At 72.4% G+C, this 55,752-nt stretch carries 49 protein-coding genes (2 of these 49 cut by a window edge); 28 read left to right on the top strand and 21 right to left on the bottom strand.

The annotated features are described in order from the left end of the window. Positions 1-1,364 carry the 3' portion of a PAS domain-containing protein gene (locus ACGFW6_RS26580; protein ID WP_393514726.1) on the top strand. Its footprint begins 73 nt before the window's first position, so only the last 1,364 of its 1,437 coding nucleotides appear in the window; its start codon lies beyond the left edge, outside the window; the stop codon is at positions 1,362-1,364. A 79-nt stretch (positions 1,365-1,443) separates the two neighbouring features. Here the strand turns inward: ACGFW6_RS26580 and ACGFW6_RS26575 are convergent, their stop codons facing one another. Beyond that, a complete protein-coding gene (locus ACGFW6_RS26575) occupies positions 1,444-2,199 on the bottom strand; it encodes an SIS domain-containing protein (RefSeq protein ID WP_393514723.1) in 756 nt (251 codons plus the stop codon). 329 nt (positions 2,200-2,528) lie between these two features. Here ACGFW6_RS26575 and ACGFW6_RS26570 point away from each other — a divergent pair, with 329 nt between their 5' ends. Then, positions 2,529-3,221 (top strand): metal-dependent transcriptional regulator, encoded by a 693-nt coding sequence (locus tag ACGFW6_RS26570; protein WP_004000347.1) that lies wholly within the window; start codon positions 2,529-2,531, stop codon positions 3,219-3,221. A gap of 691 nt (positions 3,222-3,912) precedes the next feature. After that, positions 3,913-4,782, top strand: coding sequence for an alpha/beta fold hydrolase (locus tag ACGFW6_RS26565; RefSeq protein ID WP_393514720.1), 870 nt, complete (start codon positions 3,913-3,915; stop codon positions 4,780-4,782). A 207-nt stretch (positions 4,783-4,989) separates the two neighbouring features. On the opposite strand, the gene ACGFW6_RS26560 is transcribed toward ACGFW6_RS26565, so the two are convergent. From ACGFW6_RS26560 to ACGFW6_RS26550, 3 genes are all read right to left on the bottom strand, one after another. Next, positions 4,990-6,582 carry a transporter gene (locus ACGFW6_RS26560; protein ID WP_393514717.1) on the bottom strand — a complete coding sequence of 531 codons (1,593 nt, stop codon included), beginning with the start codon at positions 6,580-6,582 and terminating at the stop codon, positions 4,990-4,992. Next, positions 6,579-7,352: an ABC transporter ATP-binding protein gene (locus ACGFW6_RS26555; protein WP_393514714.1), complete on the bottom strand. Its 774-nt coding sequence runs from the start codon at positions 7,350-7,352 to the stop codon at positions 6,579-6,581. The genes ACGFW6_RS26560 and ACGFW6_RS26555 overlap by 4 nt, the downstream gene beginning before the upstream one ends. 92 nt (positions 7,353-7,444) lie before the next feature. Continuing rightward, positions 7,445-8,107, bottom strand: coding sequence for a bifunctional DNA primase/polymerase (locus ACGFW6_RS26550; RefSeq protein WP_393514711.1), 663 nt, complete (start codon positions 8,105-8,107; stop codon positions 7,445-7,447). Between the two features lie 318 nt (positions 8,108-8,425). Here ACGFW6_RS26550 and ACGFW6_RS26545 point away from each other — a divergent pair, with 318 nt between their 5' ends. Next, the gene (locus ACGFW6_RS26545; RefSeq protein ID WP_393514708.1) at positions 8,426-9,811 is read left to right on the top strand and encodes a transcriptional regulator; all 1,386 of its coding nucleotides are present in this window, start codon (positions 8,426-8,428) and stop codon (positions 9,809-9,811) included. A 200-nt stretch (positions 9,812-10,011) separates the two neighbouring features. Further along, positions 10,012-11,817 carry a hypothetical protein gene (locus ACGFW6_RS26540; RefSeq protein WP_393514705.1) on the top strand — a complete coding sequence of 602 codons (1,806 nt, stop codon included), beginning with the start codon at positions 10,012-10,014 and terminating at the stop codon, positions 11,815-11,817. 54 nt (positions 11,818-11,871) lie between these two features. Here the strand turns inward: ACGFW6_RS26540 and ACGFW6_RS26535 are convergent, their stop codons facing one another. After that, the gene (locus ACGFW6_RS26535) at positions 11,872-13,182 is read right to left on the bottom strand and encodes an ABC transporter substrate-binding protein (protein ID WP_393514702.1); all 1,311 of its coding nucleotides are present in this window, start codon (positions 13,180-13,182) and stop codon (positions 11,872-11,874) included. A 117-nt stretch (positions 13,183-13,299) separates the two neighbouring features. On the opposite strand from ACGFW6_RS26535, the gene ACGFW6_RS26530 reads away from it, so the two are divergent. Next, on the top strand, positions 13,300-13,800 hold the full coding sequence (locus ACGFW6_RS26530) for a hypothetical protein (RefSeq protein ID WP_393514699.1): 501 nt from the start codon (positions 13,300-13,302) through the stop codon (positions 13,798-13,800). Between the two features lie 82 nt (positions 13,801-13,882). Next, on the top strand, positions 13,883-14,764 hold the full coding sequence (gene purU / locus ACGFW6_RS26525; protein ID WP_393514697.1) for a formyltetrahydrofolate deformylase: 882 nt from the start codon (positions 13,883-13,885) through the stop codon (positions 14,762-14,764). Positions 14,765-14,932: 168 nt separating this feature from the next. Here the strand turns inward: purU and ACGFW6_RS26520 are convergent, their stop codons facing one another. Beyond that, on the bottom strand, positions 14,933-16,192 hold the full coding sequence (locus ACGFW6_RS26520) for a maleylpyruvate isomerase N-terminal domain-containing protein (protein ID WP_393514765.1): 1,260 nt from the start codon (positions 16,190-16,192) through the stop codon (positions 14,933-14,935). Positions 16,193-16,335: 143 nt separating this feature from the next. Then, the gene (locus ACGFW6_RS26515) at positions 16,336-16,920 is read right to left on the bottom strand and encodes a sigma-70 family RNA polymerase sigma factor (protein ID WP_393514694.1); all 585 of its coding nucleotides are present in this window, start codon (positions 16,918-16,920) and stop codon (positions 16,336-16,338) included. Between the two features lie 356 nt (positions 16,921-17,276). Between ACGFW6_RS26515 and ACGFW6_RS26510 the strand changes: the two genes are divergently transcribed. Both ACGFW6_RS26510 and ACGFW6_RS26505 read left to right on the top strand, forming a co-directional pair. Next, positions 17,277-17,657 carry an STAS domain-containing protein gene (locus tag ACGFW6_RS26510; RefSeq protein WP_393514762.1) on the top strand — a complete coding sequence of 127 codons (381 nt, stop codon included), beginning with the start codon at positions 17,277-17,279 and terminating at the stop codon, positions 17,655-17,657. A 161-nt stretch (positions 17,658-17,818) separates the two neighbouring features. After that, the gene (locus ACGFW6_RS26505) at positions 17,819-18,331 is read left to right on the top strand and encodes an EF-hand domain-containing protein (protein ID WP_393514691.1); all 513 of its coding nucleotides are present in this window, start codon (positions 17,819-17,821) and stop codon (positions 18,329-18,331) included. Here ACGFW6_RS26505 and ACGFW6_RS26500 read toward each other — a convergent pair. Then, the gene (locus ACGFW6_RS26500; RefSeq protein ID WP_393514688.1) at positions 18,310-19,842 is read right to left on the bottom strand and encodes a class I adenylate-forming enzyme family protein; all 1,533 of its coding nucleotides are present in this window, start codon (positions 19,840-19,842) and stop codon (positions 18,310-18,312) included. The genes ACGFW6_RS26505 and ACGFW6_RS26500 overlap by 22 nt on opposite strands. Before the next feature lie 162 nt (positions 19,843-20,004). Here ACGFW6_RS26500 and ACGFW6_RS26495 point away from each other — a divergent pair, with 162 nt between their 5' ends. From ACGFW6_RS26495 to ACGFW6_RS26485, 3 genes are all read left to right on the top strand, one after another. Then, complete coding sequence (locus ACGFW6_RS26495; RefSeq protein WP_393514685.1) at positions 20,005-21,138, top strand: acyl-CoA dehydrogenase family protein; 1,134 nt, start codon at positions 20,005-20,007, stop codon at positions 21,136-21,138. Between the two features lie 3 nt (positions 21,139-21,141). Next, the gene (locus ACGFW6_RS26490) at positions 21,142-22,044 is read left to right on the top strand and encodes an acyl-CoA dehydrogenase family protein (RefSeq protein WP_393514682.1); all 903 of its coding nucleotides are present in this window, start codon (positions 21,142-21,144) and stop codon (positions 22,042-22,044) included. 508 nt (positions 22,045-22,552) lie between these two features. Beyond that, the gene (locus ACGFW6_RS26485) at positions 22,553-23,014 is read left to right on the top strand and encodes an ATP-binding protein (protein WP_393514759.1); all 462 of its coding nucleotides are present in this window, start codon (positions 22,553-22,555) and stop codon (positions 23,012-23,014) included. 413 nt (positions 23,015-23,427) lie between these two features. On the opposite strand, the gene ACGFW6_RS26480 is transcribed toward ACGFW6_RS26485, so the two are convergent. After that, positions 23,428-24,354 carry a cyclase family protein gene (locus tag ACGFW6_RS26480; protein WP_393514679.1) on the bottom strand — a complete coding sequence of 309 codons (927 nt, stop codon included), beginning with the start codon at positions 24,352-24,354 and terminating at the stop codon, positions 23,428-23,430. Positions 24,355-24,450: 96 nt separating this feature from the next. On the opposite strand from ACGFW6_RS26480, the gene ACGFW6_RS26475 reads away from it, so the two are divergent. The 4 genes from ACGFW6_RS26475 to ACGFW6_RS26460 all read left to right on the top strand — a co-directional run bounded on the left by ACGFW6_RS26475 (position 24,451) and on the right by ACGFW6_RS26460 (position 29,095). Continuing rightward, positions 24,451-25,362, top strand: coding sequence for an SDR family oxidoreductase (locus ACGFW6_RS26475; protein ID WP_393514676.1), 912 nt, complete (start codon positions 24,451-24,453; stop codon positions 25,360-25,362). Positions 25,363-25,493: 131 nt separating this feature from the next. Beyond that, the gene (locus ACGFW6_RS26470; RefSeq protein WP_393514673.1) at positions 25,494-26,639 is read left to right on the top strand and encodes an acyl-CoA dehydrogenase family protein; all 1,146 of its coding nucleotides are present in this window, start codon (positions 25,494-25,496) and stop codon (positions 26,637-26,639) included. Next, a complete protein-coding gene (locus ACGFW6_RS26465) occupies positions 26,639-27,688 on the top strand; it encodes a Zn-dependent alcohol dehydrogenase (protein WP_393514670.1) in 1,050 nt (349 codons plus the stop codon). The genes ACGFW6_RS26470 and ACGFW6_RS26465 overlap by 1 nt, the downstream gene beginning before the upstream one ends. A gap of 153 nt (positions 27,689-27,841) precedes the next feature. Then, entirely contained in the window at positions 27,842-29,095 is a 1,254-nt protein-coding gene (locus tag ACGFW6_RS26460) for an MFS transporter (protein WP_393514667.1), read from the top strand. On the opposite strand, the gene ACGFW6_RS26455 is transcribed toward ACGFW6_RS26460, so the two are convergent. Next, positions 29,003-30,040 (bottom strand): GlxA family transcriptional regulator, encoded by a 1,038-nt coding sequence (locus ACGFW6_RS26455; protein WP_393514664.1) that lies wholly within the window; start codon positions 30,038-30,040, stop codon positions 29,003-29,005. The two genes, ACGFW6_RS26460 and ACGFW6_RS26455, sit on opposite strands and share 93 nt — an antisense overlap. A gap of 71 nt (positions 30,041-30,111) precedes the next feature. On the opposite strand from ACGFW6_RS26455, the gene ACGFW6_RS26450 reads away from it, so the two are divergent. Continuing rightward, complete coding sequence (locus ACGFW6_RS26450) at positions 30,112-31,422, top strand: MFS transporter (protein WP_393514661.1); 1,311 nt, start codon at positions 30,112-30,114, stop codon at positions 31,420-31,422. A gap of 314 nt (positions 31,423-31,736) precedes the next feature. Here ACGFW6_RS26450 and ACGFW6_RS26445 read toward each other — a convergent pair whose 3' ends face one another. Beyond that, entirely contained in the window at positions 31,737-32,333 is a 597-nt protein-coding gene (locus tag ACGFW6_RS26445) for a flavin reductase family protein (protein ID WP_393514756.1), read from the bottom strand. 81 nt (positions 32,334-32,414) lie between these two features. Between ACGFW6_RS26445 and ACGFW6_RS26440 the strand changes: the two genes are divergently transcribed. Then, a complete protein-coding gene (locus ACGFW6_RS26440) occupies positions 32,415-33,437 on the top strand; it encodes a hypothetical protein (protein ID WP_393514658.1) in 1,023 nt (340 codons plus the stop codon). Positions 33,438-33,682: 245 nt separating this feature from the next. Here ACGFW6_RS26440 and ACGFW6_RS26435 read toward each other — a convergent pair whose 3' ends face one another. From ACGFW6_RS26435 to ACGFW6_RS26420, 4 genes are all read right to left on the bottom strand, one after another. After that, positions 33,683-34,504, bottom strand: a complete 822-nt coding sequence (locus tag ACGFW6_RS26435) for an enoyl-CoA hydratase/isomerase family protein (protein ID WP_393514753.1) — start codon at positions 34,502-34,504, stop codon at positions 33,683-33,685. A 115-nt stretch (positions 34,505-34,619) separates the two neighbouring features. Then, on the bottom strand, positions 34,620-36,845 hold the full coding sequence (locus tag ACGFW6_RS26430; RefSeq protein WP_393514655.1) for an acetate--CoA ligase family protein: 2,226 nt from the start codon (positions 36,843-36,845) through the stop codon (positions 34,620-34,622). Between the two features lie 154 nt (positions 36,846-36,999). Then, entirely contained in the window at positions 37,000-38,484 is a 1,485-nt protein-coding gene (locus tag ACGFW6_RS26425; RefSeq protein ID WP_393514652.1) for a flavin monoamine oxidase family protein, read from the bottom strand. Positions 38,485-38,645: 161 nt separating this feature from the next. Next, positions 38,646-39,878: a flavin-containing monooxygenase gene (locus tag ACGFW6_RS26420; RefSeq protein ID WP_393514649.1), complete on the bottom strand. Its 1,233-nt coding sequence runs from the start codon at positions 39,876-39,878 to the stop codon at positions 38,646-38,648. A 198-nt stretch (positions 39,879-40,076) separates the two neighbouring features. On the opposite strand from ACGFW6_RS26420, the gene sigJ reads away from it, so the two are divergent. After that, positions 40,077-41,024, top strand: coding sequence for an RNA polymerase sigma factor SigJ (sigJ, locus tag ACGFW6_RS26415; protein WP_393514646.1), 948 nt, complete (start codon positions 40,077-40,079; stop codon positions 41,022-41,024). Positions 41,025-41,165: 141 nt separating this feature from the next. After that, positions 41,166-42,362: an NAD(P)/FAD-dependent oxidoreductase gene (locus ACGFW6_RS26410; RefSeq protein WP_393514644.1), complete on the top strand. Its 1,197-nt coding sequence runs from the start codon at positions 41,166-41,168 to the stop codon at positions 42,360-42,362. Between the two features lie 431 nt (positions 42,363-42,793). Here the strand turns inward: ACGFW6_RS26410 and ACGFW6_RS26405 are convergent, their stop codons facing one another. Continuing rightward, complete coding sequence (locus tag ACGFW6_RS26405) at positions 42,794-43,852, bottom strand: PucR family transcriptional regulator (protein WP_393514641.1); 1,059 nt, start codon at positions 43,850-43,852, stop codon at positions 42,794-42,796. Between the two features lie 316 nt (positions 43,853-44,168). Between ACGFW6_RS26405 and ACGFW6_RS26400 the strand changes: the two genes are divergently transcribed. Next, positions 44,169-44,906, top strand: a complete 738-nt coding sequence (locus ACGFW6_RS26400; RefSeq protein WP_393514638.1) for a flavodoxin family protein — start codon at positions 44,169-44,171, stop codon at positions 44,904-44,906. Between the two features lie 174 nt (positions 44,907-45,080). Here the strand turns inward: ACGFW6_RS26400 and ACGFW6_RS26395 are convergent, their stop codons facing one another. Beyond that, positions 45,081-46,673, bottom strand: coding sequence for a subtype B tannase (locus ACGFW6_RS26395; RefSeq protein ID WP_393514750.1), 1,593 nt, complete (start codon positions 46,671-46,673; stop codon positions 45,081-45,083). A 195-nt stretch (positions 46,674-46,868) separates the two neighbouring features. On the opposite strand from ACGFW6_RS26395, the gene ACGFW6_RS26390 reads away from it, so the two are divergent. The 5 genes from ACGFW6_RS26390 (at position 46,869) to ACGFW6_RS26370 (ending at position 51,196) form a co-directional block, all read left to right on the top strand. Then, positions 46,869-47,315, top strand: coding sequence for a DoxX family protein (locus ACGFW6_RS26390; protein WP_393514635.1), 447 nt, complete (start codon positions 46,869-46,871; stop codon positions 47,313-47,315). 34 nt (positions 47,316-47,349) lie between these two features. Next, complete coding sequence (locus ACGFW6_RS26385; protein ID WP_393514632.1) at positions 47,350-47,757, top strand: Zn-ribbon domain-containing OB-fold protein; 408 nt, start codon at positions 47,350-47,352, stop codon at positions 47,755-47,757. A gap of 35 nt (positions 47,758-47,792) precedes the next feature. Next, entirely contained in the window at positions 47,793-48,398 is a 606-nt protein-coding gene (locus ACGFW6_RS26380) for a GNAT family N-acetyltransferase (RefSeq protein WP_393514629.1), read from the top strand. A 177-nt stretch (positions 48,399-48,575) separates the two neighbouring features. Then, positions 48,576-49,487, top strand: a complete 912-nt coding sequence (locus tag ACGFW6_RS26375; protein WP_393514626.1) for a GNAT family N-acetyltransferase — start codon at positions 48,576-48,578, stop codon at positions 49,485-49,487. Positions 49,488-49,648: 161 nt separating this feature from the next. After that, entirely contained in the window at positions 49,649-51,196 is a 1,548-nt protein-coding gene (locus tag ACGFW6_RS26370; protein WP_393514623.1) for an alpha/beta hydrolase, read from the top strand. A gap of 93 nt (positions 51,197-51,289) precedes the next feature. Here ACGFW6_RS26370 and ACGFW6_RS26365 read toward each other — a convergent pair whose 3' ends face one another. The 3 genes from ACGFW6_RS26365 to ACGFW6_RS26355 are packed head-to-tail and all read right to left on the bottom strand — an operon-like array spanning position 51,290 to position 53,610. After that, the gene (locus tag ACGFW6_RS26365) at positions 51,290-51,946 is read right to left on the bottom strand and encodes a pyridoxal 5'-phosphate synthase (RefSeq protein WP_393514621.1); all 657 of its coding nucleotides are present in this window, start codon (positions 51,944-51,946) and stop codon (positions 51,290-51,292) included. Positions 51,947-51,973: 27 nt separating this feature from the next. Then, a complete protein-coding gene (locus tag ACGFW6_RS26360; RefSeq protein WP_393514618.1) occupies positions 51,974-52,399 on the bottom strand; it encodes a pyridoxamine 5'-phosphate oxidase family protein in 426 nt (141 codons plus the stop codon). Positions 52,400-52,431: 32 nt separating this feature from the next. Next, the gene (locus ACGFW6_RS26355) at positions 52,432-53,610 is read right to left on the bottom strand and encodes an acetyl-CoA acetyltransferase (protein WP_393514615.1); all 1,179 of its coding nucleotides are present in this window, start codon (positions 53,608-53,610) and stop codon (positions 52,432-52,434) included. Between the two features lie 91 nt (positions 53,611-53,701). Between ACGFW6_RS26355 and ACGFW6_RS26350 the strand changes: the two genes are divergently transcribed. Then, positions 53,702-54,997 (top strand): acyl-CoA dehydrogenase family protein, encoded by a 1,296-nt coding sequence (locus tag ACGFW6_RS26350; RefSeq protein WP_393514612.1) that lies wholly within the window; start codon positions 53,702-53,704, stop codon positions 54,995-54,997. Next, the gene (locus ACGFW6_RS26345; protein ID WP_393514609.1) at positions 54,994-55,491 is read left to right on the top strand and encodes a nitroreductase/quinone reductase family protein; all 498 of its coding nucleotides are present in this window, start codon (positions 54,994-54,996) and stop codon (positions 55,489-55,491) included. The genes ACGFW6_RS26350 and ACGFW6_RS26345 overlap by 4 nt, the downstream gene beginning before the upstream one ends. Before the next feature lie 3 nt (positions 55,492-55,494). On the opposite strand, the gene ACGFW6_RS26340 is transcribed toward ACGFW6_RS26345, so the two are convergent. Then, positions 55,495-55,752, bottom strand: partial view of a LysE family translocator gene (locus ACGFW6_RS26340; protein ID WP_393514606.1) — the 3' end only. Its footprint extends 366 nt past the window's final position; 258 of the gene's 624 nt are visible here — the last part of the coding sequence; its start codon lies beyond the right edge, outside the window; it ends in the stop codon at positions 55,495-55,497.

The raw sequence follows: 55,752 nt of genomic DNA, 5'->3' as shown, positions 1-55,752 counted from the left end.
GTTCGGCGGCTTCGGAGGGTTCGGCAGGCGGCTCCGATCTGTTGGCAGCGCTGCTGGACGGGATGGACGCGGCCCTGTGCGCCTTCGACGGGGACGGGGTCGTCACGCACTGGAACCGTGAGGCGGAGCGGATCCTGGGCTGGACCGCGGCCGAGGCGGTGGGCCGGCACGGGTTCGCCGGGTGGGCGGTGCGTGAGGCCGACGCCGAGGAGGTGGAGGGGCGGCTGATGTCCGCCATGGAGGCTCCGGGGCGGCAGGTGCACGAGTTCGCGCTGCTGACGAAGGACGGCGGGCGGGTGCTCGTCCGTACGCAGTCGGCGGCCGTTCGAGGGCCCGACGGGAAGCCGGCGGGGGTGTACTGCGCGTTCAGCGAGGTGCACGCGCAGATCGATCTGGAGCGGTCGATCGCGTTGAGCGAGGCTCTGTTCGAGGACGCGTCGTGGGGTGTGGTGCTGGTCGACGCGGATCTGCGGCCGGCGGTTGTGAACGCTCACGCGGCTCGTGCGCTGGGCATCGGGCGTACGTCGGTGCTGGGGCGGCCGCTGGGTGAGCTGCTCGCGCAGGGTGTCGAGGAGTTGGAGAGCGCGCTCACGCATGTCCTGGCGGAGGGTGCGCCGCCGGCGCCGGCGGAGATCTGGGTGAGTGTGCGCACGCCGGACGGTGAGCGGCGTCGCTGCTGGCGGTGCGGTTTCGTACGGCTGGCTTCGCCGCTGGCGGAGGAGCCTGTTCCGCTGGGGGTGGGCTGGCTCTTCCAGGACATGACGGAGGCGAAGCAGGCGGAGCAGGAGGCCGCGATGCTGCGGTTCCGCGCGAATCAGCTGCACCGTGCCGCACGGGCCGCCGCCGAGTGCGAGGACCCGGCGGAGGCGGCGACGGTGCATCTGGACTTCGCGCTGGCCGGGTTCGCCGATCATGCGCTGATCGACCGGGTCGCGGGCGGTGCGGTGGCCGATACGGCGGGCGGGGAGGCCGAGGATCCCGTACGGCTCGTCCGGGTCGCCGTGACACCGTCCGGTGCGCCGGGTCCGAGCCGGCTCGGCGGGGAGGCCGGGTTGCCCGTGCGGTACGCGGAGGGGCATCCGGCGTTGCAGTGCGTGGCGCGGGCGGGTTCGGTGCGGGCGGAAGCGGGCGATCTGCCGCCGCAGCGGGCGCGCGAGTGGGCCGTGGCCCGCCAGTGGCCGGCCGACGCGGTGCACGTGCTGTGCGCGGTGCTGCGCAGCCGTGGCCGGACGCTGGGCGTCGTGACGTTCCTGCGCGGCTCGGGCCGGACCGCTTTCGGCCGCGGCGACGCCGTGTACGCGGAGGACGTGGCCGTACGGATCGCTTCGGCGCTGGATCTGGCGGGGGCTGTGGAGCGGGAGTAGGCACGGCCGACGCGGCCTTCGGCGCCGGTGTGGTGCTGCGCCCGTCCCGGCTCAGTGCCGGTGGAAGATCCGTCCCGGCTCAGTGCCGGTAGAAGATCCGGTCCCCGTACTTCTCGAACACGCGGGCGTTCCAGTCGTGGCCGCCGTCCACGTTGCCCGAGCGCAGGAGCGGGGGCTCGATGCCGCGGCCGGCCAGGGAGGCGGCCGCGGTGGCCATGACGGCCTGGAGGAGGGCCGAGGTGACGACGGTGGACGCGGGGGCGAAGGGGGCGGGGATGGTGTCGAGGGTGAGTTCCGCGTCGCCGATCGCGATCCTCGAGTCGAGGACGATGTCGCAGTGGTCCTTGAGGTAGGTGCCGGAGGCGTGCCGGGACGTCGTCTGCGAGGCGTACGCCACCGAGGTCACGCCGATGACCTTGATGCCGCGGGCGCGCGCGGCCGTCGCCATCTCCACGGGGAGGGCGTTGCGGCCGGACAGGGAGATGATCACCAGGGCGTCGCCGTCGCGGAGGGGGGAGCTGTCCAGGACCACGCTCGCGAGGCCGTCGACGCGTTCGAGGGCGGAGCCGAGGGTGGCGGGCATGACGTCGACGCCGACGACGCCGGGCACGGCCAGCAGGTTCATCAGGGCGAGGCCGCCCGCGCGGTAGACGATGTCCTGGGCGGCGAGGGAGGAGTGGCCCGCGCCGAAGGCGAAGAGCCGGCCGCCGGCGGTGACCGTGTCGGCGAGCAGGGTGCCGGCCGCCTCGATGTTCTCGGCCTCCTCGTCACGGACCCGCTGGAGCAGGCCGATCGCGGCGTCGAAGAACTGGTCGGCCGGCGTGCTGTCGCTCATGCGGTGCCCTCCCGGGTCGCGGATGCGAATGTGTCGCGGATCACCGTGCGGTCTGGACCAGTGCGGTGTCAATACGGTGCGTGTGCCCGTGACGCCTGTGCGGGTTCGGCGGGGTGGGCGCAGCGCCCGCGGCGGGTCGCTGCCGGTGGCGAAGGGCCGTCGCCGGCGGTCGTGGGGCCGGCGAGGTGCGGCCATATAACCCCCTGGTTCCAACGGCTCGGCACGGTTGTCAGTTGTATCCGGCAGAATTGACTGCAGGGCCAGCGCACGCGCCGCGGAGCTGTCTCGCTTCCGGCTGAGCTAATCGCAGAGCTAATCGAGGGGCACGTATGTCCGGACTGATCGACACCACGGAGATGTATCTCCGCACCATCCTCGAGCTGGAGGAGGAAGGTGTGGTCCCCATGCGCGCCCGGATCGCCGAGCGGCTGGACCAGAGCGGACCGACCGTCAGCCAGACGGTGGCGCGGATGGAGCGTGACGGGCTGGTGTCCGTGGCGTCCGACCGGCACCTGGAGCTCACGGACGAGGGGCGTCGGCTGGCCACCCGTGTCATGCGCAAGCACCGTCTCGCCGAGTGTCTGCTCGTCGATGTGATCGGGCTGGAGTGGGAGCAGGTGCACGCCGAGGCGTGTCGCTGGGAGCACGTGATGAGTGAGGCGGTGGAGCGGCGGGTGCTGGAGCTGCTGCGCCACCCGACCGAGTCGCCGTACGGCAACCCGATCCCCGGTCTGGAGGAGCTCGGCGAGAAGGACGGCGCCGATCCGTTCCTGGACGAGGGCATGGTCTCGCTGGCCGACCTGGACCCGGGTGTCGAGGGCAAGACGGTCGTCGTGCGCCGCATCGGTGAGCCGATCCAGACCGACGCGCAGCTGATGTACACGCTGCGTCGGGCGGGCGTGCAGCCCGGCTCGGTGGTGAGCGTGACCGAGTCCGCGGGCGGAGTGCTGGTGGGCAGCGGTGGTGAGGCGGCCGAGCTGGAGGCGGACGTCGCCTCGCATGTGTTCGTCGCCAAGCGCTGACCGGCGGCAGTTGTCCATCTCGAGTTCTCTCCCGTGTAATTCCCGGTAAGGGAGCGGGAGTTGTGGTGATCCGCCGATCTCCTCCATTCCAAGATTCAGTGCGCGGAATCGCAGCGCCCGGCGGATTCGCGTGCGAGGCTGTCGCGTGAGGCATATGACCTGAGGGCTCTTGGCCGTGACGGACAGTGATGCGTCCGGCCTGGGAGGGGGCGCGAGGATGTGCCGTGAACGTGGAGAGGGCCCCGGCGCCGTGCGGCGCCGGGGCCTGTCCTCCCCTGTGCTGACCCGGAGCCCCGAGCTCCCAGGGTCATCCCCTTCGGACCGGTTTCCCCGAGCGGTCCGCCTCCCGGTGAAGATCTCCCCTCGACGATGGCGATCAATCCTTGGAGGGGGTCACTCGAATGAGGGGTGTTGCCTGCGGGACCCGTTTTTTCGAATAGGAGTTCGATAGTCTGCGGGTGACAGGTCAGGCGGAACGTGCGCTTCAGGATTGTGCGCATAAGATCACGTCAGACACACAGGACATGCACATCGCGTGCGGGGGCATCCACGACACGTGCGGCGCAGGTGACGCAGGTGTCGCACGGAGCTCACGGAAGCGGCGGCAGATACGGCAGGCACGGCAAGCAGGACGCGGATGACAGGACCGTCCGACTCGCGCGGTCCGAGCGGAGCTAGGGGGGCCAGACCGATGGCGCGGCGCATCGACGTGACCGGGACCGGCGGCGTACGTCTCGCGGCCTGGGAGTTCGGCGACCCTCCCAAGACCGACCCCGCAACCGAGCACGACGGCCGGCCAGGTGTCCTGTTACTGCACGGCCTGATGGGCCGCGCCTCGCACTGGGCCTCCACCGCCCGCTGGCTCTCCGAGCGGCACCGCGCCGTTGCCCTGGACCAGCGTGGACACGGCCGCAGCGAGAAGCCCGCACAGGCCGCCTTCACCCGTGAGGCCTACGTCGACGACGCCGAGGCCGCCCTCGAACAGCTCGGCCTCGCCCCGGCCGTCCTCATCGGCCACGCCATGGGGGCGCTGACGGCCTGGCAGCTCGCCGCGAAGCGGCCCGATCTGGTGCGCGGCCTGATCATCTGCGACATGCGGGCCTCCGCGCTCGGCGCGGCCTCGCAGCGGGAGTGGTCGGACTGGTTCAAGGCCTGGCCCGTCCCCTTCGCCACGCTCGCCGACGTACGCCGGTGGTTCGGGGAGGACGATCCGTGGGTCGAGCGCCCGAATCCGGCTCGGGGCGAGTTCTACGCCGAGGTCATGCACGAGTGCGAGGACGGGTGGCGGCCGGTCTTCGTGCCGGACCAGATGCTGCGTTCCCGGGAGACCTGGGTGTACGACGCGCACTGGGAGGAGCTCACGCAGGTGCAGTGCCCCACGCTCGTCGTGCGCGGGCTGGACGGTGAGCTCGGGCGGGCCGAGGCGCAGGAGATGGTGCGGGTGCTGCCGCGGGGGGAGTACGCGGAGGTGTCCGACGCGGGGCATCTCGTGCACTACGACCAGCCGGAGGGGTGGCGGGGGGCCATCGAGCCGTTTCTGGACGCGGTGCGGGCTGGGTGACGGCGGGCGCCCATGAGCTCGGTGGGTGCTGGGTGTCGGCGGGGCGCCCATGAGCTCGGTGGCTGCTGGGTGACGGCGGCCGCGGGTTCGTCGTGGCTTGTCGCGCAGTTCCCCGCGCCCCCAGGCGAAGGGCGTTGCAGGGCCGCACCTCGAAGCGGTCCCGTCAGACGGAGGGGCGCTGTGGGGCTCCTGTGACAGTAAGTTCTGTCAGCCCTTGCTGACTGCTGTCAGGATCTCCGGGAGGCGGGATGCCGTGCGTGGGGCCGCCAGGTGCAGGCCCACCAGGGTGATGGCCGCACCGTAGAGGGCCCCGCCGGGCAGCAGCAGCCAGGTCCAGTCGTCGCCGCCCTCGCTGACGTTCAGCCAGATCGTCAGCGCGAGCACCGGGGCGCACAGCAGGGCGGCCGCGATCATGCCGCCGAAGATCGAGATCCAGGCCAGCCCCGCCTGCCCCGGGGCGACGTTCTTGTAGCCCTCCTGCGGGATGGAGTACGGGAAGCGGGCCGATGTCCACGCGCCGGTCGCCAGCATCGCGCCGAGCAGGGCCAGCGACAGACCCAGCACCTCCGGCAGCTTGGGCCAGTCGCCGAGGAGCGCCGTCGTCAGGACGGTGACCAGAGCGGCGTACGGCAAGGTGATCACCAGCAGGGCAAGGGCCCGGCCGCGCAGCTCGACGTAGGCGTCCCGGGGCGAGGAGATCGTCATCGCGACCATCCAGAACGCCGAGGTGTCCTGCCCGAACTGGTTGTACATCTGGATGCCGAGCATCCCGGCGGCGAAACAGGCGAAGTAGATCGAGCCGGTGCCCTGCAACGCGTTGAACAGCGGCACGATCAATCCGATGGCCAGCGAGGTCACCCAGGCCGCCTTGGTCTTCGGGTCGCGCCACACATAGCGCAGACTGCGCTCCATGACGGTGCCGGTGCGCCCCGCCGGAAGCAGCCGGGAGAGCCCGGTCCGGGTCCGCTCGCGGACGGAGGAGTCACCGGCCGCCTGGAGGGTGGAGCCGTCCGGGGACGTCATCAGCCGGGTCAGGTGACGCGACCACATGGCGATCAGGCCGAGCAGCGCGCCCGCGCTCAGCGCGAGTTGCAGCGCGCCGGCCCCGTACGACCCCTCGCTCACCGACCGCACCGCTGCGATCGCGGACGCCGGCGGCACCCAGCGCAGGACGTCCGCCGCCGGGTCGAGCGGTTCGAGACCGGAGGCGCCGAGCCGCTGCGCCCCGAAGTTGACGAGCTGCGCGCCGATCGCGATGACCAGCCCGCTCAGTACGGCCAGATCGCGGCCCTTGCGGCTGGTCAGCAGCCGGATGTTGGCGACGGCGACGGCCCGCGCGAGCGCCACGCACACCAGCAGGGCCAGGACGACGGCCACGACGGCGACGACGCAGGCCGCCCCGCCGTGCGCGAGGGCGATCACCGAACCCGTGAACAGGCACAGGGTGAACAGCGGGCCGATGCCGACCAGGGAGGCCACGAGCAGGGCCCGGACCAGCGGACGCGGACGCAGCGGCAGCATCACCAGCCGTGTCGGGTCGAGCGTCTCGTCCCCGCCGGGGAAGAACAGCGGCATCACGGCCCAGCCGAGCGCGAGGACCGCGACCAGGATGACGACCACCGTGTCGGCGTGCGCGTTGCCCCGCAGCATGATCAGGCCCAGGAGCTGCAGCGCGGCGAACAGCAGGGCCGCCACCGCCGAGGCGATGTACGCGGCCCGCCGCCCGCCGGACTGGCGCAGTCCGTTCCTGAGCAGCGACAGCTTCAGCCGTACGAAGACGCCCGTCACGTCGGTGCTCATCGCGCCCCGCCGCCCAGCCAGTCGAGGTCGGAGGCGGCGGCGTCGCGGCCGTTCGCGCCGACGAGTTCGAGGAACGCCTGCTGCAACGAGGTGGCCTCGCCGCGCACTTCGGTGAGCGGTCCGTGGGCCCGGATCCGTCCGGCGGCCATGACGGCGACCCAGTCGCACAGCGACTCGACGAGCTCCATGACGTGGGAGGAGAAGACGACGGTCGCGCCGGAGGCGGTGTAGCACTCCAGGACGCCGCGGATGGTCTGCGCGGAGACGGGATCGACACCCTCGAACGGCTCGTCCAGGAACAGCACTTCGGGATTGTGCAGGAGCGCCGCCGCGAGCCCGATCTTCTTGCGCATGCCGGTCGAGTAGTCGACGACCAGCTTGTGCTGGGCGCCCGCCAGATCGAGTACGTCGAGCAGCTGCGTGGCCCGCTTGTCGACCTCGGCCCCCGGCAGCCCGCGCAACCGCCCGGTGTACGCGAGCAGTTCCCGCCCGGAGAGCCGCTCGAACAGCCGCAGCCCCTCGGGCAGCACCCCGATCCGTGCCTTCACCTCGACCGGGTCCCGCCAGACGTCGTGCCCGACCAACTCGACGGACCCCTGATCGGGCCGCAGCAGCCCGGTCACCATGGAGAGCGTGGTGGTCTTCCCGGCACCGTTCGGACCGACGAGCCCGATGAACTTGCCCGCGGGCAACTCCAGATCGATGCCCGCGACAGCGACCTGCTGCCCGAACCGCTTCCAGAGCCCACGCACACTTACGGCCGACGTCATGAACGCCAACCCTAAGGGGCGCGGGGAACTGCGCGACGAGCCACGGCGAACCCGCGGTCGCCGACGGTGAACGCGTGGCAGATCGACTGGCCCTACCGGTCCCGCCCACACGCATAGGCGAGCGGCGAGATCAACTCCTCCGCGTCCGGCAGCCACCGGTTCGCCGGCGTCGGCCGGCAGGCCCACTGCACGGCGCCGCGGGACCCGAACCGCGTGGGCGGCCCGGCGACGTACGCGCCCTCGCCGAGCGCCACCAGATCCAGCGAGCCGACCGACCAGCCCAGCTTGCGCACCAGTTCGGGCACCTTCACCGCCGCACCCGGCAGCACCAGGAAGTTCATCCGGCGATCCGGGGTCAGCGTCACCGGCCCCAGCGACAGCTCCATCCGCTCCATCCGCGCCAGCGCCAGGAACCCGGCCGTCTCCGGGACGGAGATCGCGTCGAAGGTGCGGCCCGTCGGCAGCAGGATCGACGCGGTGGGCTGCTTCTGCCACATCCGCCGCGCCACGGTCGCGCTCCCGGTCGCCTGCGTCGCCCAGTCGGGGCGCGCGGGGTGCGCACCGGGCGCGGGGCAGGCGGCGTCGCCACACGAGCAGTACTGCACGCCGTCGACGGCTTCCAGCCACGTCCCGGGAAACACGTCCCAGTGACGCTCCTCGGCGTAGCGAACGGCGGTCTCCAGCAGCGTTTCGCCGCGCTGCTTCGGAATCTGTGCGGCTTCGGTGGCCGGGATCGTCTCTTCCACGCCCAACACAACTCCCGCACCCACCTCCGGTTACGGGCGTCGCGCGCGCGGGGGAGGAGCATTGATTTCTCATCTGGGGCGCATGGGTGCATGTGTGGGGGCGCGCGGGAGGATCCGCGGCCGGGGGTGGGTAGCCCACTGTGGGGTCGGCTTCCGCCTTTACCCCGGCAATCCTCACAAGCCTCGCATTTTCGGTATGCCGACGGGGCATTGATCTTCACGGCCGGATCCTTGCGGTGCACAGCCAGTGCCCCCGGCCCGGATTCGGCGGTGGAAGACACGTCAACTCGGTGCGTGGGCAGGCACCGCAGCCACAGGGGGTACGCCATGGCCGCAAGGCCTCTCGTCGCGCGACAGCCGAACGAACGGCTGCAGGCGCTCATCCAGGAAGCGGGCTGCTCGAACGCCGGGCTGGCCCGCCGGGTCAACATGTGCGGCGCCGAGCACGGCCTCGATCTGCGCTACGACAAGACGTCGGTGGCGCGTTGGCTGCGTGGACAGCAGCCGCGGGGAAGGGCACCGGCGATCATCGCCGAGGCGCTGGGCCGCAAACTCGGCCGTACGGTCACGATCGACGAGATCGGCATGGCCAACGGCAAGAACCTCGCGTCCGGCGTCGGCCTCCAGTTCTCGCCGACGGTACTGGGGGCCATCGAGCAGGTGTGTGAGCTGTGGCGCAGTGACGTGGGCCGCAGGGACTTCCTGTCCGGCTCGTCCGTCGCCGCGTCCGCGCTGGTCGAGCCGAGCCGTGACTGGCTCATCTCGTCCCCGGACTCGCAGGTGGCCCGCTCGGCGGGGCCGCGCGTGGGGCAGTCCGACGTGGCGGCCGTGCGCGCGATGACGCAGGCGCTCGTGGACCTGGACCACCAGTACGGCAGCGGGCATGTGCGCCCGGTCGTCGTGCACTACCTGAACAGCGTCGTCTCCGGGCTGCTGGCCGGCTCCTACCGGGAGGCGATCGGGCGGGAACTCTTCGCGGCCGTCGCGCGGTTGACCGAGCTCGCCGGATACATGGCCATCGACACCGGCCAGCCGGGGCTCGCCCAGCGCTACTACATCCAGGCGCTGCGCCTGGCACAGGCGGCGGGCGACCGCGGGTACGGCGGCTATGTGCTGGCCGCCTCCATGAGCCACCTCGCCGCGCAGCTGGGCAACCCGCGGGAGATCGCGCAGCTGGCACGGGCGGCGCAGGAGGGAGCACGGGGGCGCGTGACCCCCCGTGCGGAGGCCATGTTCCACGCGGCCGAGGCGCGCGGGCACGCGCTGATGGGCGATGCGCGGGCCGCCCAGCTGGCGTCCGGGCGCGCGGTGGGCGCGCTGGAGTCGGCGGACGCGGAGTCCGGCGACGACCCGGCGTGGATCAAGCACTTCGACGAGGCCTATCTCGCCGACGAGTTGGCGCACTGCCATCGCGATCTCGGCCAGGCCGAGGCGGCGGCACGGCGTGCGGAGGAGTCGCTGGCGGGGCTTCCGGAGACGAAGGCACGGCGCCGGGCCATCGGCTATGTGTTGCTCGCCACAGCTCAGGTGCAGCAGCGCGAGGTCGAACAGGCCTGCCACACCGGGCTGAAGGCCGTCGAGCTCCTGGAGACCCTGCGGTCCAACCGGGGAGCCGAGTATCTGGAGGACTTCCAGCAGCGGCTGGAGCCGTTCCGGGACGAGCCGGTGGTCAGGGAGTTCGGGGCGCGTCTGGATCTTCAGGCGGCTGCGTGAAATCACCGGGCACCTGCGGGTGAACGGCGGGGAAAGGAAGGTGCCGGTGAAGGAAGGGGACGCATAGAGCCGTTGGGGGACCGGAGTGTTAGCGCCGTCACAGGGAACCCGGTCACGTCCTGGGCTGCGTAGCACCGGCTTCGGCGGAGCCGGTAGCGTGAGCCGACGATTCACAAGGTCCCCCATTAGTAGGAGTCCCGGTGACGCAGAGTGGACGGAGCGAGGAGCCCTCGGCGCGGCCCGCGCGGGAAGGCATCGTGCTGCCCTCAGACGGTGGTGAGCCGCTGCTGCCGGGTATGACGGGTGGCCAGGGCGGCCGGCCGACCTCGGTGCCGGCCACGCCGCCGGCCGCACCCCCGCCCTCGGCGCCGCCGGGCGGCCAGGCCTGGGGCACGCCCTGGGGACCCGAGCAGAACCAGCCCGCGCAGGCCGCCGCACCGGGCCAGGCCTGGGGCGCGCAGCCCGGGCAATCGTGGGGCCGGCAGGATCAGCAGCCCTCGCAGGGCCATCAGGCGTATCAGTCGCCTCAGCAGGACCACCAGGCGTACCAGTCGCCTCAGCAGGACCACCAGGCCTACCAGTTGCCGCAGCACGAGCAGTCGTACCAGCAGCCGTCGCCGGCCCCGTGGGGTGCGGCGCCGGAGGCCGGCGGGGGCCTGCCGTCCCAGCCGATGCCGCAGGACGGCGCGTTGTACGGCGGCGGGGCGCACGGTCCGGCGTCCGGTGCGCCGTCGTACGGCCAGGGCGCCGTGGCCGGTGGCTCCCCGATGCCGGCGCCGCAGTCGGCGTACGGGCACGGCGGGTCGCCGTCCGCGCCGCTGCCGCCCGAGGGGCAGCACGGGCAGGGCGGTGCGCTGCCGCCCGCCGCGCCCGCCGGTGCCGGTGGCTTCGACGAAGGTGCCACGCAGTACATACCCCCGGTCGCCGGTGCCCCCATGGGCGCCGACGACCAGGCCACCCGTTTCATCCCGCCCGTCGCCGCGGACGAGGGGGCGACGCAGTTCATCCCGCCGGTGGGACCGGGGGCGCTGCCGCCCGAGGTGTCCAGCGAGCACACCCAGGTGCTGGGCCGGGCCCGGCAGACCGGCGGCGCCGGTCCGATGCCGCCGGTCTCCGGGGGCGACGCCGACGCCACGCAGTACATCCCGCCCGTGACCGGCGGGCCGGGCGGCGGGGAGCGCCAGCCGCTGTCCGACTTCGACAACCTTTTCCGCAGCGAGCCGGCCGGCCAGGCACCGGCCGGTGCCACCCAGCAGCTCCCGCGGTTCCAGCAGCCCCAGCCGCAGCAGCACCCGCACGAGCCGGCGTTCTTCCCGCCCGGCGGCCACGGTGGGGACGACGACGGCGGTGGCCGGGGCGGCCGCGGGGGCCGTTCCGGATCGAGGCTGCCGCTGATCGCCGCCGTCGGTATCGGCATCGCCGTCCTCGGCATCGGCGCGGGCGCGCTGCTCGCCGGTGGTGGCGGGGACGACGACAAGAGCGCCGACAACCAGCCGGTCTCGGCCACGGCCCCGGCGACCGAGGGTTCCGCCTCGCCGTCCGCCGACCCGGCCGAGCAGCAGGCGGTCGCCCTGGACAAGCTGCTCGCCGACAGTGGCGACAGCCGTACCGCCGTGATCAACGCGGTGGACGACGTGAAGTCCTGCGACAACCTCGGCAACGCCGCCCAGGATCTGCGGGACGCGGCCGGGCAGCGCAGCAAGCTGGTGACCGACCTCTCCAAGCTCTCCGTCGACCAGCTCCCGGACCACGCCGCGCTGACCACCGCGCTGACCAAGGCGTGGCAGGCGTCGGCCTCCGCCGACAACCACTACGCGGCCTGGGCCGACCAGGTGTCCGGCAACAAGAAGCTGTGCAGGAAGGGCCAGGCCCGCTCCACCGGCCAGACCCAGGCCGGCAACCGCGCGAGCGGCACGGCCAGCGAGCAGAAGAAGACCGCCGCGGGGCTGTGGAACGCGATCGCCAAGAAGTACAACCTGACCGAGCGCCAGCCGACCCAGCTCTAGTACGGGCCGTGGACGCCGGCCGCCCGCGGGAAGCGCGGCGGCCGGGCCCGGCGGTCAGTTCACGTCGGCGCTCTGCAGCGTCTTCGTCACGTCGATGAAGCCCTTGCGGGCGGCCACCAGCCGGCCCTCCCGGACGACCTGGAGGGTCACCGCACGGTTGACCAGCCGGGGGAAGCCGACTCCGGCCAGGACGTCCTGGAACTTCCAGCGCAGGGTCGGCGTCAGGCCGCCCGTGGGGACCTTCAGGCCCCCGTTCAGGGCGCCCCGCACGGAGTCGGCGGTCACCGCGCCGTCGCCGAGCGACTCGACGACCTTCTTGAGCACGGTGTACGCGATCCACGTCGTCTGCACCCCGGCGTCCGCGGGGTCGATGCGATTGTCGCCGAACGCCTGCTCGCTGATGACCTTCTTCATCGGGTCCCAGCGCGGGTCGCTCGCGACCGGGTACCAGCCGGTGATGTACGAGCCGTCGTACGTCGAGGCCCCGCCGGTCGCGTTGATCACGGTCTGGTCGACGCTGCCGAGGACGGTGGCGGTGCGCACGGTGGGGTAGTCCTCGCGGGCGCGCCGGAAGGAGTCCATGAAGGTGCTGGTGCGGTCGCCGAGGGCGGGCACCACGCAGCCCTTCTTGGCCGTCTGGCCGGTGGCGGAGTAGTTCAGGGCCCGCGTCGACTGCGCGTCGTACGCGGTCGCGTCCTCGTCGGCCAGCTGGTCGTCGGGGGCGGAGTGCCCGCCCGAGCGGAGGCCGGAGTCGAGCAGCGGCGGCAGTTCGTCGCCCGCGATGGTGTCGGGCCGCACCAGCGCGACGGGGCCGCAGCTGCGGGCCAGCTCGCGGCCGAGGCCGGCCAGGAGGGTGGGCTGGCCGCCGTTGACGGGGTAGGAGAGCGGGCTGGTGAACTCGGCGTTGGTGACGCCGTAGCCGCCTATGTACGGGATGCCGGCGCCCTCCAGGGAGGGCAGGAAGGTGTCGCCGTACTGGCTGTAGGAGCCGACGACGGCGGCGACGTTCTCCTCGACCGCGCGGTCGGCGCACTTGGCCGCGGCGACGCTGTCGTTGTGGTCGTTGCAGGTGATGACCTTCAGCGTGCGGCCGCCGAGGCCGCCGTGGGCGTTGACCCAGCGGGCGTACGCCTGCGCGAAGGCCGGCATGCCGGGCTTGTTGGTCGCCTTGGTGTCCTGGGGAGCCCAGGTCATCACCGTGATCGTGTCATCCCCGGAACCCCCCGTGGTACCAGGGATGACACCGCATCCGACGGCGAGTGACGCACACGCCACCACTGCTGCCGTCGAGCGGAAGCCCGCTCTGACGGCCCGGTTGGTGATCATGGGGAGGAGAGTGCTGCGCATGCGTGGCCTGCCGGTCATGGACACGCACGATTCCGCCACACAACAAACCTGCGCGTGACCCTTGGTTATCCATAGGTGACCAGAAGGTGAATTGCGGGGGCGGATGAGGCGCGAATGAACAGGAACGTACGATCGGTGACCGTGCAAGGTTCGGATAGCTCTTCCCGTCGCGGCCGTCGCTCATCCACCATGGGCGGCATGCCACTCAACGACATGCCGTGGTGGCGCTGGCGCAGCAATGTGCGCTCCGCGCTGCACATGCTCTCCGACCCGGTGTTCCAGCGCGACGTCTGGCTCGCCGGGGTCGACGGCTACGGCGACGTGACCGACGCCGTCTACCGCCTGGTCGAGGACACCTGGCTGGACAACTGGTCCGCCGAGAAGTACGTCGGCACGATATTCAGGGACTCGCAGGAGGCGGCGCTCGTCGACACCGCTGTGCTGCGGGTGCTGCGGATCATGCACCAGGTCGGCCCGGACGCGCCGGTCTCCGCCTACATGGAGAACCAGCAGTGGCCGGAGGCGGTGCGGGCGGCGCGGGACGCGCACGTGCGGATGGCCACGGCCGACGGCGAGGACCCGGAGGCTCCGCCGCGCACGCTCGAGGTGCTGCGGATCATGACGCGTTCCGCGTGACGGTCCCGCCCGTGCCGGGCGGACGGTCCGGGGAGCGGGACGGCCGCCCGCCGGGGGCGTGGGATATGGGACCCTGTGCTGCATGAACGAGCAGTCCACCCGAGCCGCGGTTCCCGCCGAACAGTACGTCCTGACGCTGTCCTGCCCGGACAAGCAGGGCATCGTGCACGCCGTGTCGAGCTACCTCTTCATGACCGGCTGCAACATCGAGGACAGCCAGCAGTTCGGCGACCACGACACGGGACTGTTCTTCATGCGCGTCCACTTCTCGGCGGAGGCGCCGGTGACGGTGGACAAGCTGCGGGCGAGCTTCGCGGCGATCGGTGACTCCTTCCAGATGGAGTGGCAGATCCACCGGGCCGAGGAGAAGATGCGGGTCCTGCTGATGGTCAGCAAGTTCGGGCACTGCCTGAACGACCTGTTGTTCCGCGCCAGCATCGGGGCGCTGCCGGTGGAGATCGCCGCCGTGGTGTCCAACCACACCGACTTCGCCGAACTCGTGGGGTCGTACGACATCCCCTTCCACCACATCCCGGTGACCAGGGACAACAAGCCCGAGGCCGAGGCGCAGGTCCTGGAGATCGTGCGCGGCGAGAACGTGGAGCTGGTCGTGCTGGCCCGCTACATGCAGGTCCTCTCGGACGACCTGTGCAAGCAGTTGAGCGGGCGGATCATCAACATCCACCACTCGTTCCTGCCGAGCTTCAAGGGCGCGAAGCCGTACCACCAGGCGCACACCAGGGGCGTCAAGCTCATCGGCGCGACCGCGCACTACGTCACCGCCGACCTCGACGAGGGGCCGATCATCGAGCAGGAGGTCGAGCGGGTCGGGCACGGCGTCACCCCGGACCAACTGGTGGCGGTCGGGCGGGACGTGGAGTGCCAGGCGCTGGCGCGAGCCGTGAAGTGGCATGCGGAGCGTCGGATTCTGCTGAACGGGCGGCGGACGGTCGTGTTCGCCTAGCAGCTCGGGGCCGACTGGTCCGGGGCGGCTGCGGGTGTTTCGTGGTCGCTCGCGCAGTTCCCCGCGCCCCTGAAGGGCGCGTTCAGTGCACGTACCGCAAGGGGCGCGGGGAACTGCGCGACCGGCCCCCACTCGCCCGCAGCCGCCGACGAATCCGTGCCCGACCCCTCACATCCGGCTCAGGCTCGCCGCCGCGAACAAGACATCCCTGATCGCCGTACGGTCCCCGACCTGGCCCGCCGCGGCCTCCTCCGGCGGCACATGGCCCGCCGCCAGCCGGCAGAACTCCGCGCCGTCCAGCGCCACATGGGCCACCTCGTGCTCCGCGGAGCCCACCGCCGCCGGTGAGTCCAGCGGGATCAGCCACTCGCCGCCGCCCGAACCCTCGATCTCCAGCCGCAGGCTCCGGCCGGGCTCGCCGGCGGGCACGAGATGGCGGTGCGGACCCGGCGTCGGGGCCGCGAGTCCGGCCTGGCGGCGGGCCGACAGCACCGTCGGGAGCATGCGGGCCGCCAGGTCGACCATGTGGTGCAGAGCGCTGCCGGACGGCGGATCGTACGGGTAGTCCACCGCGTCGGCGATGTCCTCGGCGTGCACCCAGCACTCGAAGGCGCGGTCCAGCATCGCGTCGTGCAGGGGCAGCTCGAAGTCGCCGTAGGGCACGGACAGTCCGCCCGCGCCGCCACCCGTGAAGGACACCGTGCGGACCAGGTCGTGGGTCTGCTCGCGCCAGGGGGCGCGTACCGCGCGGGTCGGCGGGTAGTGCGAGGCCCGCCAGTACGCCTCCGTGCGCCCGGACGGGGTCGCCCGGTCCGCGGCCACCTCGCCCATCGGGTCCGCGAGTCCGAGGGCGACGGCCACCAGTCCGTCCACCGTCAGCAGATGCGCGATGACCCCGGCGACGGTCGTACGGCGGCTGGTCGGCTCGTCCCCGCGGAACCACCGCAGCCGCACGGGCGCGTGCCACTCGGCGTCCCCGAAGTCCTGGAGCAGCGCGTCGAGGCGGGCCGTCTCGGCGTCGTACGGCGCGGCCCAGTCGGGTACCGGGATGCGCGGCGGGCGCCGCTCCAGGCAACCCTGGAGGACGCGGGCGCGCAGGGACGGGTCGAGGTCGAGGCTCTCGGCGGGGTGCAGCAGGCCGACGGCCTCGCGCAGCCGCAGTGCCTCGTCCGCGCAGGAGCCGCAGTCGCCGAGGTGCTCCTCGACGGCCGCCGTCTCCTGGGGCGAGCAGGCGGCCAGCGCCCACGCGCCGAGCAGTGACTTCAGCACACGGTGGTCCAGGGCGAGGGGGGCGGGGCGCGGCACCGCGTCGGGCAGCGGTTGTCCGGTGTCCTCGACGGAGGCGCGGGGCAGGGGTATGCGGGGCGGGCGGTCCGGGGCGGGCTTCGTCGCGGGGTGCTGGTCGTCGCCGTCGCCGCTGCTGTTCATGCCGTCGGCCGCGCGGCTCGCGTCCGCGGGACCGTTGTCCTCCTGGTCCTGGTGAGGTCCGTCGCCGTGGGGCGAGCCGTCGTACGGCTTGTTGTCGTCGTCGTTGTCATCGTTGTCGTACGCCTCGAAGCGTCCGGCGTCGTTCATGCCGCACCCCCGTATCCCGGCGGAGCGCCCGGGGCGGTTCCGGCGTCATGGGCGGTGGACAGCAGTTGCAGGCCCAGACGCAGCCGGCGGCGGGCCTCGTCCTCGGTGACGCCGAGGTCGACGGCGGTCTGGCGGTAGTCGCGGCGCTGGAAGTAGGCCAGCTCCAGGGCGGCGCGCAGCGGTACGGGCATGGACTGGACGATGTAGTCGGCGCGGGCGGCGACCGAGGCGTGCCGCACCTTGCGCTCCAGCTCCTCGGTGGAGCCGTGGCCGGCCTCGGCGAGGGCGGCGGTCTCGGTGGCGCGCAGCCGCTGCACGGCGAGCCGGTGGGTCAGGGTGGCGACCCAGGAGCGCAGCGGGCCCTGCTTGGGGTCGTAGCCGTCCGGGTGCTCCCAGACATGGGCGAAGACCTCGCGGGTGATGTGGTCGGCGGCGCGCTCGTCGCCCAGCACGGTGTGGGCGAGGCCGTGCACCAGGGAGGCGAACCGGTCGTAGAGCTCGCCGAGGGCGGCCGCCTCGCCGCGCGCCAGCCGCTGCTGCATCTTGCGGTCCCAGCGGGGCGGTGCGTCCTTCTTCGCCATAAGGCCCCCCTCACGGGTCCGTCCCGGTCCAGCGTGCGTCTGCCGTCTCCCCGAATGTAGTCGGCACGGTCCGACGCGCACGCCCCTTTGTCGCAATGTGCGCCCCTTGTAGAGCCATGGCTGGTGACACACCTCGCACTCGTGATAGGGGCCCCTCGCGTGCGGGAGGAGACGCGCGCATCGCTCGGCTACCCGGTCACCACATGATCAGACACGATCGAACAGGATCGAATGCGATGGAAACAAGCCTTTTCTGATCGGTGACCGTTTTCTGGAGGGTGTTTCAGGGAACAGCCGCTGGGCAGCCGCGCTGCAAGGAAGCGTAGGTGGCGCTTCCGTTTCAGCGAGCGAGGGGCATGGTGGTGACGTTCAAAGTGACCGGCGGCGAACGCGGCGACTGGGCCGTGCTCCAGGTGTCGGGCGAGCTGGATCTGGTGACCTCGCCCGGATTGCGCCAGCACATCCACGACGTGGTGGCCGAGGGACGTCACAGTCTGGTCCTCGACCTCTCCGAGGTCCTGTTCTGCGATTCCAGCGGGGTCGGCGTGCTCATCGCCGCCCGCCGGCTGATCCGCTCCTGCCAGGGCAGCCTGCGGCTGATACTCCCGGCGCAGGGCGCGGCGGAGGGGTCGCACGTGAACCGGGTGCTCGGCGCGCTCGGGGTGCGCCGGCTCTTCGACGTGCATCCCGACCTGGCGACGGCCGTCAAGGACGAGGCCGGCCCGCTGTCCGCCTGAGCGCCCGCCCCGCGTACGCCCTTCCGCACGTCTGTGCCACATCGTTGTCCCAAAATTCCCCCGGTCTTGGCACAACGGCCCCTTTCCCGCGCCCGGACGGCTCTCGGCGTCGTACGCTCCGTGACAGATGAACCCGACGACGTGAGGCGGCCCGAAAAGACATGGTCAGCAGCGAGTACGAGCGCAGGATCGCGGCCCGGTTCGCCACCTTCGACCAGGACGGCAACGGCTACATCGACCGGGAGGACTTCGTGGGGGCGGCCAAGGCGCTGCTCGCGGAGTTCGACACCACGGCCCGCTCCGACAAGGGCCAGGCCCTGTACATCGGCGCCGAGGCGTTCTGGCAGGGCATGGCCGGGATAGCGGACCGCGACGGCGACCAGCGGATCACCCGCGAGGAGTTCGTGAACGGCGCGGTCAAGCGCCTGCGCGACAACCCCGACCGGTTCGCCGAGATCGCCCGCCCCTTCCTGCACGCCGCCCTCGCCGTGGCCGACACCGACGGCGACGGCTCCGCCACCCTCGCCGACACCGCGCGCGTGCTCGTCTGCCTCGGTGTGCCGCGGGACGTGGCGCAGGCCGCCGCGGGCACGCTCGACGCGGACGGCGACGGCAAGGTGGCCGAGGGCGAGGTCGTCACCGCCTTCGCCCGCTACTTCACCGTCCCCGAGTAGCCCGGCGCCTTTCCCGAGTACCGCTCCCTGAGCTTGTACTTGAGGACCTTCCGCAGGGTCTCGTTGCGCGGAAGGGCGTCCACCACCTCCAGCTGCTCCGGCAGCTTGTGCGTCGACAGCCCTTCCCCGCGCAGATACGACGTCAGAGCCTCCAGGGTCAGCCCCGGGGCGCCGGCCGGCTGCTCGACGACCGCGCAGACCCGTTCGCCGCGCTCCGCGTCCGGCAGCCCGATGACCGCGACGTCCCCGACGGCCGGATGCCGGTGCAGCAGATCCTCGATCTCCTTCGCCGAGATGTTCTCGCCCTTGCGGATGATCACGTCCTTCAGCCGGCCGGTGAGCACCAGATGCCCGCTGCCGGTCAGGTGCCCGAGGTCACCGGTGCGCAGGAAACCGTCCTCGTCGAAGGCCGCCGCCGTCTGCGCCGGATCCAGATAGCCCCGGCACACCGCCTCGCCGCGCAGCCGCACCTCCCCCTCGACGATCCGGATCTCCATCTCCCGCGGCGGCCGTCCCTCCGTCGTCGCCAGGTTCTCCGCCGTGTCGTCCGGCGCCCCCATCGTGATCATCGGCACCTCGGTCATGCCGTATCCGTGCGTCAGCTGCACGCCCATCTCGCGGACCACGCAGTGATAGAGCTCCGGCGGCTTCGGGGCGCCGCCGCCCGCGAGCAGCCGCAGCGTGGGGACGGCCTTCGCGCCGTCGGGCTGCCTGCGCTGTTCGGCGAGGAACATCGAGTAGAACGCCGTCGAGCCACCCGCGATGGTGACGCCGTGCCTGCGGTACCCCGCCAGCGCGTCGGGCATCGCGAACTGCTCGAACAGCACCGCCGGGAAGCCGTACAGCAGGACCATCACCATGTAGTCGGGGCCGCCTATGTGGGCGTAGGGGAAGGCGATGGAGCCGACGTCCGCGGACGTGGGGCGCAGGGCGTGGCCGAGGCAGGAGCCGCCCGCGATCAGCGAACGGTCGGTGTGCAGGACGCCCTTGGGATCCGAGGTCGTCCCCGAGGTCCAGTAGATCCAGCGCACCGAGGTGCCCTCGGCGGGCGGCGGGGGCAGCACGGCGGGATCGCCGTCGGGCAGGGTGCCGTACGCCTCGAAGATCCCCTTCGCGCCGAGGCGCCGGGCCATCTCGGTGTGGTCGAAGCCCCGCCACACGCCCGGCACCGCGAAGAACTCCGCCTTCGACTCCCGCAGCGCGAAGCCGACTTCGCGGTCCCGGTAGAAGGGGATGACCGGCGACTGCACGGCTCCGAGGCGTGCCAGCGCGAAGGACAGCAGGGCCGTCTCGACGCGGGTCGGCAACTGCCAGGCGACGACCGTGCCGGGGCGTACGCCCATGTCGTACAGGCCGGCCGCGACGCGTTCGGCGCGCGCGTGCAGCGCGCCGAAGGTGAGGGTGCGGTCGTCCTGGAGGAGGACCGGACGGTCGGGGGTGAGGCCGGCGCGGCGGGCGAGCAGGTCCCAGAGGGTACGGGAGGAACTCAGGGCGTGCGCGGTGTCGTTCATGACGGCCCCCTGCCACCAAGCGGTCGTGGTCTCGACGACATAGCTGACGATGTGTCAGATCGTGGGCAGAGCGTAGGGCGGGATGCCTTGTCGGTCCAGGGGTGCGGGACTTAGCCTTCCCGCAGGGCTATAGCTGACGCGTCGTCAGATATGGAGGACGGCATGGACCTCGCGTACACGCCGGACGAGGAGGAGTTCCGGGCGCGGCTGCGGGAGTGGCTGGCCAAGGCGCTGCCCGCACTGCCCCCGAAGCCGTCCCCCGAGGACTGGCCGGGACGCCGCGCCTACGACCTCGGCTGGCAGCGCACGCTGTACGACGCCGGGTACGGCGACGTCCACTGGGACGCGTCCCCGACCCTGCGGCTGATCTTCCTGGAGGAGACCGAGAAGGCGGGCGCCCCCTATGTGGGCGCGGGCTTCGTCGGGCTGCTGCACGCCGGGCCCACCATCGCCGCCGAGGGCACCGGCCGGCAGCGGGAACGCTGGCTGCCGCCGATCCTGCGCGGCCAGGAGGTGTGGTGCCAGGGCTTCAGCGAACCGGACGCCGGGTCCGACCTCGCGGCACTGCGCACGCGCGCGTACCGGGACGGCGACGACTACGTGGTCAGCGGATCCAAGATCTGGACCTCGCACGCCGAAGTCGCCGACTGGTGCGAGCTGTTGGTGCGCACCGACCCCGCCGCCCCCAAACACCGCGGCATCAGCTGGCTGGCCATGCCCATGGACGCGCCGGGCATCACCGTACGCCCGCTCAAGACCCTCGCCGGCACCACCGAGTTCGCCGAGATGTTCCTCGACGAGGTGCGGGTGCCCGTCGCCAACCGGGTCGGCGCGGAGAACGACGGCTGGCGCGTGACGATGGTGACCCTGTCCTTCGAGCGCGGCACGGCCTTCGTGGGCGAGGTGGTCGCCTGCCGCCGGGTGCTGCGCGACCTCGCCGCCGAGGCCCGCGACAACGGCCGCTGGGCCGACGCGGTGCTGCGGCGCAGGCTGGGGCGGCTGAACGCGGAGTTCCGGGCGCTGTGGCGGCTGACGCAGTGGAACGTGAGCGAGGCGGAGGCCGCCGACGGGATACCCGGCGTCGGGGGTTCGGTTTTCAAACTGAGGTACTCGCACGCCCGCCAGGAGCTCTTCGACGCCGCCGCCGACGTGCTGGGGCCCGCCTCGCTGGACCTCGACCGTCCGTGGATGCCCGACCGGCTGTCCTCGCTGTCGTACACCATCGCGGCGGGCACCTCGCAGATCCAGCGGAACATCGTGGGTGAGCGGATTCTCGGGCTGCCGAAGGAGCGGTGACGCATGCGTTTCCAACTGACCGAGGACCAGCGGGCGTTGCGTGCGGGGGTGCGGGAGCTGCTGACGCGGCGCTTCGGCCCGCAGCAACTGCGCGCCGCCGTGGAGCAGCCCGGGCGACTGGAGAGGGGGCTGTGGCGCGAGCTCGGCGCGGCCGGGTTCTTCGCGCTGCGGCTGCCCGAGCCGGCGGGCGGCGTCGGACTCGGGCTGCCGGAGGCGGTGTTGGCCTTCGAGGAGGCCGGGAGGGCGCTGCTGCCGGGGCCGCTCGTGGCCACCCACCTCGCGGCGGGCGAGGTGCCGGGCGCGGCCACGGGGGAGACGGTCGTGACGGACGTCGGCGGGCGCGGGCTCGTGGAATGGCTGACCGGGGCGGACGTCGTCCGGGGCGACGCGACGGGTGCGCTGCCGCTGCGGTCGGTCGATCCGCTGACCCCGCTGCACCGGGTCCCCGGCTCCCCTTCGGACCGGATTCCCGCAGCGCCCGGAGCCGGCCCCGTCGCCGTGCTCCTGACCGCCGCCGAACAACTGGGCAGCGCCACACGCGCGTGCGAACTCGCGGCGCAACACGCCCGGACGCGTGAGCAGTTCGGGCGGCCGATCGGAGCCTTCCAGGCGGTGAAGCACCTGTGCGCGGAGATGCTGGTGCGCACCGAGACCGCCCGCGCCGCCGTCTACGCGGCCGCCGTCACCGCCGACCCGGCCGACATCGACACCGCGCGGCTGCTCGCCGACGAGGCCGCCGTGCGCGGCGCCCGCGACTGTCTGCAGGTGCACGGCGGCATGGGATTCACCTGGGAGTTCGAGGTCCACCTGCATCTGAAACGCGCATGGGTGCGAACGCATCGTACGAGTGACGCTACGGAGAGTGAGGAGCGATTGGCCGCCGAGCTTCTCGTCGAGACGGCGTGAAGGCCTCTGGTCTGCGGTATCGCCGACGGCGCCCGCGCGGATGTCGCGGATCGTGGCATACCGGAATCACGGAGCGTTGATATCGGGTTGTGTCCTATGCGTGACTCGTCACGGCCTGGAGTCGGCCGCCTGCTCCGGTACCTTGTGTGAGATGCGAGTGGTTCCGAGCACGAGCCATGCCGGAGTTGCCTTCGAGGCGGCTCCGGATCCGGCGGTGCGCGCCGCTGCTCGCAAGGCGCGAGGGCGGTCGGCCCCCGCCTGTTCGACTCCCCGCGACAAGCGTCGCACAGTATGCCGCACGGGTACTCCTTCACGCTGGAATATGCCCGAAGCGCTTGTTGGGGTGACTGTACGTCAACCATGCTGTCAGCTAAGGGATTCACGTTCCGTGACCCTGGCTCCGGCCATTGATCTGGTCATGAAGAGAATGGCTAGGATCGTGGCCCTCGTGAGGCGCGGGGCTTTGTGTCCGCCGGTTCGGATGGTGTGAGCGGTGCAGGTGCTTCAAGTGCAGCTGGAGATCCGGCCCGACCCCGCTGAGGTGGGGCGAGCCCGGCGGTGGGCCCGCTCCCGGCTCGCCGGTTCCGGGATAGGCGCCGACGAACCGCTCGCCGAGACCCTGATCCTGCTCGTCTCCGAACTCGTCACCAACGCCGTCGTGCACACCGGCTGCCCGGCCGTGCTGCGCCTGTCCCTCCCCGGAGCGGCCCAGGACGCCGCCACCGTCCGCCTGGAGGTGGCCGACCGCAGCGGTCGCGCACCCGTGCCCCGCTGCGCCGACGGCGACGCCACGGGCGGCCGGGGCCTCGCCCTCGTCGACGGCCTCGCGGACCGGTGGGGCTGGTGCTCCGAGGGGGGCGGCAAGCGGATCTGGTGCGAACTGGACCGCACCGCCGACTCGCAGGGCGCCGCGGCGGCCTACGGCAGTGGATCCTCGGCGTACGAAGGGCTCGCGTACGAGGCGGTGTGACGGGCGCACGGCCGTTCAACTCCGGCGGATCCGGAGCACGGTTGCAGAAAGCGCTGTCCCCTCGGCTCGGGTATGTAGGGATGCGCCCGGGCATGCTTCTGTGCGCGCCTTCGAAAAATGGGGCGTAACTAACAAATCTCCGAGTGGGTGTTGACGCCGCGTGTCCGGCTGATCACGCTTGTGGTCAGCGATTCGCCGTGAGGGGACGACGAGGACTTCGGTGACGGAAGCCCTTGCCGAGCGTGGGTCGTGAATCGGCGTCGGTCTCCTTCGGGGCCGGGGGAGACCGATGGGTGGGTACGCCGGAGTCGGATGGCGGCGCGCGGTGCCGTGCCCGGGGTGGATGGGGTGCCTCCCGTCCGGGCGCGACCGAAGGCTGGGGGAGCCGCGCCGCCAGCCGGCCTCACCCGACGTCAGAGCACTGCCACGGGTGCGACGGGCGTCCCCGTGCCGCCGACGAAGGGCTCGGGCATCGCCGACAGCAGAAACGCGTAGCGGCCCTCTTGTCCACAGGCTGTGGACAACTCTTCGAGATTCCAGTTCTGCCCCTGGAGCATCCCCATCTCCACCAGGTCGAGGGCGTGCACCGGCAGCCACAGATCCTCCGTCTCGGGCGGAAAGATCTCGAACGTGAGGGTGTCGTTGGCGACCGCCGCCACGTCGCGGGCGTGGAACCACTCCGGCGTACGGATCGAGAGGCCGGGCGAGGGATAGCCGTACGCGTGCTTGTCGCCGGCGAGATACACCTGGATCTGCCCCGTCCGCACGAGCACGACGTCGCCCGCACGCACGCGCGTGCCCGCGAGTTCCTCGGCCGCCTCCAGGTCCTCCGGGGTGACCGCGTGTCCGCCGTCGAGCCGGGCGACGCCACGCGCGCGTGCCACGTCGAGCAGCACCCCGCGCGAGACGATGTGCCGCGCCTTGTCGATGCCGCTGAACTCGGCGCCGCCGTGCGCGGTGATGGTGCCGGCGGGACGGCCGTTGTAGAGCCGGCCCGAGTGCGAGACATGGGTGAGCGCGTCCCAGTGGGTGGCCGCCTGCAGGCCCATGGTCACGGCGTCGTCGCTGCACGCCACGGTTCCGGGCCCGAACAGCTCCTGGTTGATCTGCACCATCGTGTGCAGGGGGTTGACGCGTCCCGGGATCATCCCGCTCTGCACGCCGTCCTCCTTCAGTGGCAGGGCGAGCGGGACGCGACGGCCGGTGCGGACGCAGGCCGCCGCCTCGCGGACGACCTCGTCGGTGATGAGGTTCAGGGTGCCGATCTCGTCGTCGGCGCCCCAACGCCCCCAGTTGTTCACGCGCTTGGCGATCTCGTGGAACGCGTCCGGCAGTGACATGAGTCCCTCCCCGGGGCTTGTCTCCGCGTATCTGACGGGTCGTAGAATCAAGTCGAATCTAACGGACCGTCAGAAACTGCGGGAAGGGGCCGGGGCGTGGGGAACTTCTTGGCAGGCAAGGTCGTCGCCGTGACGGGCGCCGGGCGGGGCATCGGAAGGGCGGTCGCGCTCGCCGCCGCGGCCGAGGGCGCGCGCGTGGTCGTCAACGACTACGGCGTGTCCATGGACGGGGCCTCGCCCACGAGCGAGGTCGCCGAGGCCGTGGTCAAGGAGATCGAGGCGGCGGGCGGGGAAGCGGTCGCCGTCGCCGACGACGTCTCCACGATGGCCGGCGGCCAGCGGATCGTGGACACGGCGCTGTCGTCGTACGGACGCCTCGACGGGGTCGTGTGCGTCGCCGGGATCCTGCGCGAGCGGATGCTGTTCAACATGACCGAGGAGGAGTGGGACCCGGTGGTCGCCACCCACCTGAAGGGCACGTTCACCGTGTTCCGCGCCGCCTCGGCCGTGATGCGCCGGCAGCGGGCCGGGACGCTGATCGGGTTCACCAGCGGCAACCATCAGGGGTCGGTCTCGCAGGCCAACTACAGCGCGGCCAAGGGCGGGATCATCTCGCTCGTGCGCAGCGCCGCCCTCGGGCTGCACAAGTACGGGGTGACGGCGAACGCCGTCGCGCCGGTCGCCCGTACCCGGATGTCGGCCAACGTGCCCATGGAGCTCGCGGAGATCGGGGAGCCGGAGGACGTGGCCGCGCTCGTGATCTACCTGCTGTCGGACGCGGCTCGGGAGCACGGGGTGACGGGGCAGGTGTACACCGTCGCCGGGCCGAAGATCGCGGTGTGGGCGCAGCCGCGGGAACTGCGTTCCGCCCATGCCGAGGGTTCCTGGACGCCGGAGCGGATCGCGGAGGTGCTGCCGGGGACCGTCGGGGTGGATCCGATGCCGATGCTGGCAAGGGTGGAGGCGATGGAGAGGGCGGCGCGCGCCGGGAGCCGGCCGAACGCCTGATGGCTCGGGGGCGTGCTGGGCCGGCGGGCGCGGGCCCGGTGTGGCTGATCGCGCCCACGCGGCGGAGCCGCACATCGGCACAGCCCCGCGCCCCTGAGGTGGGAGATCCGACCGTCGCTTGGGAGGTTGCCGTGGACTTTGAATTCGCCGCCGAGGACGAGGAGTTTCGTGAGGGCGCGCGGGCCTGGCTCTCCGAGAACACGGAAAGCGCGCAGGACCGTCGTGCCTGGGAGCGCGCCCTCGGGAAAGCCGGGTGGATCGGGCTCGGGTGGGGTCAGGGCGGGTACGGGAACCGGGTCGGCACGCTCACCCAGCAGGTCGTGTGGGCCGAGGAGTACGCGCGGTCGGGGGCTCCGGCGCGGTCCGGGCACATCGGGGAGAAGCTGCTGGCGCCGACGCTGCTCGCGCACGGGAGCGAGGAACAGAAGGCGCGGTTCCTCCCGCCCGTCGCGCTCGGGGAGGAGCTGTGGTGCCAGGGGTACAGCGAGCCCGGGGCGGGGTCGGACCTCGCCGGCGTGCGGACGAAGGGCGAGCGGGCCTCGGACGGGACGTACCGCGTCACCGGGCAGAAGATCTGGACCTCCCTCGCCCACGAGGCGGACTGGTGCTTCGTGCTGGCCCGCACCGAGCCTGACTCCCGGCGCCATCACGGGCTGAGCTTCCTGCTCGTCCCGATGGACCAGCCGGGGCGTGTCGAGGTGCGGCCGATCCGGCAGATGACCGGTACGAGCGAGTTCAACGAGGTCTTCTTCGACGGTGCGCGCGCGGAGCACGTCGTCGGTGGTGAGGGCGCGGGCTGGCAGGTCGCGATGAGCCTGCTCGGCTTCGAGCGGGGGGTGTCCACGCTCGCCCAGCAGATCGGGTTCGCGGGGGAGTTGGCACGGGTCGTGGCCGCGGCGGTGCGGTCCGGCGCGGTGGAGGATCCCGTGCTGCGCGAACGGATGGTGCGGCAGTGGGCCGAGCTGCGGGTGATGCGCTGGAACGCCCTGCGCACGCTGGGCAGTTCGGGCGACGCGGGCGCGCCGAGCGTGGCCAAGCTGCTGTGGGGCGGCTGGCATCAGCGGCTCGGGGAGCTGGCGTTGCAGGTGCGCGGTGCGTCGGCGAGCGCGGGCCCGCGGGAGTGGACGCCCTCGGCACCGTACGAACTCGACGCCGCTCAGCACCTGTTCCTCTTCTCCCGGGCCGACACGATCTACGGCGGTTCGGACCAGGTACAGCGCACGATCATCGCCGAGCGGGTGCTCGGTCTGCCCAGGGAGCCCAAGGGGGTCGTCTGATGCGCGCAGTGATGTTCGACGGCAAGCGGGTCGAGGTCGTGGACGATCTGGAGGTGCGGGACCCGGGGCCGGGTGAGGTGCTCGTGTCCATCTCGGCGGCCGGGTTGTGCCACAGCGACCTGTCGGTGGTGGACGGGACCATACCCTTCCCGGTTCCTGTGGTTCTGGGCCATGAGGGGGCGGGGGTGGTGGAGGCCGTCGGTGTGGGCGTCACCCATGTCGAGCCCGGAGATCATGTGGCGCTGTCCACGCTCGCCAACTGCGGTGCGTGCGCCGAGTGCGACCGGGGGCGGCCGACCATGTGCCGGCAGGCCATAGGACGGCCGGGAAGGCCGTTCCGGCGGGGCGAGCAGGCCGTGTTCCAGTTCGCGTCCAACTCCGCCTTCGCTGAGCGGACCGTGGTGAAGGCCGTCCAGGTGGTGCGCATCCCCAAGGACATTCCGCTGCCGTCCGCCGCGTTGATCGGTTGCGGGGTGCTGACCGGCGTGGGAGCCGTGCTGAACCGGGCGCGGGTCGACCGCGGTGACCGGGTGGTCGTGATCGGCGCCGGCGGGATCGGGCTCAACGTCATCCAGGGGGCGCGGATCGCGGGCGCGCTGCGGATCGTGGCCGTGGACGCCAACCCGGCGAAGGAGGCGGTGGCGCGGCAGTTCGGGGCCACGGACTTCCTGACGTCGGTGGAGGGGGTACGGGAACTGCTGCCGACGGGGGCGGACCACGCCTTCGAGTGCGTGGGGCGCGTCGAGTTGATCCGGGCCGCCGTCGACCTCCTCGACCGGCACGGGCAGGCCGTGCTGCTCGGGGTGCCGGCGGCCACCGCCGAGGCGTCCTTCCTGGTGTCGTCGATGTACCTGGACAAGTCGATCCTGGGCTGCCGGTACGGCTCCTCCCGGCCGCAGCGGGACATCGCCCTGTACGCGGAGCTGTACCGGGCCGGGCGGCTCATGCTGGACGAACTGGTGACGCAGACCTATCCGGTGGAGGAGTTCGAACGGGCGGCGGCGGACGCGGAGGCGGGGAAGGTGGCGCGCGGGGTGCTGACGTTCTGAGGCCCCGGTGGCACCGCCGCCGCTGCGCACGGGTCCCTTCCGGCGCCGGTGCCACCGGGTCACGCGGCCCGTCGTGACGGCTCGCGGCGGGGTTTTCCACAGGCCCGGAAATCGGCTGCCGTGTTGTCGGCGGCGGCACTTACCGTCAACTGCATGACCTATCGAGACGTCGCCTCCAAGCAGGTGCTGATCTGGGCCTGCACCGCCGTCGCCGCCCGCATGCCGGTCGCCATGACGCCGCTGGCGCTGGTGTTCCTGGTCCGGGAGCGGCCCGGCGGCTACACCCTGGGCGCGACGCTCGCGGCGGCCTATGTGCTCGGCGAGATCATCGCCGCCCCGGTCCTCGGGATGCGGCTGGACCCGGCTCGCGGCCGACGTCATCTGGTCGTCGGACTCGCGGGCGGGGCCCTGGGGTTCACCGGACTCGGGATCTTCGCCGACTCACAGCCCGTGGTGCTGGGGGCGTTCGCGTTCCTGTCCGGGGCCGCCCCCTCCGCGGCCGCCGGAGGGCAGCGGGCGCTGCTGACGTCCTTGGTTCCGGAACGTGCCGTGGCCCAGGCGCTGTCCGCCGAGTCGATGCTGATGTCCGGTGTGTGGGCCGTCTCCCCGGTCGCCGTCGCCGGCCTTGCCCTCGGAGTCGCGCCCCGGGTGCCGTTGCTCCTCGCGGCCGCCTGCATGGCGGCGTCGATCGCGGGCCACTGGCTGCTGCCCGCGGGCTGGGCCGGCGGCGGACAGGACGGGGACACCGGCCGGGTGAAGACCCGCGTCCTGCTGCACGCCTGGCCGGTGTACGTCACCGGCGCGGCCAGCATCACCCTGCTCGGCCTGACCGAACTCACCCTGCCCGCCCTGGTGGAGCAGCGCGGCATCGGCGTGGGCTGGTCCGGCCCGCTGCTGGCGGGCATGGCGATCGGGGCGGGACTCGGGGCGTTCCTGTACGGGCTGCGCTCGTGGCCGGGACGGCTGCGCTCGCGCAGCGCGGTGCTGATCTGCGGCATGTCGGTCTTCGTGGCGCTGGTCGCGCTGATACCGGGCGCCGCCGGGATGGCCATCGCCCTCGTCCTCGCGGGCATGCTCCAGTCCGGGGCGCTGATCACCCGCAACCTGTCCCTGCGCGAGGCCCTGCCGCAGAGCGCCCTGGCCGCCGGGTACTCCGTGCTGTACGCAGCCGCCGGCGCGGGCTACGCGGCGACGGGTTCCCTCGCGGGCGGTCTGCTCCAGGTGGTCGCGCCGTCCACGGCCGTCCTGGCCGGTGTGTCGCTGACCCTGCTGCTCACCCTGATCGGCTGGTGGGGAGAGGCCCGGCGGGACGTCTCAGGCGCGGCCGGCGACCTGGCCGTCGGCCTTGCCGGCGGCGCGGAAGGTGCGCCGATAGCTGGTGGGCGTGACCCCGAGTGCCGCCTGTAGGTGCTGGCGCATCGACTGGGCCGTGCCGAAGCCCGCGGCGCCGGCCACCTGGTCGACCGAGAGGTCGGTGGACTCCAGGAGGTGGCGGGCGCGTTCGACGCGCTGCTGGGTGAGCCACTGGCCGGGGCTGACGCCGACCTCCTCACGGAACCGGCGGGTGAAGGTGCGCACGGACATGGCTTCCTGGTCGGCCATGTCCCGCAGCTGGATGGGCTCGTCGAGCCGGCCCAGGGCCCAGGCGCGGGCCGTGGTCGTCGACGACTGCTGCGGGTCGGGGACCGGGCGGTGGATGTACTGCGCCTGGCCGCCGTCGCGATGGGGCGGCACGACCGTGCGGCGGGCCACCTCGGTGGCGATCGCCGTGCCGTGGTCGCGGCGCACCATGTGCAGGCACAGGTCGATCCCGGCGGCGACCCCGGCCGAGGTCAGCACGTCGCCGTCGTCGATGAACAACACGTCCGCGTCCACCTTGATCCGCGGGAACAACCGTTGGAAGCGCTCGGCGTCGGCCCAGTGCGTGGTCGCCGGGCGCCCGTCGAGCATGCCTGCCGCGGCGAGGACGTACACGCCGGTGCAGATGGAGGCGAGCCGTGTGCCGGGGCGGACGAGGGCGAGCGCGGTGGCCAGCTCGTCCGTCAGCACGCCCTCCTCGAAGACCGGGCCGAGCTCGTAGGACGCCGGGATGATCACGGTGTCGGCGGTGGCCAGCGCCTCGGGGCCGTGCTCGACCTGGATCGCGAAGTCGGCGTCGGTCCGTACGGGGCCCGGCGGCCGGATCGAGCAGGTCACGACCTCGTACAGATGCCGCCCGCGCGCGTCCTTGGGTCGGCCGAAGATCCGGTGCGGGATGCCCAGCTCGAAGGGGAGCAGCCCGTCCAGCGCGAGGACGACCACGCGGTGCGGGCGGAATTCCGACGGCGGACGGCGCTCCGGTTCACGACTCATGGCCCGATCCTAACGAATGCTGTCCTTCGGGCCAATGGATCCGGATCGGCGCAGGCCCGAAGCTCGTTGTCGTGACGCAGACAACCCCCGCCACCGCCGCCACCGCGGCCACGTCCCCGACGAGGCCGCGTCGTCCCCGTTTCCACCGCGCCTGGTTCGTCGCCGCCGTCGCCTTCGTGACGATCCTCGGCGCCGCCGCCTTCCGCTCCCTGCCGGGACTGCTCATCGACCCGCTGAACGAGCAGTTCGGCTGGTCGCGCGGCACGATCGGGGCCGCCGTCTCCATCAACCTCGCGCTGTACGGCCTGACCGCTCCCTTCGCCGCCGCGCTGATGGACCGTTTCGGCATCCGCAGGGTCGTCGCGGCCGCCCTGACCCTGATCGCCGTCGGCTCGGGTCTGACGTACTGGATGACGGCCGCCTGGCAACTGCTGCTGTGCTGGGGCCTGCTGGTGGGACTCGGCACCGGCTCGATGGCGCTGGCCTTCGCCGCCACGGTCACCAACCGCTGGTTCACCGAACGGCGCGGTCTGGTCACCGGCATCCTCACCGCCGCCTCGGCCTCCGGCCAGCTGATCTTCCTGCCCCTGCTGTCCTGGATGGTCGAGAACCACAGCTGGCGCCCCGCCGTCGTCACGGTCGCCCTCGCGGCCCTCGCGGTCGTCCCCTTCGTATGGTTGCTGCTGCGCGACCACCCGGCCGACGTGGGCCTTGCGCCGTACGGCTCGAAGGAGTTCGTGCCGAAGCCGCCGCCCGCGCAGGGCGCCGCACGCCGGGCCGTCACGGTCCTCTTCTCGGCCGCCCGCACGGGGCCCTTCTGGCTGCTGGCCGGCACGTTCGCGATCTGCGGCGCCTCCACCAACGGCCTCATCCAGACCCACTTCGTGCCCGCCGCCCACGACCACGGCATGCCCATCACGGCCGCCGCCTCGCTGCTGGCGGTCATCGGCGTCTTCGACGTCGTCGGCACGATCTTCTCCGGCTGGCTCACCGACCGCTTCGAACCCCGCCGCCTGCTCGCGGTCTACTACGCCCTGCGCGGCATCTCGCTGCTCTTCCTGCCGATGCTGCTCGCGCCGAGCGTCCACCCGCCGATGCTGTTCTTCATCGTCTTCTACGGCCTCGACTGGGTCGCCACCGTCCCGCCCACCGTCGCCCTGTGCCGTGAGCAGTACGGCGAGGACAGCGCGATCGTCTTCGGCTGGGTCCTCGCCTCCCACCAGGTGGGCGCCGCACTGGTCGCCTTCGTCGGCGGAGTCGCGCGGGACGTCTTCGGCACGTACGACATGGTCTGGTACGCCTCCGGAGCGCTGTGCGCGGCGGCGGCCCTGATGGCGCTGGTGATCCGGCGGCGGCCGGCGGGGGTGGGGATGGCGGCCTAGCGGCGGAACGGCCCCGAGGGGAAGGTCCGGCGGCGAGACCGGTCGGCGGCGGATGGGTCTGGTGGAGGGCGGACGGGGCTGGTGGAATGCGGACGGGCCCGGTGGAGGGCGTGGCACGAAGCCCGACGGGGGGGCGGCCCGAGAGTCCGACGGGGTGGCGGGTGCGGTCCGAAAGGCCCGCCGGGGTGGCGGGTGCGGCCTGAAAGGCCGACGGGTGGCGGAGCCCCGACCCAAAGCCCGACGGGGTGGCGGGACCAGTCCGGAAAGCCGGACGGGGTGGCGGGAGCGGTCCGGCCGTCCGGTGGTGCTGCGGGCTAGAGGAAGCGCCCCTTGTGGAACAGCAGCGGCGCCTCGTCGCCGTCGCTCACTCCGAGGGCGTCCACCCGTCCTACGACGATGAGGTGGTCGCCGCCCGTGTGCACCGCGTGGATCGTGCAGTCGATCCACGCGAGCGTGTCCGTGAGGCGGGGGGAGCCGGACACGGGGGCGGCGTCGTAGGCCACGCCGGCGAACTTGTCCGCCCCGCTCACCGCGAAGGCGCGGCACAGCTCGCCCTGTCCGGCGCTCAGCACGTTCACGCAGAACACGCCCGCGCGGGCGATGCGGGGCCAGGTCGTCGACGTACGGCCCACCATGAAGGCGACCAGCGGCGGGTCGAGGGAGAGGGACGAGAAGGACTGGCAGGCGAAGCCGGCGGGGGAGTGCGGGGCCTCGGCGCCGGCCGGTGCCGTCACGACGACCACGCCGGTGGCGAAGCTGCCGAGCACCCGCCGGAACTCGTCCTGCCGGATCGGCGCGCGCTCGTCCTCGCCGACACAGCGCAGCGCGGGGCGCGGCAGCGCCTGCACGGGCGGCGCGTCGGCCGACCTCAGATAGCGGACGGCGGCGGCCGCCATCCCTGCGTGTCCCATCACGACACCCATTGAAACTGACGACTCGTCAGATGGGAAGGGGCGTGCGAGGAGTGGGCACGGCCTGCGTACGCTGCGCACATGGGGTGGGGAGACACAGCCGGCGGCCCGGAGGGTGACAGACCTGAGGGCGGCAGACCGGGCGAGATGGTGCAGTGGTTCGTCGATCTGAACGCGGCGGCGGCTTTGTGTGCGGCCCAGATGCCGGCGATCGGACTCGTCTGGTGGATCAGCGCCGAACTGGGTGACGACTACGGCGGCAGCCCCTACACCCTGGCGCTCGCTCTCGTACTGGCCGCACTGCTGGTCGTGGCTCCGCTGGTGCTGCCGTTCGTCGGACTCGTGCAGGCGGCCGCCCACATAGTTCCGGGGGGCTGGCTCGCACGTGTGGTCACTCGCCATGTGCGCGGGCCTGTGTGGGCCTGGCACATGGTGTGCAGCGCGCTGCTGGGTGTGGTCTGGGCGGGGCTCGCCGCTCTGGTGTGGGACTGGCGGTTCACCGTCGTGGCGCCCCTGTTCGCGACCCTCGGTGTGCTGCCCGTGCTCGGCCTGGGGTACTTCCGCAGGCGGGCCCGGGGCACGGGCCGGCGGCAGGGGTTCTGGGCCGTGTGGCTCCTCTCGCTCTTCGGTTCCGTCACCCTGTTCCTGCTGGTCTTCGTCGGTGGTGTGCTGGGCACGCTCACCGGGCTCATCGGGTACGGGCCGCCCGAGCTGTCCACCGCGCAGCTCACCGGGGTGTGGCGCGGGGCGGACGGTGCGGCGCTGCGGCTGGATCCCGAGGGGAAGGCCGAGCTGACCAGGCTCGCGACCGAGTCCGAGTCCGAGTCCGAGCCCGAGTCCGGGTCCGAGCCCGGGTCCGGGTCCGAGCCCGGGTCCGGGTCCGGGTCCGGCGACCGGGCCACCGACGCGATCGATGTGTGCGACGGTCCCGGCAGCTGGTCGGTGGAGGAGCGGGGCGGCCGCGACGCCGTGGTCGTACGTCTCGACGGCACATGTGGGCGGGCCACATGGTGGACGATCGGCGGCACGGAACGCGAGCCTGAGCTCTTCGCCCGGTTCGGGGATCCTGATGCCGGAGAGGTGTGGATCCTGGTGCGGGGCTGAGTTCTGGGACGACCGCACCAGGGACGCCCGTATAGAGGACGACCGCACCAGGGACGCCCGTATCGAGGACGACCGCACCAGGGACGCACCAAGGGCTCACATGTCAGGGACGCACGCACCAAGGGCTCACATGTCAGGGACGCGCAGTCGCCCGCCCCACCGGGCCGCCCGCCCCACCGGGCCGCCCGCCCCACCGGGCCGCCCGCCCCACCCGGCCGCCCGCACCACCGGGCCGCCCGTCGTGCTCAACGCCCCTTGAATGCGGCGCTCCTGCGCTCCGCGAAGCTCGTCACGCCCTCCTGGGCGTCCCGCGTCGTCATGTTGATCTCCTGTGCGGCCGCCTCCGCGGCGAAGGCGGTGGCGCGGTCGGACTCCAGGGAGGCGTTGACGAGCTGCTTGGTGAGGGCGAGCGCGCGGGTCGGTCCGGCGGCGAGGCGCTCGGCCCAGGCGCGGGCCGTCTTGTCCAACTCCGCGTCCGGGACGACCCGGTTGACCAGGCCCAGCCGTTCCGCGTCCGCGGCGGTGAGCGCGTCGCCGAAGAACATCAGCTCCTTGGCGCGGTGGGTGCCGACCAGGCGCGGGAGGAGGTAGGCGCCGCCGCCGTCCGGGACCAGGCCGCGTCGTACGAACACCTCGATGAAGCGTGCGGACTCCGCGGCCAGCACGAGGTCGCAGGCGAACGCGAGATGGGCGCCGATGCCGGCCGCGGTGCCGTTGACGGCGGCGATCACCGGCTTCTCGCAGTCCAGCACGGCCGCGATCAGCCGCTGGGCGCCGAGCCGGATCGTGCGGGCGACGTCGCCGGGGACACGTTCGGTGCCGGCCGGCGTCCCACGCAGGTCGGCACCGGCGCAGAAGCCGCGGCCCGTGCCGGTCAGCACCACCGCCCGCACGTCCGGGTCCGCGGAGGCGCCGGCGAGCAGCTCGATGATGCGGTCGCGCTGATCGGGGGTGAGGGCGTTCAGGGCCTCGGGCCGGTTGAGGGTGATGAGGCAGACCTGACTGTCAGTGGCGTGCTGTACCAATGAATCGACGGAATTTCCGGGCACACGGGGGGAATTGGACATGCTCATCTCACGGTCTGTAGTCAGGTTCGCGTGGGCGGCCGTCCCGGCGCGGGCGGTTGTCCGCGCCCGGGTGGCCGCCCCGGCTCCGGCGGTCGTCGCGTCGCGGTCGCGCAGGTCAGCGGCACACCACCAGCGCGTCCAGCGCCACCGCGCCCTGCCCCCTGGGCAGCACCATCAGCGGGTTGATGTCGAGCTCCGCGACCTCGTCCCCGAGCTCCAGCACCATGCGCTGCACCCGCAGGACGACTTCCACGAGCGCGTCGAGATCCGCCGGGGGCCGCCCCCTGACCCCGTCGAAGAGGGCCCGCCCGCGCAGCTCGGCACACATGTCCCTGGCCTGCTCCTCCCCGAAGGGCGGCACGCGTACGGCCGTGTCGTTCAGCACCTCCACGAGCACCCCGCCCAGCCCCACCGTCACGGTCGGCCCGAACAGCTCGTCGTGCGCGGCGCCCACGACCGTCTCGACGCCCCGCTCGACCATCTGGCAGACCAGGACGCCGTCGAGGGAGACGTCCTCGTAGCGGGCGATGTCCGTCAGCTCACGGTAGGCGTCGCGGACCTGGCTGGCGGAGGTCAGCCCGATCTTGACCAGCCCGAGCTCCGTCTTGTGGGCGATCCGCGCACCGGACGCCTTCATCACCACGGGGTAGCCGACCAGTCCCGCGGCCCGTACGGCGGCCGCCGCGCTCGTCACCAACTGCTCGCGCGGGACCCGGATCCCGTACGCCCGCAGCAGCTGCTTCGCCGCGTGCTCGCTGAGCTGCTGTCCCGGGCGCATCAGTGCCTGCGCCTTGCGGTAGGAGGGCGAGGGGAGGCGGGCGGCCTCGTCGAAGGGGGAGCGGTAGCCGCTGACGAAGCGGTGGTGGTCGAGGTGGGCGCGCACGGCGGTGATGCAGTTCGCCACCGTGCGGAAGGTGGCCACGCGCGAGGAGCCGAGCAGGACCTCCCGGTAGGCCGGCTCGGTGCCGACCGGCGAACCCCACACCACGCAGACCAGCTTGTCCGTGCGCTCGGCGGCGTCCACGAGGTCCCGCACGAGCCGGTCGCTCAGCGGCGGGAAGGGCCCGGTGATCGGGCAGATCAGCACCCCCACCGCGGGGTCGTCGAGGATCGCGTCGATGATCTTCCGGCCGCGCCAGTCGCCGACAGGATGCCCGCCGTTGTCGACCGGGTTGGCCACGCTCAGGTACTCGGGTATCCACTGGTGCAGCTCGGCCTGCTTGGCCTGCGAGAGCGCCGGCAGCCGCAGTCCCGCCTCGGTGGCCAGGTCGGCGAAGTGCGCGCCCGTGCCGCCGGAGATGGAGTAGACGACGACGCCGTCGGCGCGGGGCGGCCGCGCGCGGGCCAACAGGGCCGCGGTGTCCTGGAGTTCGTCGAGGCCGTCGACGCGGATCACGCCGTACTGCCGCATCGCCGCGTCCACCACCGCGTCCGCGCCGGTCAGCTTGCCGGTGTGCGAGGCGGCCGTGCGGGCGCCGGTCTCGGTGCGGCCCACCTTGACCGCGACCACCGGCACTCCGCGGCGGGCGGCGCGGTCGGCGGCGAGCAGGAAGGCGCGGCCGTCCTTGAGGCCCTCGACGTAAGCGGCGATGGCACCGACCTCGGGCCGTTCGGCGAAGTAGGAGATGAAGTCGGCGCACTCCAGGTCGGCCTCGTTGCCGGTGGGCGCCCAGTGCGACAGGCGGATGCCGAGCTCCTGGAGGGCGAAGACGGGGCGGCCCTGGTGGCCGGACTGGGTGATGAGGGCGATCGCCGGACCGTCGAGGTCGTCGCGGAACCGCTCGAAGGCGTTGAGGTTGGTGTTGGGGCCCAGCAGCCGCATCCCGGACCGCTGGACGGCGGCGGTGAGCCGGTCCTGCGCCGCGGCTCCCTCCGCGCCGGTCTCGGCGAACCCGGAGGCGAAGACGACGGCGAACTTCACCTTGGTCTCGGCCAGTTCCTCGATCACCGCAAGGGGATCGGCGACCAGCAGCACGGCGAGATCGACCTGCTCGGGCAGGTCGGCGACGGAAGGGGAGCAGGGGATGCCGAACACGGACGTACGGCTGGGGTGCACGGGGTGGAGCCGGGCGCCGACCCGTTCGGACCAGGCGATCAGCTGGCGCGTGACACCGGTGTTCGGTCGCCCCTCGCCGTCGGAGGCGCCGATCACGGCGACCGACTCCGGCCGGAAGAGACGGTCCAGATCGGGCACGTCGCAGTACAGGGGACGGCCGCTGACGTCGAGATCGTCGACCTCGGCGGGCCGGCCGTGGACGGCGGGCCCGGGTTGCTCGCCACAGGCGATGACCCGGGCCCGGCGGGAGTCGGTGGTGAGGGTGCCGTGGGTTGATCCAAGCATCGGTCCGCCCGCTCCTGTGTGACAGCGATTAACTGACGCAGTGTCAGATTAAAGGAACTGACACTCAGTCAGGAACGGCTGTGCACGCAAAGTTGAGCGGGACAGTACGTCACGTCCCTGCGGGACCGGAGGGAGGACACCGCCCGGCGGCGTCTCAGAGCGCCGCCAGCACCTCCTTCGCCACCCGCTCCCCCGACCGCACCGCCCCATCCATGAAGCCCATCCAGTACGTGGAGGTCTCCGTCCCGGCCCAGTGGATGCCGCCGACCGGTTCGCGCAGGGCGGGGCCGTACTGGGTCAGGACGCCGGGCGCCGCGATGGAGACGGGGCCGCCGCGGGTGTAGGTCTCGTTGTTCCAGCGTTGCAGGACGAAGGAGGTCGGGGAGGCCGCTTTCGCGCCGAAGTAGGTCGTGTAGTCCTTCAGTACGGCGGCCCGCACCTCGGCCTCGCTCGCCGCGTCCAGCTTGCGGGCCTCGTCGGCCTCGATGAAGCCCATCAGCGCGCCGAAGGAGGCGTCGGGTGGGGAGTTGTCGAAGGTGGAGCTGATCACGCCGGTGTCGCTGACGACCTGGCCGTTGAGTCCGTCGGCACGCCAGAAGGGGGTGTCGTAGAGGGCGATGGCCTTGCCCACCGAGGCCATCGGCAGCCGCTGGGTGAGCTGGTCGCGGGCGGCCGGCAGCAGAGGGTCGTAGGTGATGCGGGCCGCGATCGGCGGGGGTACGGCGACGACGACCCTCCTGGCGGTGACCGTGATGCCGTCGGCCGTGACGGCGTACCTGTCGCCCGACCTGGCGATCGTGCGCACCGGGGCGCCGAGCACCACCCGGTCGCCGAGCGTGGCGGCGAGCTTGATCGGCACGAGCTGGGAGCCCCCGACGAAGCGGAGTTCCTGGGCGCCGCCCGCGGTCTCGGTGAGACGTTCCAGGGTGCCGGGATGGGCGGCGTCACCGGCGGCGGCGATGTAGAAGAGCACGAACAGGAAGGAGAGTTCGCGGGGTTCGGCCGAGAAGATCGACGTGCAGGCCACGTCGAAGAGGAACTTGGCGGACGGGATGACGGCGTTGGCGCGCAGCCAGGTCTCGAAGGTCTGCCGGTCCCATTCCTCGGCCTTCGCGGCGGTCCAGGGCGCGTCGACCGGGATCCCCTTGGCCAGGTCGTCCAGTTTGGCCTGCACGATGGCGGCGTTGGCGAGCCCGGCCGCGTCGATGGGCGGGACGGAGCCGAGGAGGCCGTCGGTGGCGTACGGGGTCCTCCTGCCGTCCTTGTAGAGGAGGTTGTTCCCCGTGTTGTAGGTGGTGAAGGTCTGTACGCCGAGGGAGTCGGCGAGGGCCCTGATGCGGTCCTGGGTGGGGCCGATGAACTCGCCGCCGCCCTCGGTGACGCCGCCGCCCGGCAGGTCCAGGCCCAGCACCCGGCCGCCGACCCGGTCGCGTGCCTCCAGGACGACGACCGACTTGCCGGCGGCCACCAGGTCGCGGGCGGCGGTCAGTCCGGCCAGCCCGGCGCCGACGATCGCGACGTCGGCCTCGCGGGTGGTGGTGGCCGCCGAGGCGGGGCCGGCGGCGGTGAGCGCCGCGGCGCCGGCGGTGGCGGCGGCGCCGAGAAGGGAGCGGCGGGAGAGTTGTCTTTCGCGTGCCACGTGCGTCCTCCGTCGTAGCGAGAGGGAGTGGAGCCGGAAAGTGAAGCCGAAAAGCTGAACAGTGCTCACATTCTGGCTCCGCACGAGGGCGCGGTACAGAGATCTCCCGCAACTTCTGACTCGCAAGTAACAGGAGATCCGCGTAGGAGAGTTGAAGGCGGCTACGTCACCGGCAGCCGGGAGGGCCGCCGGCGGTCGTCGCGGTCGCCGGCGATGGCCTTGGCGATCTTCTGTGCGTCGATCGCCATCTCGCGGAGGTTGCCGCTGATGGGGTTGGTGAAGCCGGTGAAGTACAGGCCGGGGGCGTCAGCGGCGGTGCGGCGACCCTGGACGGCCGGTCTGCCCCGCTCGTCGAGGACGCCGAGATGACCGACGAGGTCCTCCAGCGCCCGGACGTATCCGGTGGCCGCGACGACGACGTCCGGCGAGAGGCGGGTGCCGTCGGCCAGGACGACCTTGCCGTCCTCGAAGCTGTCGACGGCGGCCACGATCTCGATTCGCCCCTTGCGCACGGCGTCGATGAGACCGACGTCGAGAACCGGGATCGCCCCTTCCCTGACCCGGCTGTAGAGCCCGCTGTCGGGGCGCGGCAGTCCCTGCTCCGACAGGTCCGGCACGCTCAGCCTCGCCATCGGCCGGGCCAGCCGGTCGACCAGGCGGACCGGCAGCCGCCGTACCAGGATGCTGGTGAACTGGGCGGCCCAGCCGGCCGTGGAGCGGCGCACGATGTGCGGCACGGTCCGCACGGCCAGCCGCACCCGGGAGGCGCCGCCCTCCACCAGGTCGACGGCTATCTCGGCGCCGGTGTTGCCGACGCCGACGACGAGGACGTCACGGCCGGCGAACGGCGCCGGGTTGCGGTACTCGGCGGCGTGCAGGAACTCGCCGGTGTAGGTGTCGCGTCCGGGCCAGCGCGGAATGCGCGGGGTGTGGTTGTGCCCGGTGGCCACGACGACGGCGGCGCCGGTCAGTTCACGTCCGCCGGTGGCCCGCAGCAGCCAGCCGGAGCCGTCGGGCGCGGGCTCGACGCGGGAGACCTCGACGCCGGTGACGATCTCCAGGTCGTGGTGCTCGGCGTACTTCTCCAGGTACCGCACGACGTCGTCGCGAGCCACCCACCGGCCGAACCGGCGCGGCATCGGCAGCCCGGGCAGGGCCGACAGACGCCGGGTGGTGTGCAGGTGGAGGCGGTCGTAGTACCGCCGCCAGGAGGCCCCGACCCGGTCCGACTTCTCCAGCACCACGGCACGCAGCCCCCGGGCGCGCAGGGCGTGAGCCACGGAGAGTCCGCCGGGACCGCCGCCTATGACGTAGACGGGGCGGTCGGTGGCGGGGTGGTCCGTGGCAGGGCTCTCCGCTGTGGTGCGGTCCGGGTGTTGGGGGGTGTCGGTCATGTTCCGGAGCGTAATCACATGGCCCGTTGATGGGTCTCGGTCAAGCCCGGAATTGGTTGCGGATCGATCACGGCTGTGGGAGACGCGGGTGCGATGTGTGACGTAGATCTCCTGGTTGTGGGGGTGGGGTGGACTTGGTGCGAGTCGGGACATGCCGCCCCGCCGCCGCGGCCCGCCGGGGAGTTAGGATCCGGCCCCATGGCCCTGACCATGAACGACGTGGACCGGTTCGAGGCGTCCAGGCCCCGCCTGGAGGCCATCGCCTATCGCCTCCTCGGCTCGGCGAGCGAGGCGGAGGACGCCGTGCAGGAGACGTTCCTGCGCTGGCAGTCCGCCGATGTCGGGCGGATCGAGGTTCCCGAGGCGTGGCTGACGAAGGTGCTCACCAACCTGTGCCTCAACCAGCTCACTTCGGCCCGCGCGCGGCGCGAGACCTACGTCGGCCAATGGCTGCCCGAACCGCTGCTCGCCGGTGACCCGATGCTCGGCCCGGCCGACACCGCCGAACAGCGCGAGTCGGTCTCGTACGCCGTACTCGTCCTGCTGGAGCGGCTGTCCCCCGACGAGCGGGCGGTGTACGTGCTGCGCGAGGCCTTCGCGTACCCGCACCGCGAGATCGCCGAGATCCTCGACATCACCGAGGCCGCCAGCCAGCAGATCCTCCATCGCGCCAAGAGGCATGTCGCGGAGGGCAGGGCCCGCACCGAGGTCGACGAGGCCGCCGCCCGGCGGATCGTGGACGAGTTCCTCGCGGCCGCGACCAGTGGACGGACCGAACCGCTCGTGGCGCTGCTCACCCAGGACGCCGTCGCGATCGGCGACGGCGGCGGGAAGATCCCGGCCCGGGCGAAGGCGTTCGAGGGTGCTCTCGCGGTCGCGAAGTTCATGCGCGGTCTGTTCAAGCCGAGCGAGGCCAAGCGCGCGCTGACCGGCGGCTCGCCCCAGATCTACGCCTCGTTCGCCAACGGCGACCCCGCCCTCGTGGCGGTGCTCGACGGCCGGGTCATCGGTGTCATGTGCCTGGAGATCACGCCTGAGGGCATCGCCGGGTTCCGTAACCAGGTCAACCCCGACAAGCTCCAGCGGGCGACGCGGGTGTGGGAGGCGGAGGACCACGGGGAGCCGTTGCTGCTCAGCGCGTTCTGAGCGAGGGGCGAGGGGGCGGTGAGGTGAGCCGTCGGGTGATGTGAGCTGCTTCACATCCCAGACCTGTCAGGAATCGGTGGGCCGCTCGGTTCAAGGGGCGAATCGCGAACCCGCGCATCCGCTGAAGGCAGGAGTACGGACATGCAGCACCGCATCGTCGTCATCGGGGCCGGCTACACCGGAGCCACCGCCGCCGGCCGCCTCGCCAGGCGACTGCACCACGAAGACGTCGCCATCACCCTCGTCAACGCCGAGCCCGACTTCGTCGAGCGCGTCCGGTTGCACCAGCTCGCGGTCGGTCAGCCCCTCCGGCCCCGGCCCTTCAGCGAGATGTTCGCGGGGACCGGCGTCGCCCTGAAGCTCGGCAAGGTCACCGGCGTGGACGTCGACCGCAGGACGGTCACCGTGGCCGCCGCGGACGAAGAGGAGGAGCTGGAGTACGACACCCTCGTGTACGCCCTCGGCAGCGGCTGGAACGACCACGGCGTCCCCGGCACGGCCGAGCACGCCCACGAGATCGCCGGCCGCCCCGGAGCACTGCGCCTGCGTGAACGCCTGGCCGCCCTGGGTGCCGGGCAGCCGGTGGTCGTGGTCGGCGGCGGTCTCACGGGCGTCGAGGCCGCGACCGAGATCGCCGAGGCCCGCCCGGACCTGGACGTCGCCCTCGCCGTGCGCGGCGGTCTCGGCGACTGGCTCTCGCCGAAGGGACGCCGGCACCTGCGGAAGGTCGTCGACGGCCTCGGCATCACCGTCCACGAGGACACGGCCGTCACCGCCGTCGAGGCCGACCGTGTCATGACCGCCGACGGCACGTCGGTACCGGCCGCGGTGACCCTGTGGACCGCGGGCTTCGCCGTCCACCCCATCGCGCGGGCCACCACCCTGGAGGTCACCGGCACCGGCCAGATCGTCGTCGACCGGAGCATGCGCTCGGTCTCCCACCCCGAGGTCTACGCCATCGGCGACGCGGCCATGGTGAGGGGCCCCGGCGGCAAGCCGCTCAGGATGTCGTGCGCCTCGGGCGTCCCGACCGCGTGGCAGGCCGCCGACGCCATCGCGGCCCGCCTGACCGGCGGGAAGGTCCCGACCACGGCGTTGCGCTACTTCAACCAGTGCGTCTCGCTGGGCCGCAAGGAAGGGCTCATCCAGTACGTCACCGCCGACGACCGCGCGGTCAGCGCCGCGCTGACGGGACGACTCGCCGCCAAGTACAAGGAACTCGTCTGCAAGGGCGCGGCCTGGGGCGTGGCCAACCCGCTGCTGGGCATCCCGGCCCGGAAGCGACGGGTCGTGGCGGAGGCGGTCCGGGAGGGTGCGGGGGCCGAGGCGGCGGCGTGACCGCCACCCGCCGCCCTCACTCCGGAGCCGGCTCTCGCCTCGGAGCCGGCTCTCGCCGAGGTACCGGCTCTCGACCACGCGAAGGCTCTCGCCGCCGTGCCGGCCCCGGTCGCGGCGCCGGCCCCTCTCGCCGTCTCCGCCGTCTCCGCGGCCTCCGTACCGCGATGCGGCATCAAAGGCGCGTAAAGATTGCCGGAACACGGCAGTGAATCGGTGTCCTCGCGTGTGTGAGGATCCGTCAAGTCGGAGGTCAGCGACGGGTGAGAGGGGGACGGCACGCAGGGTCCGGCTTCCCGGACCCGGCATCACGGGGGTGTGCCGCTCACGCCGTCGCCGATCTCCGACAGCGTGCGGGAGGCTGTGCTCGACCGTGCGCCGGTGGTCCCGGGGACTCGCTCACCGGACGTCCGGCGGGCGGGGCCGCTGCCTGTTCAGATGTCCTGCGCGGGCCAGTCCAGCAGCCGTGCCCCGATGACCGCGGTCTGCAGCGTGTACCGGTGCATCGGATCGGCCGGGTTGGCACCGGTGAGCTGGTGGATGCGCTCCAGCCGATAGGTCAGGGCGCGCACGCTCAGGGACAGGCGGCGGGCCGCCTCGGCCGCGGTGCAGCCCGCCTCGAAGTACACCTGCAGCGTCCGCAGCAGCGGTTCGGCCCCGCCGCGGGCACTCCTCAGCGGCCCGAGCGCGCTGAGCACGAGATCGGCCATGGCCTGCCGGTCCCGGGCCAGGACCGGGTAGACCAGCAGGTCGGCGGCGCGCACCACGGGCTCGTCCAGGTCCAGGCGGTCCGCGAGTTCGAGGGTGCTGAGCGCCTCCTCGTAGGAGTGCACCACACCACCGGCGCCGGACCGGGGGCGGCCGACGGCGACGCGGCTGCCGTCCGTGGCCGCGTGGGCCTGCTGGGCGAAGTGGCTGAGCACGTCGTCCTGGTCGCCCGGCGCGATGCAGACGAGCTGTCCGTTCTTGGTGGTGAGGAGTATGCGCCGGTCGCCGAAACGGGCTATCAGGGCTGCTTCCACCTGCCGAGTCACCGGCGCGGTGTCCTCGTACGCCTCGGGCCCTTCGGCCACGGCGACGGCGTGGGCGCGGGACAGCACGAGGCCGAAGCGTTCGGCGCGTTCGGCCAGACGTCCCAGGTCGCTGCGGCCGTAGAGTAGGTCGTCGATGAACTCCCGCCGGGCGGCCTCCTCTTCGCGTACGGCCAGGCGCTGGGCCCGTTCGTATCCCTCCGCGAAGGCGTCCACGGCCTGCACCACCGCGGCCAGGACGCCGTCGGCCGCACCCGGGGTGTCGGGCCAGGCGTCCCGTGTGGCCGTGAGGTGTTCTCGTACCAGGCTGCGCAGCGTGTGCCCGTCCTCCGCCGCGCGCTCGCCGAGCGTGCGGCGAGCGGCCAGCTCGTCCCGGCTCAGGCGACGCCCGGTGGCGGCGACGGCGGCGAGGATGTCCGCGTACCCGTCCAGATGGCGTGTCGCCGTGACCGGCTCGCTCACCCCGCCCCTCCCGTATTCCGTGTGCCGTTGACGCTTTCCTTACGGCACCGGCATGCAGACCCTAATGAAATCTGCCGGGACGCGGCAATGCGCAGGTCTGCTCCGGCGGCCATCATCAGGTGAGGGGAGCACCACGGATGGTTCCGGTGCCGGACGTCGGCAGGCGGCCGGCACCGGAACCCTTGTGCCTCCCGCGCGATGTGCACGACACGTCATCACCCCCCGGGACGCGGAACGCGCGTCGAAGGCGGACAAAACGGCGCCTGCGCGAGACGCTGCGGTACGTGCCGCCGCACCGCCTCCCAGGGAGACCGCCATGTCCACGCCGCCTTACCTCTCCACCAAGGACTCCTACCGCTTCGACGACCTCACCGCCCTGTTCATCAACTGCACGCTCAAGCCGTCCCCGCAGCTCAGCCACACCCAGGGCCTGATCGACAAGAGCGCGGCGATCATGATGGAGCGCGGGGTCACCACGTCCGAGGTCCGGGCCGTCGACCACGACATCGCCCCCGGCGTGTACCCGGACATGACCGAGCACGGGTTCGCGGTCGACGAGTGGCCCGCGGTGTACGAGCGGGTGATGGCCGCCGACATCCTGGTGCTGGCCGGACCGATCTGGCTCGGCGACAACGGCTCCGTCACCAAGAGGGTCGTCGAGCGGCTCTACGCCTGCTCCTCACTGCTCAACTCCCAGGGCCAGTACGCCTATTACGGGCGGATCGGCGGGTGTCTGATCACGGGGAACGAGGACGGCGTGAAGCACTGCGCGATGAACGTGCTCTACAGCCTCCAGCACCTCGGCTACACGATCCCGCCCCAGGCCGACGCCGGCTGGATCGGCGCGGCCGGCCCCGGACCGTCGTACCTCGACGCGGACTCCGGCGGCCCGGAGAACGACTTCACCAACCGCAACACCGCCTTCATGACCTGGAACCTGATGCATCTGGCGGCGCTGCTCAAGCGCGCGGGCGGCATCCCCGCCCATGGCAACCAGCGCTCCGAGTGGGACGCCGGATGCCACGCCGACGCGCCCAACCCCGACTACCGCTGACACCGTCGCGCCGCTGGGCGGTGCCGTGCGCACGGCGGCGTGGTCCGCTCCGGGTGCCCGGGACACAGCACGACGCCGAGCCCCCGCGTACGGCGGGCGCTCGGCGTCGTGGGTGCGGTGGCCGGGTCATGACGGGAAACCGGTACCGCGTTCAGGGGCCGTCGGCGTGACGGGCTACTTGTTCCTCGGCCTGTGGTCGGTGATCCTCGCGATCCACGCGATGAAGTCGCCCGGGTCCGAGTTGGCGCCGTGGCCCTCGTCCCAGTAGTAGAGGTGGTCGACCTCGTCGCCGAGGGTGTGCGCGGCCGCGGCGAGGTTGGCGGCGACCGTGTGGGACGTGTCGGAGTCCTTCGTGCCGAGGCGGATCCACCAGTGCTTGGTGCGGTGGGGATTGGGCTGCTCGGTGAGGAAGGACATCGGGTTCATCAGGCGCAGCGTCCCCGGGAGGTCGCTGTCGAGGCGGGCGCTGCCGCCGCTTTCGTGGCGGAGGCTGTAGAGGGTGAAGTGGCGGGCCTTGGTGGTGCCCTTGCCGAAGAGGTTGTTCTCGCCCGCCGACAGGTCGAACGCGTCGAAGGCCGGCGCCGACTTCTTGCGGGCGCCGACGTGGGTCAGGAAGTCCGCCCACGAGAAGGACGCCCTGCCGCCGGACCAGGTGATGAAGGTGTTCGCGGCGAGGTACGTCTTCCGGTCCGCCTCGGACAGGGCCGCCAGGTAGCGGGTCGCCGACGGCTCCATGTACTGCTTGACCAGGTACGCGTCGTAGTTGCGGGCCGTGAGGGTGCCGAAGCCGCCCAGGCCCTTCAGCTTCAGTGACGCCTGGTACTCGGCGAACTGCGACCGCAGTTCCTTCGACACCGTCCGGTCCACGGTGGAGCCGGAACTCGTCGGGTTCGCGCCCCAGTTCCACTCGTACGCGCCGTCCGCGTGCTCCAGGTCGGTGATCGGACACCACGCGCCCGTCGCGAAGATCGCGTCGCTCGCGTCCGCCGCGCCGATCGCGGCCAGCGGCTCGTCGTAGAGCGGGCTGTCGCCGGACGCGCCGAGCAGGGAGGACAGCGCGCCGCCCGCGCTCGTGCCGGAGGAGACGATGCGGTCGACGTCGCCGGGTATCCGGCCCCTGTTGGACCGCACGTAGCGGACCGCCGCCTTGAGGTCGACGATCGCCGCCGGGGCGACGCCGTAGTACGTGCCGCCGCTGTCGACGAGCGTGCGGCCGCGTGCGCCGGGTTCGACGACCACGTACCCCGCGGCCAGCGCCAGCTTCGGCAGGCTGACCATGCCGCCCTGGGCGTTCACCATGCCGTTGCCGCCGGACGCCACCTCGCCCGAGGGTGAGGCGCTCGCGGAGGCCGACGCGCTCGGAGTGCCGCCGCCCGGCATCCCCGTCATTCCGCCGCCGCCCACACCCGTCGCGTCCGCAACCGACGACGGCATGTACCCGCCCACCGAGTTGGCGAACAGGATCGGCGCGTCGGTCGCGTCCACCGCCGTGCCGTCGATCTTGACCGGGACGCTGACGTTCAGACACTGGTACGTCTCGTCGACCGGCTTGGTGACGTACGTGATCGCCTTGTAGAAGTGGTACTCCACCTCGTGCTCGGCGCCGTCGGCGTCGGTGATCGTGCTGGTCAGGGTGGTGTAGGCGGCCTTGTCGAAGGCGAGCGCGTCCGACGACGAGGCTCCCGCGGTGCCCGCGCCGCTCGCCGCGCGGGCGGTCAGCGCGATGCCCCCGGCGGCCGCGACCCCCGCGGTCGCCCCGATCCCCATGACCACGCTCCTGCGCTTGACTGCCCTGTGCTTCACGGCGGACTCTCCTCGGCTGCGGTGGCGTCCCTGGCTTCCTCGGTCCTTGCGTCAGCGAACGTAATCCGGTGCCGACGAAATTGCCAACAATTCTGGCGGACTCATCGCGGACGCACAGGCGATTGTCAGGTCCCCTTTATCTGACGTACCGTCAGATCCATGGACGCGATCTGGCTCACAGGTGCGGAATGGCTGGCCGTGCTCCGCATAGGCCTCGGGCTGTGGTGGCTGGAGAGCTGGCGGCACAAGGACAGGAAGAGCTGGTCCGAGGGGGCGGGGATCTCCTGGGCGGCCGGCGTGGCGGACAAGCACCGCTGGAGCGCCGTACGCTCCGGTTTCGACGTCGTCGTCAAACCCCGGCCGCGGACCATGGCGTACGTCGTGCTCTACGCGGAACTCGCCCTCGGACTCGGCCTCGTCCTGGGGTTCCTGACCCCGATCGCCCTCGTCGGCGGGCTGCTGCTCAACCTTCTCTACTTCGTCCTGATGATCCACGACTGGGCCGAGCAGGGGCAGAACTCGATGATGGCGCTGATCTCGGTCGTCGCACTGTTCGCGATGTCCTGGCAGTCGTGGTCGGTGGACAACGCGCTCGGGCTGTTCTGAGGCGGCCGGGGTCCGGACGACGGAGGTTGCTTCGATGAGCGAGGTGCGCCACGACCTGCCGGAGGCCGACGCCTTCACCCGTGCGTACTGGGAGGCGGCCGCGGAGGGGCGGCTGCTGGTCCGCCGCTGCCACGGCTGCGGACGCGCCCACCACTATCCCCGCGAGTTCTGCCCCCACTGCTGGAGCGAGGACGTCACCTGGGAGACCGCCGACGGCCGAGCCACCCTCTACACCTGGTCCGTCGTGCACCGCAACGACCTGCCGCCCTTCGACCGGCGGACGCCGTACGTCGCCGCCGTCGTCGACCTCGCCGAGGGGCCCCGCATGATGACCGAGGTCGTCGAGTGCGCGGACCCCGCGCTGCTGCGGGCCGGGACGGAGCTGGAGGTCGTCTTCCGGGACGGGGTGCCGGTGTTCAGGACCGCAGCGGAGCCGCGTTGATGCCGCGTTGATCACCGGGTGGTTTCAATGGGTCCATGACCATCGCCGGCGCACCGCACCACCCCGACCCCCACCCGCTCCCCGAACTCCACGGGCACGGCCTGCTGCTGCGTCCCTGGGACGCGGACTCCGAGGCCGACCTGGAGACCTGGTTCCGGGGGCGCACCGACCCGGAGTTCCGGCGCTGGAACACCCCGCTGCGCATCACCACCGACCGCGACAGCGCCCTCGACTCCCTGCGCACCGCGGCCGAGAACACCAAGGACGGCACCTCGGCGGCGTACTGCGTCACCGACGCCACGACCGGCGCCCCCCTCGGGCACGTCGGCGTCAACGTCATCAACCGGGTCATGAGCTCCGCCCGCGTCGGCTACTGGGTGCTCCCCGAGGCCCGCGGCCGCCGCGTCGCCACCCACGCCCTCGTGCTCGCCACCCGCTGGGCCCTCACCGAACTCGACCTGCACCGCCTCGAACTCGACCATGCCGTCGGCCACGACGCCTCCTGCCGCATCGCCGAGCGCTGCGGCTTCCGCGCCGAGGGGACCCTGCGGGGCGCGATGTGGGAGGCGGGGCGGCACGACGCCTACCGGGACGCGCACCTGCACGCCCGGCTGGCCACGGACCCCGACGTCGAGCCGTAGACCCGTATGGGGACGCGCACCTGCACGCCCAGCCGGCCACGGACCCCGACGTCGAGCCGTAGACCCGTACGACGCTGAACCCGCACAACCACCGCCCGGGCGCGGCCGCTTGTGTCGGGTTCGTGTCCAGGGCGGAAATCGGTGCACGACGTCCGTGCGCCTGCGGGATCATGAGGCATGCGCCCGGACGACTGGTACAGCACCCAGGACCTCACCGGCTTCCTCGCCCACGCCGGCGGCTTCCTGCGTTCACGCCCCGATCTGCACACCGTCGCCCTGACGGTCACCGAGACACTGCGCACGAACGGACTGCGCTCGTACGGCGACGAGGCGCCCGTGTTCGGCGCGCTGGAACTGGACGGGCAGGTACGGGCCGCCTACTTCCGCACCCCGCCCTACCACCTGAACGTCACCCCCCTCACCCCCGAGGAGGCCGACTCACTCGCCGCCCACCTCGCCGCCCTCGGCCAGGCCGTCCCCGGTGTCATCGCGGCACGCGAGACGGCCGAGGCATTCAGCGCCGCCTGGCGCCGGCACGCGGGAGCGCGGGGCACGGTCAGGCAGCGGCAACGTCTGTACCGGCTCGGCAACCTCACCGTTCCGCAGCCCGTTCCGGCGGGCCGGGCACGGGTCGCGGGCACGACGGACCGGGAGCAGCTCTCGCGCTGGCACGGCGAGTTCGTCGAGGCCGCCGGTCATGTCGCCGCGCGGGGCGACGGGGCGTGGGCCGACTCGCGGATCTCCTACGGCGGCGTCACCTTCTGGGAGAGCGAGGACGGCACCCCGCTCGCCATGGCCGGCGTGTCGCCCGCGGTCGCCGGACAGGTCCGGGTCGGACCCGTCTACACGCCCGCCCCGCTGCGCGGCCGCGGCTACGGGGGCGCGGTCACCGCCTCGGTCACCCGGGCCGTGCTCGCCTCCGGGGTGCGCGAGGTGCTGCTCTTCACGGACCTCGACAACCGGACGAGCAACGGCCTCTACCAGCGCATCGGATACCGGGCGGTGGCCGACTTCGTCACGTACGACTTCCGTGACGGACGGGGCTCGCGGCCCGGCGAGGGACCTGCGAGCGGCGCCCTCCCGAGCTAGACGGTGCGGAGCCGTCCGCGGTTGTGCGACTCGGGGACCATCCGGCGGGCCGGCCGTCCATCCGTGGAGGGATCAGATCCGCCCCCGTGATGGATTCGCCCAACTCCGCCGCACGAAAGGGTTGATGCGTCCCATACGCAACAACCCCGAGGACCCCCCACGTGCGCAGCAGTCGAATAGCCACCGTCCTGGCGGCCAGTGTGGTCGCCACTCTCGTCCCCGCGCTCGCACCGGCCACCGCGTCCGCCGCGGCGAACCCGCTGGACCGGTACACCCGGCAGACGCCGGCCTGGCACCGCTGCGACAGAGCCATGCCGGCCGCCTTCCAGTGCGCCACCATCAAGGTGCCGCTCGACTACAGCCGTCCCGACGGCAAGAAGCTCGACCTCGCGATATCGCGGCTGAGGACCAGCACCGGCGCCGAGCGCCGCGGTGTGCTGCTGCTCAACCCCGGCGGACCCGGCGGCCCGGGCCTGGACATGCCGCAGATGATGGCGGGCGAGCTGCCCAAGAGCGTGAAGGCCAGGTACGACCTCGTCGGCTTCGACCCGCGCGGCATCGGCAGGAGCTCGGGCGTCGGCTGCGGCATGACGGACGCCGAGCAGAACTGGGAACGCCCCTACAAGGAGACGACGTTCGCCAAGGACGTGAAGTGGGCGCGCACCGTCGCCGAGAAGTGCGACGCCAGGCAGGGCGACAAGCTGCGCCACATCACCACCCGCAACACCGCCCGGGACATGGACGTCATCCGTGCCGTGCTCGGCGAGAAGAAGATCTCCTACCTGGGCTACTCCTACGGCACCTACCTCGGCGCGGTCTACACGCAGCTGTTCCCCCAGCGCTCCGACCGCATCGTCCTGGACAGTGCCGTCGACCCGGCCAGGACCTGGCGCGGCATGATCCAGATCTGGGCCGAGGGCACCGAGCCCGCCTTCACCCGGTGGACCGAGTGGACCGCCCGGCGCCACACCACCTACCAGCTCGGCAAGACCCCCGAAGCGGTCCGCAAGACCTTCTACGACCTCGTGGCCCGGGCCGACCGCAAGCCGATCGAGCTCGACGGCATGGAACTGGACGGCGACGGCGTCCGCTCCTTCGGCCGTGCCACGTTCTTCAGCGTGCGCGACGCCGCCGAGTGGGTCGTCCAGCTCAAGAACGCCGCCGCGGGCCGGCCCGCCTCCGGTGACCGGGAGCAGCGGACGCCCTCGCCGGTGCCGCCGTCGTTCGCCCGGGAGGTGCCCGCGGACAACGGCACCGCCGGCTTCTGGTCCGTCGTCTGCGCCGACACCCGCAACTGGCCGCGCGATCCCGAGCAGTACCGCAGCGACGCGATCCGGGACAAGGCCAGGTGGCCGCTGTACGGCGACTTCGTCTCCAACATCATGCCGTGCGCGTTCTGGAAGAAGACCGGCAGCGAGCCCGCCACCAAGGTCGACAACAAGGTCGGCGCGCTGATCCTGCAGAACGAGTGGGACTCCCAGACCCCGCTGGCCAGCGGGCAGGGCCTGCGCCGGGTGATGAAGGGCTCGAAGATGGTCACCGTCCTCGGCGGCGTCGGACACGGCATCTACGGCTCCAAGTCCTGCGCGGACAAGACGGCCACGGCCTATCTGACGACCGGGAAGCTCCCGGTGAAGGACGTGACGTGCAAGGCCGCACCGGCGGCCCGGGAGCGGGCGAACTCGCTGCCGCTGCCGACGCTGCGGTAGGCCGTCCGGTGTCTGCGGGCTCGTTGTGGCCGGTCGCGCGGTTCCCCGCGCCCCTGGAGGGGCGCGGCTGAACCGTCGCGTCGCGGGAGCCGTTCAGGGCCACAGCAGTTCCCGCGTCCACCCCGTCTCCGTACGGCGGTACAGCAGCCGTACGTGGCGGCGGGCCGCGTCGCCCTGGAAGAACTCGACCTCGACCGGGCGCAGGCGGTACAGCGTCCAGGACGGGACCGGGGCGTCCGGCTCGTCCCGGGCCCGTTCCCAGGCCGCCCGCGACTCGGTCGCCAACTCCTCCAGGGAGCCGAGGACCTCGCTCTGGCGGCCGGTCAGGGCCGCCGCGAGCGCGCCGGTGGAGCGGGCGTGCAGATCGGCCCGGGACTCCGCGGACGGGGCCGCCGTCACGGGGCCCCGCAGCCGCACCTGGCGGCCCTGGGCGGGCCAGTAGAAGCCGAGGGCCGCGTGCGGGCGGGCGGCGAGCTGGCGGCCCTTGCTGCTGCCCACGTGCGTGGCGAAGGACCAGCCGGACGCGTCGGCGCCGTGCATCATCACGGTCCGTACGTCCGGCAGTCCGGCCTCGTCCGCGGTGGCGAGCGACATCGTGTGCGGCTCCACCTGCCCGGCCGCGACCGCCTCGGCGAACCAGGCCGTGAACAGGTCGAGCGGGTCGGCGGGCGCGGCCGACGGGTCGAAGGAGGGCAGGTCGACGTCCCACACCCGCAGCGACCTCAGCAAGTCATGAAGATCCGTTCCCATGCCCCGATTGTCACGCGGGGCGCCGGCTCACACCTGCCCGAGGTCCGAGGACACCCATCGCTCGGGACGCACGTGGACGACGACCTGCTCGCCGTGGTTCTTCCAGGCGAAGTCGACATAGCCGTCGACCTTCTCGGCCGGGAGGTAGCGGGCGGAGAGCTCCCGGAGCCATTCCAGGGTGGCGGGGGTGGTGCTGACGACGGGGCCCTCCACCGACACGTACCGGATCGTCGGCTCCAGTCGGTCGACCAGCAGGGACAGCCGGCCCGCCGCCTGGATCAGCTGGTTCTTGCGGGAGTCCAGACCTGTCATGATCCACAGGTCGCCGCCGGGTTCGTACTGGTACCAGATCGGCACGGTCAGCGGTGCGCGCGCGGCACCCGCGTCGACGGCCAGCGCGGCGACATGGGGTTCGGCCAGGAACTCTTCACGCTCTTCGCGGGTCAGTGCCATGCCGGTTCCTCCCGGTCGGGTCGACGTACATCTCAATCCCTCCCCAGTACCAACGTCCCCGACGAGCAGAACCATCCCCCCGTGGCCGAAGCGACCCCCAGACGGGGTGGTTCACCGGGGCCGTCCGGCCCCCACACCTGACGCTCCCCGCCCTCCCCGCGCAGCTGCCGGACCGCCTCCACCAGCAGGAACAGCCCGCGCATCCCGGGATGCTGGGCGGACAGGCCGCCCCCGTCGGTGTTCACCGGCAGTTCCCCGCCCCGCACCAGCAGCCGCCCCTTCTCCACGAACGCCCCGCCCTCGCCCTTCCCGCAGAAGCCGAGGTCCTCCAGCGTCACCAGGGTCATGTAGGTGAAGGCGTCGTAGATCTCCGCGAAGTCGATCTCCTCGGGCCGCACCCCCGCCCGCTCGAAGGCGAGCCGTCCGCTGACCGCCGCCGGACCGGTCGTGAAGTCGGGCCACTCGGACATCGCCGCGTGCGAGACGTGCTCCCCGGAGCCGAGGACCCACACGGGCGCGGTACGGCAGTCCCGTACGAGTTCCTCGGCGGCCAGCAGCACCGCCGCGCCGCCGTCGGAGCGGATGCAGCAGTGCAGCTTGGTGAAGGGGTCCGCGATCATCGGGCCCGACAGGACGTCGTCCACGGTGATCGGCTCGCGGTACATCGCCTCGGGGTTCAGGGCCGCGTTCGCCCGCGCCTGCACGGCGACCTGCGCCAACTGCTCGATCGTCGTGCCGTGTTCGAGCATGTGACGGCGGGCGGCCATGGCGTACTTGGCGACGAGGGTGTGGCCGTAGGGGACCTCGAACTGCAAGGGGCCCCGGGCGCCGAAGGACAGGTTGCCCGTCCGCCGGCCCGCTCTGATGTCGGCGCGGGCCGTCGAGCCGTAGACCAGCAACACCGCCTTCGCGTGGCCCGCGGCTATCGCGTCCACCGCGTGCGCCGCCATGACCTCCCAGGTGGCGCCGCCGACGGAGGTGGAGTCGACCCAGGTCGGGCGCAGCCCCAGGTACTCGGCCACCTCGACGGGGGCGAGCGTGCCGAGACCGGCGGACGCGAAGCCGTCCACCACCTCGCGGCCGAGCCCCGCGTCGGCCAGCGCGCGGCGGGCCGCCTGGGCGTGCAGGGCGTACGGCGTCGCGTCGTCCACCCGGCCGCAGTCGGCGAGGGCCACTCCGACGACGGCGACTTTCCGGCTCCCGGGAGTCATGCGAGGCCTCCAAACCTCTGTGCATCTCGCTACGGCCCTCCTAATATGACGGCCCGTCAGATCTGAGGGGAAGAGCCGGAGGGAACAGCCCATGGACGCCAGCTTCACCCCCGAGCAGGACGAGATCCGCCGCACCCTCCGCGAGCTGCTCCACAGCCGCTGCGGACCCAGGGAGCTGCGCGCGGCCCTCGAGACCCCCGCCGGGCACGACCCCGCCCTGTGGACCGCCCTCGCCGAACAGCTCGGCCTGCCCGGGCTCGCCCTGCCGGAGGCCCACGGCGGTGTCGGCTGCTCGGCGACCGAACTCGCCCTGGCCTGCGAGGAGACGGGCCGCGCGCTGGCCCCCTCCCCGCTGCTGGCCACCGCCGTCCTCGCCGCCCCGCTGATCGACGGGCTCGGCACCGACGCCCAGCGCTCCGAGCTGCTGCCCCGCCTCGCCGCCGGCACGCTCACCGCCGCCCTCGCCGTCCCGGGCCCCGCGCTCGGCACCGCCCTCGCCCTCACCGGCGGCAACGGCGGCGACTGGGCCGGCGGCGGGCGCGCCGGGGGCGTGCAGGCCCGGCGGACGCGGGACGGCTGGCGGCTGTACGGGCAGGTCGACCAGGTGCTGGACGGACACAGCGCCGGACTGCTGCTGGTCGCCGCGCACGCCGGCGGGTTCGCGCGGTCCCGGACGCTGCTGTTCCTGGTGGCGGGGGACGCGGCCGGTGCCGTACGCGTACGGCAGACGGCGCTGGACGCCACCCGGCCGCAGGGGCGGATCCAACTGCGGGACGTGGCAGCCGAGTTGCTGGGCGACGAGGACGGCCGGGAGGTCCTGCCGGCCCTCGCCTCGGCCGGGGACACCGCTGCCGCCGTCCTCGCGTGCGAGGCGGTCGGGGCTGCCGACCGGGCGCTGGAGCGGACGGTGGAGTACGTCGGACAGCGCGAGCAGTTCGGCCGGACGATCGGTTCCTTCCAGGCGGTGAAGCACCGCTTGGCGGACGCGTACGTGGCAGTGCAGGCGGCCCGCTCGGCGGCGTACTACGCGGCATGGGCGGTCGCGCACGGAGCCGCGATGCCCCGAGGGGCAACGCCCCCAAGGGGCGCGGGCAGTGTCGATGTGCGGCTCCGCCGCGTGGGCGCGACCGGCCACGACGGACCCGCGGCCGACGAACGGCCCGGCACCGCACGCCTCGCCCTCGCCCAGGCCCTGGAGGCCCTGCGCACCGCCGCCGCCGAGGGCATCCAGCTGCACGGCGGCATCGGTTTCACCTGGGAGCACGAGGCGCACCTGTACTTCAAGCGGGCCGCCGGGGACGAGCTCCTCTTCGGCCCGGTCCACCGGCTGCGGGCGCACGCCGCCGACGCCGCCCGGCTCTTCGGCACCCAGGAGGTGGCGGTGTGATCGGCGTACCCGTGGTCGTACGAGCGGTGCAGAAGGTGTCCTCGACGCGAGGCTTCGCCAAGGTCGCCCCGCATGTCATCCCGGCGCTGGACCGTGCCGTGCACCGCCTGACCCGCGGCAGGGTCCTGCTCAGCGCCCAGATGCTGCCCGGCGTGATCCTGACCTCCACCGGCGCCCGCAGCGGCCTGCCCCGCCGCACACCGCTGGCCTGCATGCCCGAGGAGGACGGCCGCTCCTGGATCCTGGTCGGCTCCAACTTCGGCCGCCCGGGCCATCCCTCCTGGACCCACAACCTTCTCGCCCACCCCGACGCCGAGGTCAGCTGGAAGGGCCACGACCTCCCCGTGACGGCCCGGCTGCTGGAGGGGGAGGAGCGGGCGGCGGTGTGGAGGACGGCGCTGGCGTTCTGGCCGCCGTACGCGACGTACCAGGCGCGGGTGGAGCGGGAGATCCGGCTGTTCCGGATCCTGCGCAAGGACGCCGCACGGACGTGATCTCTACAGCGTCGCCAACCGCTGGACCAGCAGGAACGCGCCGATTCCGAGCATGGCCGCGCCCGAGGTGCGGGCGACCGCGCGGGCCGCTGTCGGGCGGGCGCCCAGGACCGCCCGGGCGGTGAGGCCGACCGTGAGGTAGACGGCGGCGCAGCACGCCATGTGGAGCAGTCCGAGGACGGCGGTCTGGGCGGGGACCGGCAGATGGTCGCCCTTGGTCAGCAGGAACTGCGGCAGCACCGAGAGGTAGAGCAGCAGGCC

The organism is Streptomyces sp. Y7 (genome assembly GCF_043195415.1).
Classification (GTDB): Bacteria; Actinomycetota; Actinomycetes; order Streptomycetales; family Streptomycetaceae; genus Streptomyces.
The sequence above is the reverse complement of the archived record's forward strand: the minus strand, read 5'-3'. Positions and strand labels throughout refer to the sequence as shown.

Coding starts and splice junctions, on each gene's coding strand:
- ACGFW6_RS26455 (WP_393514664.1), bottom strand. CDS start 30,040: ATGAGTCGTGAACCGGAGCGCCGTCCGCCGTCGGAATTCCGCCCGCAC.
- ACGFW6_RS26545 (WP_393514708.1), top strand. CDS start 8,426: ATGGCCGCAAGGCCTCTCGTCGCGCGACAGCCGAACGAACGGCTGCAG.
- ACGFW6_RS26410 (WP_393514644.1), top strand. CDS start 41,166: ATGCAGCACCGCATCGTCGTCATCGGGGCCGGCTACACCGGAGCCACC.
- ACGFW6_RS26575 (WP_393514723.1), bottom strand. CDS start 2,199: ATGAGCGACAGCACGCCGGCCGACCAGTTCTTCGACGCCGCGATCGGC.
- ACGFW6_RS26465 (WP_393514670.1), top strand. CDS start 26,639: ATGCGCGCAGTGATGTTCGACGGCAAGCGGGTCGAGGTCGTGGACGAT.
- ACGFW6_RS26355 (WP_393514615.1), bottom strand. CDS start 53,610: ATGACTCCCGGGAGCCGGAAAGTCGCCGTCGTCGGAGTGGCCCTCGCC.
- ACGFW6_RS26375 (WP_393514626.1), top strand. CDS start 48,576: ATGCGCCCGGACGACTGGTACAGCACCCAGGACCTCACCGGCTTCCTC.
- ACGFW6_RS26360 (WP_393514618.1), bottom strand. CDS start 52,399: ATGGCACTGACCCGCGAAGAGCGTGAAGAGTTCCTGGCCGAACCCCAT.
- ACGFW6_RS26495 (WP_393514685.1), top strand. CDS start 20,005: ATGGACCTCGCGTACACGCCGGACGAGGAGGAGTTCCGGGCGCGGCTG.
- ACGFW6_RS26515 (WP_393514694.1), bottom strand. CDS start 16,920: ATGGCGAAGAAGGACGCACCGCCCCGCTGGGACCGCAAGATGCAGCAG.
- ACGFW6_RS26385 (WP_393514632.1), top strand. CDS start 47,350: ATGAGCGAGGTGCGCCACGACCTGCCGGAGGCCGACGCCTTCACCCGT.
- purU (WP_393514697.1), top strand. CDS start 13,883: ATGAACGAGCAGTCCACCCGAGCCGCGGTTCCCGCCGAACAGTACGTC.
- ACGFW6_RS26500 (WP_393514688.1), bottom strand. CDS start 19,842: ATGAACGACACCGCGCACGCCCTGAGTTCCTCCCGTACCCTCTGGGAC.
- ACGFW6_RS26570 (WP_004000347.1), top strand. CDS start 2,529: ATGTCCGGACTGATCGACACCACGGAGATGTATCTCCGCACCATCCTC.
- ACGFW6_RS26435 (WP_393514753.1), bottom strand. CDS start 34,504: ATGTCCAATTCCCCCCGTGTGCCCGGAAATTCCGTCGATTCATTGGTA.
- sigJ (WP_393514646.1), top strand. CDS start 40,077: ATGGCCCTGACCATGAACGACGTGGACCGGTTCGAGGCGTCCAGGCCC.
- ACGFW6_RS26430 (WP_393514655.1), bottom strand. CDS start 36,845: ATGCTTGGATCAACCCACGGCACCCTCACCACCGACTCCCGCCGGGCC.
- ACGFW6_RS26350 (WP_393514612.1), top strand. CDS start 53,702: ATGGACGCCAGCTTCACCCCCGAGCAGGACGAGATCCGCCGCACCCTC.
- ACGFW6_RS26490 (WP_393514682.1), top strand. CDS start 21,142: ATGCGTTTCCAACTGACCGAGGACCAGCGGGCGTTGCGTGCGGGGGTG.
- ACGFW6_RS26420 (WP_393514649.1), bottom strand. CDS start 39,878: ATGACCGACACCCCCCAACACCCGGACCGCACCACAGCGGAGAGCCCT.
- ACGFW6_RS26505 (WP_393514691.1), top strand. CDS start 17,819: ATGGTCAGCAGCGAGTACGAGCGCAGGATCGCGGCCCGGTTCGCCACC.
- ACGFW6_RS26565 (WP_393514720.1), top strand. CDS start 3,913: ATGGCGCGGCGCATCGACGTGACCGGGACCGGCGGCGTACGTCTCGCG.
- ACGFW6_RS26535 (WP_393514702.1), bottom strand. CDS start 13,182: ATGACCGGCAGGCCACGCATGCGCAGCACTCTCCTCCCCATGATCACC.
- ACGFW6_RS26440 (WP_393514658.1), top strand. CDS start 32,415: ATGGGGTGGGGAGACACAGCCGGCGGCCCGGAGGGTGACAGACCTGAG.
- ACGFW6_RS26560 (WP_393514717.1), bottom strand. CDS start 6,582: ATGAGCACCGACGTGACGGGCGTCTTCGTACGGCTGAAGCTGTCGCTG.
- ACGFW6_RS26400 (WP_393514638.1), top strand. CDS start 44,169: ATGTCCACGCCGCCTTACCTCTCCACCAAGGACTCCTACCGCTTCGAC.
- ACGFW6_RS26460 (WP_393514667.1), top strand. CDS start 27,842: ATGACCTATCGAGACGTCGCCTCCAAGCAGGTGCTGATCTGGGCCTGC.
- ACGFW6_RS26520 (WP_393514765.1), bottom strand. CDS start 16,192: ATGAACAGCAGCGGCGACGGCGACGACCAGCACCCCGCGACGAAGCCC.
- ACGFW6_RS26395 (WP_393514750.1), bottom strand. CDS start 46,673: ATGGGGATCGGGGCGACCGCGGGGGTCGCGGCCGCCGGGGGCATCGCG.
- ACGFW6_RS26555 (WP_393514714.1), bottom strand. CDS start 7,352: ATGACGTCGGCCGTAAGTGTGCGTGGGCTCTGGAAGCGGTTCGGGCAG.
- ACGFW6_RS26380 (WP_393514629.1), top strand. CDS start 47,793: ATGACCATCGCCGGCGCACCGCACCACCCCGACCCCCACCCGCTCCCC.
- ACGFW6_RS26445 (WP_393514756.1), bottom strand. CDS start 32,333: ATGGGACACGCAGGGATGGCGGCCGCCGCCGTCCGCTATCTGAGGTCG.
- ACGFW6_RS26480 (WP_393514679.1), bottom strand. CDS start 24,354: ATGTCACTGCCGGACGCGTTCCACGAGATCGCCAAGCGCGTGAACAAC.
- ACGFW6_RS26365 (WP_393514621.1), bottom strand. CDS start 51,946: ATGGGAACGGATCTTCATGACTTGCTGAGGTCGCTGCGGGTGTGGGAC.
- ACGFW6_RS26390 (WP_393514635.1), top strand. CDS start 46,869: ATGGACGCGATCTGGCTCACAGGTGCGGAATGGCTGGCCGTGCTCCGC.
- ACGFW6_RS26510 (WP_393514762.1), top strand. CDS start 17,277: ATGGTGGTGACGTTCAAAGTGACCGGCGGCGAACGCGGCGACTGGGCC.